Source organism: Serratia sp. 2880STDY5682894, assembly GCF_001537385.1.
GTDB classification, from domain to species: Bacteria; Pseudomonadota; Gammaproteobacteria; order Enterobacterales; family Enterobacteriaceae; genus Serratia; species Serratia nevei.
In genome coordinates this window covers 61,476-105,009 of sequence record NZ_FCJA01000005.1, presented here as the reverse complement: position 1 = coordinate 105,009, position 43,534 = coordinate 61,476, and the positions used below count along the sequence as shown (strand labels likewise).

37 protein-coding genes are annotated in these 43,534 nt (G+C 60.0%); 15 read left to right on the top strand and 22 right to left on the bottom strand.

Annotation, left to right across the window (positions count from 1 at the left end; all coding sequences use genetic code 11):
- The 6 genes from AWX27_RS13130 to hrpB form a co-directional block, all read right to left on the bottom strand.
- Positions 1–914 (bottom strand): iron chelate uptake ABC transporter family permease subunit (locus AWX27_RS13130; protein WP_156428562.1); only part of this gene is annotated, 914 nt, incomplete at its 3' end.
- Entirely contained in the window at positions 911–1,819 is a 909-nt protein-coding gene (gene fhuD / locus AWX27_RS13125; protein ID WP_060422696.1) for a Fe(3+)-hydroxamate ABC transporter substrate-binding protein FhuD, read from the bottom strand. The genes AWX27_RS13130 and fhuD, both read right to left, overlap by 4 nt.
- Positions 1,819–2,616: a Fe3+-hydroxamate ABC transporter ATP-binding protein FhuC gene (fhuC, locus tag AWX27_RS13120; protein WP_049200086.1), complete on the bottom strand. Its 798-nt coding sequence runs from the start codon at positions 2,614–2,616 to the stop codon at positions 1,819–1,821. The genes fhuD and fhuC overlap by 1 nt, the downstream gene beginning before the upstream one ends.
- Before the next feature lie 47 nt (positions 2,617–2,663).
- Positions 2,664–4,862, bottom strand: a complete 2,199-nt coding sequence (gene fhuA / locus AWX27_RS13115; protein ID WP_060422694.1) for a ferrichrome porin FhuA — start codon at positions 4,860–4,862, stop codon at positions 2,664–2,666.
- A 251-nt stretch (positions 4,863–5,113) separates the two neighbouring features.
- Positions 5,114–7,606: a bifunctional glycosyl transferase/transpeptidase gene (gene mrcB / locus AWX27_RS13110; protein WP_038872402.1), complete on the bottom strand. Its 2,493-nt coding sequence runs from the start codon at positions 7,604–7,606 to the stop codon at positions 5,114–5,116.
- Between the two features lie 118 nt (positions 7,607–7,724).
- Positions 7,725–10,163, bottom strand: a complete 2,439-nt coding sequence (hrpB, locus tag AWX27_RS13105; protein ID WP_195892968.1) for an ATP-dependent helicase HrpB — start codon at positions 10,161–10,163, stop codon at positions 7,725–7,727.
- A 188-nt stretch (positions 10,164–10,351) separates the two neighbouring features.
- Here hrpB and thpR point away from each other — a divergent pair, with 188 nt between their 5' ends.
- The 6 genes from thpR to folK all read left to right on the top strand — a co-directional run bounded on the left by thpR (position 10,352) and on the right by folK (position 15,330).
- Entirely contained in the window at positions 10,352–10,894 is a 543-nt protein-coding gene (gene thpR, locus AWX27_RS13100) for an RNA 2',3'-cyclic phosphodiesterase (RefSeq protein WP_060422688.1), read from the top strand.
- A complete protein-coding gene (gene sfsA / locus AWX27_RS13095) occupies positions 10,891–11,598 on the top strand; it encodes a DNA/RNA nuclease SfsA (RefSeq protein ID WP_004937572.1) in 708 nt (235 codons plus the stop codon). Before thpR ends, sfsA begins: the two co-directional genes overlap by 4 nt.
- A gap of 183 nt (positions 11,599–11,781) precedes the next feature.
- A complete protein-coding gene (dksA, locus tag AWX27_RS13090) occupies positions 11,782–12,237 on the top strand; it encodes an RNA polymerase-binding protein DksA (RefSeq protein ID WP_004937569.1) in 456 nt (151 codons plus the stop codon).
- 72 nt (positions 12,238–12,309) lie between these two features.
- Positions 12,310–13,221 (top strand): tRNA glutamyl-Q(34) synthetase GluQRS, encoded by a 912-nt coding sequence (gene gluQRS, locus AWX27_RS13085; RefSeq protein WP_047729869.1) that lies wholly within the window; start codon positions 12,310–12,312, stop codon positions 13,219–13,221.
- 61 nt (positions 13,222–13,282) lie between these two features.
- The gene (gene pcnB, locus AWX27_RS13080; RefSeq protein ID WP_071591451.1) at positions 13,283–14,830 is read left to right on the top strand and encodes a polynucleotide adenylyltransferase PcnB; all 1,548 of its coding nucleotides are present in this window, start codon (positions 13,283–13,285) and stop codon (positions 14,828–14,830) included.
- Entirely contained in the window at positions 14,830–15,330 is a 501-nt protein-coding gene (folK, locus tag AWX27_RS13075) for a 2-amino-4-hydroxy-6-hydroxymethyldihydropteridine diphosphokinase (RefSeq protein WP_019456064.1), read from the top strand. The genes pcnB and folK overlap by 1 nt, the downstream gene beginning before the upstream one ends.
- A gap of 5 nt (positions 15,331–15,335) precedes the next feature.
- Here the strand turns inward: folK and qseC are convergent, their stop codons facing one another.
- Complete coding sequence (gene qseC, locus AWX27_RS13070; protein ID WP_038872422.1) at positions 15,336–16,694, bottom strand: quorum sensing histidine kinase QseC; 1,359 nt, start codon at positions 16,692–16,694, stop codon at positions 15,336–15,338.
- On the bottom strand, positions 16,691–17,353 hold the full coding sequence (qseB, locus tag AWX27_RS13065) for a quorum sensing response regulator transcription factor QseB (RefSeq protein WP_004937550.1): 663 nt from the start codon (positions 17,351–17,353) through the stop codon (positions 16,691–16,693). The genes qseC and qseB overlap by 4 nt, the downstream gene beginning before the upstream one ends.
- Before the next feature lie 166 nt (positions 17,354–17,519).
- Here qseB and panB point away from each other — a divergent pair, with 166 nt between their 5' ends.
- From panB to panD, 3 genes are all read left to right on the top strand, one after another.
- Positions 17,520–18,314: a 3-methyl-2-oxobutanoate hydroxymethyltransferase gene (gene panB / locus AWX27_RS13060; protein WP_004937548.1), complete on the top strand. Its 795-nt coding sequence runs from the start codon at positions 17,520–17,522 to the stop codon at positions 18,312–18,314.
- 23 nt (positions 18,315–18,337) lie between these two features.
- A complete protein-coding gene (panC, locus tag AWX27_RS13055; RefSeq protein WP_049200094.1) occupies positions 18,338–19,192 on the top strand; it encodes a pantoate--beta-alanine ligase in 855 nt (284 codons plus the stop codon).
- Between the two features lie 145 nt (positions 19,193–19,337).
- Entirely contained in the window at positions 19,338–19,718 is a 381-nt protein-coding gene (panD, locus tag AWX27_RS13050; protein ID WP_004937544.1) for an aspartate 1-decarboxylase, read from the top strand.
- A gap of 34 nt (positions 19,719–19,752) precedes the next feature.
- Here the strand turns inward: panD and AWX27_RS13045 are convergent, their stop codons facing one another.
- The 3 genes from AWX27_RS13045 to AWX27_RS13035 all read right to left on the bottom strand — a co-directional run bounded on the left by AWX27_RS13045 (position 19,753) and on the right by AWX27_RS13035 (position 22,901).
- A complete protein-coding gene (locus AWX27_RS13045; protein WP_055311947.1) occupies positions 19,753–21,033 on the bottom strand; it encodes a polysaccharide deacetylase family protein in 1,281 nt (426 codons plus the stop codon).
- A gap of 177 nt (positions 21,034–21,210) precedes the next feature.
- Positions 21,211–21,981: an ABC transporter permease gene (locus tag AWX27_RS13040; protein ID WP_004937535.1), complete on the bottom strand. Its 771-nt coding sequence runs from the start codon at positions 21,979–21,981 to the stop codon at positions 21,211–21,213.
- Positions 21,978–22,901 (bottom strand): ABC transporter ATP-binding protein, encoded by a 924-nt coding sequence (locus AWX27_RS13035; protein ID WP_033644695.1) that lies wholly within the window; start codon positions 22,899–22,901, stop codon positions 21,978–21,980. Before AWX27_RS13035 ends, AWX27_RS13040 begins: the two co-directional genes overlap by 4 nt.
- A gap of 210 nt (positions 22,902–23,111) precedes the next feature.
- On the opposite strand from AWX27_RS13035, the gene can reads away from it, so the two are divergent.
- Positions 23,112–23,768 (top strand): carbonate dehydratase, encoded by a 657-nt coding sequence (gene can / locus AWX27_RS13030; protein ID WP_049200096.1) that lies wholly within the window; start codon positions 23,112–23,114, stop codon positions 23,766–23,768.
- 37 nt (positions 23,769–23,805) lie between these two features.
- Here can and hpt read toward each other — a convergent pair whose 3' ends face one another.
- The 4 genes from hpt to cueO form a co-directional block, all read right to left on the bottom strand.
- A complete protein-coding gene (gene hpt / locus AWX27_RS13025) occupies positions 23,806–24,342 on the bottom strand; it encodes a hypoxanthine phosphoribosyltransferase (protein WP_048234659.1) in 537 nt (178 codons plus the stop codon).
- A 90-nt stretch (positions 24,343–24,432) separates the two neighbouring features.
- Positions 24,433–24,708, bottom strand: coding sequence for a type II toxin-antitoxin system RelE/ParE family toxin (locus tag AWX27_RS24565; protein ID WP_049208401.1), 276 nt, complete (start codon positions 24,706–24,708; stop codon positions 24,433–24,435).
- A 5-nt stretch (positions 24,709–24,713) separates the two neighbouring features.
- Complete coding sequence (locus AWX27_RS13020; RefSeq protein ID WP_049200097.1) at positions 24,714–24,905, bottom strand: type II toxin-antitoxin system RelB family antitoxin; 192 nt, start codon at positions 24,903–24,905, stop codon at positions 24,714–24,716.
- A 105-nt stretch (positions 24,906–25,010) separates the two neighbouring features.
- Complete coding sequence (gene cueO, locus AWX27_RS13015; RefSeq protein ID WP_060422685.1) at positions 25,011–26,711, bottom strand: multicopper oxidase CueO; 1,701 nt, start codon at positions 26,709–26,711, stop codon at positions 25,011–25,013.
- 218 nt (positions 26,712–26,929) lie between these two features.
- Here cueO and AWX27_RS13010 point away from each other — a divergent pair, with 218 nt between their 5' ends.
- From AWX27_RS13010 to speD, 3 genes are all read left to right on the top strand, one after another.
- Positions 26,930–27,277 carry a YacC family pilotin-like protein gene (locus AWX27_RS13010; protein WP_004937515.1) on the top strand — a complete coding sequence of 116 codons (348 nt, stop codon included), beginning with the start codon at positions 26,930–26,932 and terminating at the stop codon, positions 27,275–27,277.
- A 124-nt stretch (positions 27,278–27,401) separates the two neighbouring features.
- A complete protein-coding gene (speE, locus tag AWX27_RS13005) occupies positions 27,402–28,265 on the top strand; it encodes a polyamine aminopropyltransferase (protein ID WP_060422682.1) in 864 nt (287 codons plus the stop codon).
- 27 nt (positions 28,266–28,292) lie between these two features.
- Positions 28,293–29,087: an adenosylmethionine decarboxylase gene (gene speD, locus AWX27_RS13000; RefSeq protein WP_049200100.1), complete on the top strand. Its 795-nt coding sequence runs from the start codon at positions 28,293–28,295 to the stop codon at positions 29,085–29,087.
- Positions 29,088–29,119: 32 nt separating this feature from the next.
- Here the strand turns inward: speD and yacL are convergent, their stop codons facing one another.
- Positions 29,120–29,482, bottom strand: coding sequence for a protein YacL (yacL, locus tag AWX27_RS12995; protein ID WP_004937507.1), 363 nt, complete (start codon positions 29,480–29,482; stop codon positions 29,120–29,122).
- Positions 29,483–29,948: 466 nt separating this feature from the next.
- Here yacL and AWX27_RS12990 point away from each other — a divergent pair, with 466 nt between their 5' ends.
- Positions 29,949–30,239, top strand: coding sequence for a hypothetical protein (locus tag AWX27_RS12990; RefSeq protein ID WP_064291158.1), 291 nt, complete (start codon positions 29,949–29,951; stop codon positions 30,237–30,239).
- Positions 30,240–30,313: 74 nt separating this feature from the next.
- Here the strand turns inward: AWX27_RS12990 and acnB are convergent, their stop codons facing one another.
- From acnB to pdhR, 5 genes are all read right to left on the bottom strand, one after another.
- Positions 30,314–32,911 carry a bifunctional aconitate hydratase 2/2-methylisocitrate dehydratase gene (acnB, locus tag AWX27_RS12985; RefSeq protein WP_060422679.1) on the bottom strand — a complete coding sequence of 866 codons (2,598 nt, stop codon included), beginning with the start codon at positions 32,909–32,911 and terminating at the stop codon, positions 30,314–30,316.
- Between the two features lie 515 nt (positions 32,912–33,426).
- Positions 33,427–34,851, bottom strand: a complete 1,425-nt coding sequence (lpdA, locus tag AWX27_RS12980; RefSeq protein WP_004937500.1) for a dihydrolipoyl dehydrogenase — start codon at positions 34,849–34,851, stop codon at positions 33,427–33,429.
- 233 nt (positions 34,852–35,084) lie between these two features.
- A complete protein-coding gene (gene aceF / locus AWX27_RS12975; protein ID WP_060422676.1) occupies positions 35,085–36,968 on the bottom strand; it encodes a pyruvate dehydrogenase complex dihydrolipoyllysine-residue acetyltransferase in 1,884 nt (627 codons plus the stop codon).
- Positions 36,969–36,981: 13 nt separating this feature from the next.
- Positions 36,982–39,645, bottom strand: coding sequence for a pyruvate dehydrogenase (acetyl-transferring), homodimeric type (gene aceE / locus AWX27_RS12970; RefSeq protein ID WP_025304233.1), 2,664 nt, complete (start codon positions 39,643–39,645; stop codon positions 36,982–36,984).
- 165 nt (positions 39,646–39,810) lie between these two features.
- Positions 39,811–40,575: a pyruvate dehydrogenase complex transcriptional repressor PdhR gene (pdhR, locus tag AWX27_RS12965; protein WP_004937490.1), complete on the bottom strand. Its 765-nt coding sequence runs from the start codon at positions 40,573–40,575 to the stop codon at positions 39,811–39,813.
- 631 nt (positions 40,576–41,206) lie between these two features.
- On the opposite strand from pdhR, the gene AWX27_RS12960 reads away from it, so the two are divergent.
- Positions 41,207–42,583, top strand: a complete 1,377-nt coding sequence (locus AWX27_RS12960) for an amino acid permease (RefSeq protein ID WP_004937488.1) — start codon at positions 41,207–41,209, stop codon at positions 42,581–42,583.
- A gap of 67 nt (positions 42,584–42,650) precedes the next feature.
- Here AWX27_RS12960 and AWX27_RS12955 read toward each other — a convergent pair.
- Positions 42,651–43,534, bottom strand: an 884-nt coding sequence (locus tag AWX27_RS12955; protein WP_072270090.1) for a c-type cytochrome, incomplete at its 5' end; no start/stop codon positions are given.

Here is a 43,534-nt window from a genome sequence, read left to right as displayed (position 1 = left end):
TCACGCCACACCTGCGTCACCCCGATCATCACCTGATCGGTCAACCACAGCAGCAGCGCCCCCAGCAACGGCGCCAGCATCATGCGGTGCGCCAGGCGGCGCGCGCCCAACATCTTCGCCATCAGCGGTGCAAACAGGCCGATAAAGCCGATAACGCCCACCGCACTCACCAACATGGCGCTGAAGATAATGGCCAGCCCCAGAGTGCAGAAGCGCGCCATCGACAGCCCCAGCCCCAGGTTACGCGCCACGCCATCGTCCAGCCCCAGCAGCGTCAGCGGGCGCAGCAACAGCGCCGCCAGCGCGCCGGCCACCAACAAACGCGGCAGAATGAACTGCACGGCGCTCCAGTCCTGTTGGTTCAGCGCACCGGTTCCCCACAGGAACATGCCCTGCAGCTGATCGTAATGAAACAGCGCCAACAGGCTGTTGACCGCGCCGCAGTACAGCCCCAGTACCAGCCCGGCCAGAATCAGCGTGACCGGCGACATCCGCTTGCCCCAGGCGACGCCGAACACCAGCCCGCCCACCACAATCGCGCCCACCATAGCGGCCAGCTGGCGAGTGAATTCGCCCCCCGGCAACACCCACAGCGTGGCGATGGTCAGGCCGAGCTGCGCGCCGGCGGCAACGCCGAGCGTCGACGGCTCCGCCAACGGATTTCGCAACACCTGCTGGAACAGGACGCCGACCAACCCCAGGCCGGCGCCGGCCAACAGCGACACCGTCAACCGCGGCAGCAGGCTGTAATGGAACAGCATTTGCCGCACGTCGTCGATGTCCGGCGCGCTGAGCGCCCGCACCCATTGCGCCGGCGGCAGCTGCTGCGCCAGGTTGTATATCGTCAGGCCGCCTGCCGCCGCCAGCAACAGCAGGATCAGCGTCAGCGGTAATCTCCGGATGCCTGCATTCATGCCGCACTCTCCTGGGCCTGCGCCAACAGGCGGCAAAACCGCATCGTCGACAGCGTGGCGCCGTAGAACCACACCGCCGGCACCTGCCGCAGCTGGTTTTGCCGCACAAAGGGCAACGACTGCCACAGCGGCGTCGCGCTGACCTTGTCCATCATCGCCTGATTGCCGTGATCGAGATAGATGACCCGGGCATTACGCACCGTAGCCAACCGTTCAATCCCCACCACCGCCGTGCCCCAAAAGTCGGTTTGCTCCTGCCAGGCATTGAGGATGCCCAGTTGGTCCATCGCTTCCTGGAACAGGCTTTTCTGGCCGATGATCAACGCATGGCGCGTGTCGATCAGCGAAAACAACAGCAGCGGTTGCCGGGTATAGCTTTGCAGGCGCTGACGCGCGTCCTGCATAAAGCCGTCGAACTGCGCCAGGTGGTTTACCGCCCGGCTTTCTATGCCCAACCGCTGGCCCAGCGCCAGCAGCGACTGGCGGGCGACGGTCAGCGGTTTGCCGCTGCCGTCGTTGAAGCCGAAGCTCATGGTTGGCGCGATGGGTTGGATTTTTCGCGGCGTCGGGCCATAGCCTTGCGACAGCAACACCAGCGAAGGCTGGAGCTGCTGCAGCAGTTCGAGGTTAGGTTCGGTGCGCTGACCGACGTCGACCACCGTCGCCGGCAGCTTCGGCTCCGCCACCCACAGGTTGTAGTTATGCACATCGGCCACCGCCAGCGGCGTCACGCCCAATGCCAACAACAGTTCGATCGGCAGCCATTCCAGCGCCGCAACGCGCGCGATATCCGGCGGCGCATCCGCCGCCCGGCCGGGCAACGAGCCCAACAGCGGTGACAGCGCCAGCGCCATCAACAAACGGCGGCGCAGCGGATCGTGAGAAGAAGTGAATGCAGAAGACATCAGTAGACAAAACTCACCGGCGCGCCGCCGCTCGGGTGCGGCAACGTGCCCATAGGAATACCGTAAATTTGCTCCAGCACCGGCCCCTGCATCAGTTCCAGCGGGCCGCCCTGAGCGATCATTTCACCGCCGCGCAGCGCCACCAGATGATCGCAGTAGCGCGCCGCCATGTTGATGTCGTGCAGCACGGCGATCACCGTGAGATCGCGTTCGCGGCTCAAGCGCTGAATGAGCGCCAGCACCTCGACCTGGTGCGCGATGTCCAGCGCCGACGTCGGTTCGTCAAGCAGCAGGCAGCGGCTGTCCTGCGCCACCATCATCGCCAGCCAGGCGCGTTGGCGCTCGCCGCCGGACAGGCTGTCCACCAGGCGGTTGGCGAACGGCTTGAGCCCCACCAGTGAAATGGCCTCTTCGACCAATTGGCGATCGTTGGCGCCAAAACGCCCCAGCGCGCCGTGCCACGGATAGCGGCCGACGGCCACCAGTTCGCGCACCGTCATGCCTTCCGCCGCCGGCAGCTGCTGCGGCAGGTAGGCCACCTGGCGGGCGAAGGATTTGCTGTCCCACTGCGCCAACGGCTGCCGATTGAGCAGTACCTGGCCACCGCTGGGGGCTTGATGCCGCCCGAGCAGTTTCAACAGAGTGGATTTACCGGAACCGTTATGGCCGATCAGGCCGCAGACTTTGCCCTGGGGAAAACTGAGCGACAGCGGTTGCAACAGCACCCGGCCGGGGACGGCGAAGCTGGCGTTATCCAGCGCGAAGGTCGCGCCGGGATTAAGAAGTTTGTCCTGCATAGATCCTGCTTTGTCCGGGGCGACGCGGCGCCGCCCCGGCTATCCGGTTAGAAACGGAAGGTTGCGGTGGCGACCACCTGGCGTTCTGCGCCCCAGTAGCAGGCGTAGTCGCGGTAGCAGCTCGACACGTAGGTCTTGTCGAACAGGTTGTTGATGTTGACGCCCACGGACGAGCCCGGCAGGCCAAAGCGCGCCAGATCGTATTTAATGGTAGCGTCCACCAGCGTGTAGTCCGGCACCTTGAAGGCGGAATTATCGCTGTTGAAGCTCGAGCTGGAGCCGACGTAACGCACGCCGGAACCCAGCGTCAGGCCGCTCACCGCCGTTTCGTGGAAGGTGTAATCCGCCCACAGCGAAGCCATGTGTTTCGGCACCTCGACGGTCGGTTTGCCCTGATAGGTGTTGTCCTTGGTGTACTTCGCATCGGTATAGGTATAGGAGGCGATCAGGTTGACGTTGGCATTCAACGCCGCCTTGGCTTCCAGCTCCACGCCGCGTGAACGGATTTCGCCGCTCTGCACGCTGAACTGTGCATTGCTCGGGTCCGGCGTCAGGTTGTTGTTCTTGGTCAGCTGATACAGGGCGCCGGTCAGCACGATTGGGCGATCCTTCGGCACGTATTTCACGCCGGCTTCATACTGCTTGCCGATCGACGGCTTGAAGGTGCTACCCCCTTGCGTCGTGCCCAGATTCGGTTCAAACGATTCGCTGTAGCTGAAATACGGCGTCACGCCGTTGTCGAACAAGTAGTTGAGGCCGCCGCGCCAGGTGAACTGGCGATCGGTCTGCTGGCTCGTCGAACTCACATCGCGGTTATAAGCGGAAGTCTTCGCCCAGTCATAGCGCCCGCCCAGCGTCAACAGCCACTGGTTCCACTCCCCTTGCTCCTGCACATACAGGCCGGTTTGTTCCTGACGGTTCAGGTAATGGTAGGGGAAGTTGATATTGACCGCGTCATTCCCGTATTGCGGATTGGTCATGCTCAGACCGTCCGCAGAGCCAAATGCGGCATTGATATCGTTACGCATGCGCATGTAGTCCACGCCGAACAACAGCGTGTGGTCGATATCGCCGGTTTTCACCTTCGCCTGCGCCTGGGTATCCACAGAGAAATTGTTCAGGTGTTCTTTCGACTGGACATAGGCGCGATTAATCGTCGTCGGCGTCGCCGCAGAAACGCCGCTGCCATAGATGCTCTTCATGTCGGTTTCCAGCTGCATATAGCGCAGATTCTGGCGCACCGCCCAGGTATCGTTGAAGGCATGTTCGAAGCTGTAGCCGATCATCCGCTGTTTGCGGGAGGTGTAGTTGCTGGCTTCGCCTTCGTTGAAATCGGTCGGCAGCTTACCGCCGTTCGGCAGCGGAATCAGCGTGCCCTGCTTCGGCAGCCAGCCGTAATAACCGGTATAGGGATCGTTTTGAATGTTGGCCAACAGCGTGAAGTTGGTTTTGTCATCCGGACGCCAGCTAAAGGACGGCGCGATCGCATAGCGCTTCTCTTTGCTCATGTTCTGCTGCGAATCGCTGTCTTTCGCCAGGCCGGTCAGGCGGTAAGAATAGATACCCTGATCGTCCAGCGCGTCGCTGAAATCGAAACCGGTCTGGAACAGGTTATCGGTGCCCATTTTGAACTGGATTTCGCGCAGCGGCTCGGTGGTTGGCCGCTTGCTGACCATCGAGACCAAACCACCCGGGTTGCTTTTGCCGTACAGCACCGAGACCGGGCCGCGCAGCAGCTCGGCGCGCTCGAGGAAATAAGGATCGATGGACGCTTCGCTGTAGTTGTCGCCCAGCAACCGCAACCCATCCAGATACTGGGTGGTGTTGGTGGCCGGGAAGCCGCGGATCGCCACCGCATCATAGGTCGTGGAGCTGCCGCGGCTGGCAAATACGCCCGGCGCATAGGCCAGCGCGCCCTTCACCGTATCCGGCTGACGCATGTCCATCTCTTCACGCGTCACCACGGAAACAGACTGCGGGTTCTTCTCGATCGGCGTATCGGTTTTGGTGCCGGTGGCGCTGCGTTTGGCGACATAGGTGCCGACCGGCCCCCAGGCGCTTTCCTGCTGGGCGGTATTGCTACCGCCTACAACGGTAATCGTGTCTTCCTTGGCGGCCGGCTTGGCGTCGGCGGAAAAAGCCGGCATCGCCAGCGTGCCCAACGCCGCAGCGACGGTGATCGCTAACGCGCTGACGGGGGTACGGCCCTGCTTGGCCGCGGATGATGAAAGACGCTTGGTCGGCATAGTTGATTTCTCTGATGAATAATTAAATGACGAATGTAAACGATAATAATTATTATAAGCGTCGCATTTTATGCAGAAGCCAAATTAAACTGCAAGCCGAATTCATAGGGCAAATAGGTTAAGGATTAGGCGCTTAGCCATGCGGTTAACAGGGAAATAAAACGAGCAGAAAAATAAAAAAGCCCGCAACCAAGGTTACGGGCTTAATAACAAAGAAAAAATTTTCACCGGGGCCGACGCCCCGGTAGCGATTACTGGCCGAACATATCCTTGATCCAGCCGGCGACGCCATCGCCATCTTTTTGCTCACCCGCCGCCGGTTGCTGCTGTTGCTGCACCGCTGCCTGGCTGGCCTGGCACAATCCCTGCGGATTGTCGGTCCAGACCGGGATGGTGCGCCAACTGCCGCCGCCGCAGATAAAGTTGCCGGCAGAGTCGATGCTCATCTGGTTAATGCCTTCCGGCGGCTGCAGCATCAGCGGCAGCGGCGTCTGGTTTTCCAGATAACGACGATACAGGGTCAACGCGCCGTTGGCACCGGTCAGCTTGGCCGGGCCGTTGTTGTCGCGCCCGACCCAGGCGATCGCCACTTCCTTGCCGTCGATGCCGGCGAACCAGCTGTCGCGCAGATCGTTGGTGGTACCGGTTTTCGCCGCCAGGTTGTAGTTCGGGAACTTCACCGACAGCGAGCGGGAAGTCCCGCGCGCCACGCCCTGCTGCATCGCGTACAGCGTCAGGTAAGCGGCCTGCGCCGGCACCATGCGTTCCGCCTGCGGGAAGCTCTGGTACAGCACCGTGCCGTCTTCGGCGATCACCGAACGCACCGCCGACAGCGGCGCACGGTTACCGCCGCTGGCGATGGTCTGGTACTCCTGAGCGACTTCCATCGGCGTCAGGCCGATCGCCCCCAACAGCATCGATGGCACCGGGTTGATCTCCGCTTTCGGGATACCCAGGCGTTGCAGCGTAGCGCTGATCTGATCCAGCCCGACCGACAGGCCGAGGTTCACCGTCGGCACGTTCAGCGAGTTGGCCAACGCATCCACCAGCATCACCTGACCGCGGAATTTACGGTCATAGTTGTTCGGCTGCCAGACGGCGCCATTCGGCTGCTTCAGCGACAGCGGCGCATCCGCCAGCCAGGTGTTGAGGCGGTATTTATCCGGTTCGGACAGCGCGGTCAGGTACGTCGGCGGCTTGGCCAGCGAGCCGACCAGGCGGCGCGCCTGCATCGCGCGGTTGAAGCCGGCGAACTGCGGGTTAGCGCCGCCGACCATGGCGCGCACTTCACCGCTGAAGCGATCGACGATCACCATCGCCGCTTCCAGATCCTGCAGGTGACGCGCGGCGCGCAGCGCCGGGATGCCGTCTTCGACCGCTTTTTCCGCCGCGTCTTGCGACACCGGATCCAGCGTGGTGAAGATCTTCACGCCGGACAGGTCATTGACCTTATCGCCCAGCTTGGTCTGCAGTTCCTGACGCACCATCTGCATAAACGCCGGCTGTGGCGTAATGACGCCGCCTTTCGGCTGCACGCCCAGCGGACGCGCGCTCAGCATGTCATACAGCTCGCCGTCGATCACGCCCTGGTTCTGCAGCAGCTTGAGCACCAGGTTGCGGCGCTCCAGCGCCAGTTTCGGGTTACGCCACGGGTTGTACAGCGACGCGCCCTTGACCATGCCGACCAGCAGCGCCTGCTGATCGAGGCTCAGCTCATCCACCGGACGGCCGAAGTAGTACAGGCTGGCCAGCGGGAAACCGCGGATCTGGTCGCTGCCGCTCTGGCCGAGGTACACCTCGTTCAGATACAGCTCCAGAATGCGGTCCTTGCTGTAACGGTAATCCACCAGCAGCGCCATATAGGCTTCGTTAGCCTTACGCCACAGCGAACGTTCGTTGCTCAGGAACAGGTTCTTCACCAGCTGCTGCGTCAGCGTACTGCCGCCCTGCACCGCACGCCCGGCAGTCAGGTTGGCCAGCACCGCACGGCCGATGGAGTAGGGGCTGATGCCGTCATGCTCATAGAAGTGGCGGTCTTCCGTGGCGATCAGCGTATCCACCAACAGATCCGGGAAACCGGAACGCGGCACGAACAGACGCTGCTCACCGTTCGGCGACTGCAGCATGGTGATAAGACGCGGATCGAGGCGGAAGAAGCCGAAGCTGCGGCCGCTGTCCAGGTTTTCAATCTTCGCCAGGCGGTTGTTCTGGAAGTCGAGACGGGCGCGGATCTGCCCTTCTTTACCATCCGGGAAGTCGAACGGGCGGCGCAGCATCTCGATGCTGTTGGCCTGCACGGTAAACTCGCCCGGGCGCGTCATGCGGCTGACCTGGCGATACTGCATGCCTTCCAGCAGGTTGACCATCTCCTTCTTGCTGTACGGCATGCCCGGTTCCAGGTTGACCATGCGGCCGTACACCGCCGCCGGCAGCTGCCAGACTTTACCGTCGATGCGGCTGCGGATCTGGGAATCCAGATAAACGCCATAGATCGCCAACAGGACGGCGATCACCAGGATCAGTTTGATAAACAGGCCAAGCCAACGGCGTTTTTTACGCGGCGGAGTCGCTTTTACCTTACGCGGCATGCGTTCCTCCTCCTCTTCATACTCATCATCGTCATACTCGTCTTCTTCGTAATCGTCATAATCGTCGTCTCGGCGACGGCGCGGCGGCTTGCGCGACGCGGTGCTTTTTGGTTGTTTTCCTTTGCGCCCGATGGGCTCGCGGTCATCCCCAGCCATGGCTGTTGTTCTCCGAGCTTGCCGACACTGCCGGCCATGATTAGTCGCTTAATCTGTGCCTACGCCGCAGCGCTGACCAGAAGAAACATCTGAATTCCAAACCTTAAATGATCGCGACCTACTGATATTTCTTCGTTCGGCGCGTCGGTACCGCCGTGGCCGGATCGTCCGGCCAAACGTGTTTCGGGTAGCGGCCCTTCATCTCTTTTTGCACCTCGCGATAGGCGCCTTGCCAGAAGGCCGCCAGATCGCCGGTGATTTGCAACGGCCGGTGCGCCGGTGAGAGTAACTCAAGCACCACCGGGATGCGACCCTCCGCCAACATCGGGCTGCGCTGCTCGCCGAACACTTCCTGTAAACGCACCGCCAGCGCCGGCGGTTTGCCGGCCTCATAACGGATCGGCAGGCGGCTGCCGGTCGGCACAGTGTAATGAGTGGGTAGCGCATTATCCAGCCGCTGCTTTTGCTGCCAATCCAGCAAACGGGACAGCGCCTCGGCGATGTTGACCTGCTTCAAACCGCGCAAATCGCGCACGCCGTTCAGCGACGGCAACAGCCACTGCTCCAGCGCCGCCAGCAGGGGTTCTTCGTCCACCGCCGGCCATTCCGCCTCCGGCAGCCAGGCTTGCGCGCACTGCAGGCGCACCCGCAATTGTTCGGCGGCGCCCTCCCAGTTGAGCACCGCCAGCCCCTGTGCGCGCACCCAATCGAGCAGCGCCTGCTGCAGCTCTTCATCCGCCGGTTTGGCCAGCGGCTGGGCGCGCAGCGTCAGACGGCCGATCTGCTGGCGCTTCCAGGCGCGCAGCGTGCCCTTCTCGTCATCCCACTCCACCGCCGTGCGCTGTGTGACGATCGCCGGCAGCTGCGCCGCCAGCGCGTCGATATCCACCGGCAACGCCAACAGGATACGCGCATCGGGGCTGTTGTGGCCCTGCAACAGGCTGGGGACGATGAGCCAGGGTGCGCGCGACAGCGCCTCGTCCTGGTTCATCGCCGCCCCCAGACCGTTGGCCAGCAGGTAGCGGCCGTCCTGGCCTCGGCGCTGGGCGATACGATCGGTAAACGCCTGCGCCAACAGGCGCGGCGCCAGATCGACGTCGATTTGCCCCGCACGTTGCGGCAGGCGTTTGGCCAACTGCGCGGCGCGCTGCCGCCAGTTCGGTTGCGGGCGGCTCAGCCAGTAGCCGATATCCATCTGCCCGCCGCGCGGCGGTTCTTCCAGCAATGCCGCCAGCAACGCCGCCGTCGCCAGGCCGTCGGCACTCAGCGCCGCGCCGGCGACCAGCATCGCCGCCAGCCGCGGCTCGCACCCCAGCGCGGCCATCTGGCGCCCCGGGGCGGTAAGTTTGCCGCCGTCATCCGTGGCCCCCAGCCGGTGCAGCAACACCCTGGCCGCCGCCAATGCCGCCGCCGGAGGCGCATCCAGCCAGGTCAGCTGCGCCGGATCATGGCATCCCCACTGCAGCAGTTCGAGCCAGAAGCCGGTGAGATCGCTCTGTAAAATGTCCGGTTCGGCGTGTTCCGCCGCGCGCTCCGCCTGTTCTTTGGCGAACAGATGCCAGCAAATGCCCGGCTCCAGGCGCCCGGCGCGTCCGGCGCGCTGCACCATCGACGCCTGACTGATGCGCTGCGTCGCCAGCCGCGTCAAACCGTTGCGCACGTCGTAGCGCGCCACGCGCTCCAGGCCGCTGTCCACCACCAGCCGAATGCCCTCGATCGTCAGGCTGGTTTCGGCGATGTTGGTCGCCAGCACCACCTTGCGGCGGCCAGACGCCGCCGGTTGGATCGCCTTTTGCTGCTGCGCCAAAGGCAGCGCGCCATACAGCGGGCAAAGATCGGTATCGCTCGCCACCTCGCCGGTCAATCGCTCCAGCACCCGATTGATCTCCGCTACGCCCGGCAGGAACAGCAGCAAAGATCCCGGCTGTTCGGCCAGCAACCGCTTCACCGCCGCCGCTACGCCATCTTCCAGCCGCTGATGGCTGGCCAACGGCTGATACAGACGCTCAACCGGGAAGCTGCGCCCCTCGGACACCACCACCGGCGCTTCCGGCAGCAGCTGCGACAGGCGAGCGTTGTCCAGGGTGGCCGACATGATCAGCAGTTTCAGATCGTCGCGCAGCCCTTGCTGCACGTCGAGCAGCAGCGCCAGCGCCAGATCGGCCTGCAGGCTGCGTTCGTGGAACTCATCGAGGATCACCAGCGACACGCCCTGCAGTTCGGCGTCCTGCTGCAGCATGCGGGTGAGAATGCCTTCCGTCACCACTTCCAGCCGGGTTTGCGGCCCGCTTTTACTTTCGGCGCGCATGCGGTAGCCCACGGTCTGGCCGGGCTCCTCCCCCAGTTGCTGCGCCAGGCGATAGGCGACGTTTTTCGCCGCCAGCCGCCGCGGCTCCAGCATGATAATGCGCCCCGGCAACCCGGCCTTAGCCAGGATCTGCAGCGGCAGCCAGGTGGATTTACCGGCGCCGGTCGGGGCGTGCAACAGCACCTGAGGAGCGGACTGCAACGCAGCCAGCAACTCATCAAGCACCGCGCTGACGGGCAATGAAGACACTGAACTCTCCGTGGTGGTTAACGTTAAACGGCGTACAGTGTAGCATTAGCTTTGTCCCCGTAGCCTTTCAAACTGCGGCGGCGTTAGCTATAGTACGGACCTCGTCCATGCGTCCCGCTTCGCGCGAGACCGTTGCAAGCCGCATCCATGTCTGTCCCGACGGATTTGTCATTATTTACCGAGCCCCCATGTCCAATTCGCGCCGCCTGTTTTTCGCCCTGTCCTTGCCTGATGCCCTGCAACAGCAGGTGATCCGCTGGCGCGCCGAGGCGTTTGCGCCGGAGGCCGGCCGACCGGTGGCGGCGGCTAATTTGCACCTGACGCTGGCGTTTCTCGGCGAGGTCACCGCGCAGAAAGAGCTGGCGCTGCGCAAACTGGCCGGGCGCATCGTGCAACCCGGCTTCAGCATGCGGCTCGACGATCTCGGCCATTGGCCGCGCCCTGGCGTGGTCTGGCTCGGCACCCGCCGCGCGCCGCGCGGGCTGCTGCAGCTGGCCGAGCTGCTGCGTTCGCAGGCCGCCCGCAACGGCTGCCATCAAAGCGCGCTGCCGTTCCATCCGCACATCACGCTGTTGCGCGCCGCCACCCAGCCGGTGGCGATCCCGCCGGCGACGCCGGGCTGGGCGTTCAGCGCCGACGCCTTTTCCTTATATGAGTCGGTGTTCGAAAACGGCCGCACCCGCTATCAACACCTCGAACAGTGGCCGTTGGCCAAGCAGGCATCCGCATGATTTTCTCTCCACCGCTGCGTTCCGCCACGCTGATCAAACGTTACAAACGCTTTCTGGCGGACGTGATCACCCCGGAAGGGGAAACCTTTACGCTGCACTGCGCCAATACCGGCGCCATGACCGGCTGCGCCACACCCGGCGATACCGTTTGGTACTCCACCTCGGATAACCCCAAGCGCAAATACGCCCACAGCTGGGAGTTGACCCATACCCAACAGGGGCACTGGATCTGCGTCAATACCCTGCGCGCCAACGCGCTGGTGCGCGAGGCAATTGAACACAATTTAATCAATGAATTATCCGGTTACAGTAAAATCAGCGGCGAAGTGAAATACGGCGGTGAAAACAGCCGTATCGATTTGTTATTACAGGCAGAAAATCGGGTTAACTGCTATATTGAAGTTAAGTCAGTCACATTACTGCAACAACAACGTGGTTACTTTCCTGATGCGGTAACGCTCAGAGGGCAAAAGCACCTGCGTGAGTTGCTCAGCGTGGTTGAAAGCGGGCAACGGGCGGTGTTGTTCTTTGCCGTGTTACACAGCGGTATTGAGCAGGTCGCACCGGCACATCATATAGATGAGCGCTATGCGGCGCTGTTGGCACAGGTCCGGCAGTTGGGAGTGGAAGTGGTTTGTTACGGGGCAAAGTTATCACCTGACGGTATTTATCTCTGCGATAAGCTGCCGTTTTTTATCGATTAGCGCAGTCGGGTCCCTATAAATAGACAACCGGCCAGCACGATCGCCAAATACGCCCTCCTTCACACGATTGTCAAGCGGGCGACAGGAATAATTGCCAACCTACCTTCCTTCTGTTATTTATAGCGGCCTGTTTTTCCCCCGCATTGGGGATTCGATAGTGCGTGTGTATGTAGGAGAAGCAACATGCAAGAAGGGCAAAACCGTAAAACCTCGTCCTTGAGCATTCTCGCCATCGCTGGGGTGGAGCCGTACCAAGAGAAGCCGGGCGAAGAGTACATGAACGACGCCCAGTTGTCGCATTTCAAGCGCATTCTTGAAGCGTGGCGCAACCAGCTCAGGGACGAAGTGGACCGTACTGTATCGCATATGCAAGAAGAGGCAGCCAACTTCCCTGATCCGGCCGACCGTGCTACCCAGGAAGAAGAGTTCAGCCTTGAACTGCGTAACCGTGACCGTGAACGCAAACTGATCAAAAAGATCGAGAAAACGCTGAAGAAAGTGGAAGACGATGATTTCGGCTACTGCGAATCTTGCGGCGTGGAGATCGGCATTCGTCGCCTCGAAGCGCGTCCGACCGCCGATCTGTGCATCGACTGCAAGACGCTGGCTGAGATCCGCGAAAAGCAGATGGCCGGCTAATACCGTTGTTACCGCTGCGGCGTGCGCACCTGCGTGCGCCGCACAGAGAAAAGGGAACCTCCCCCCTCTGATATGCAAGAAAGTCATTATGTGGGGCGCTTTGCCCCATCGCCTTCCGGGGATCTGCATTTCGGTTCGCTGATTGCCGCTCTGGGAAGCTACCTTCAGGCTCGCGCCCAACGCGGGCAGTGGCTGGTTCGCATCGAAGATATCGACCCGCCGCGCGAAGTCCCCGGCGCCGCCGCTCGCATCCTGTCCGCGCTGGAACATTATGGTCTCCACTGGGACGGCCAGGTCATCTATCAATCCCAACGTCACGACGCCTATCGCGCCGCGCTGGATCTGTTGCAGCGCCAGGGGCTCAGCTATTACTGCACCTGCACCCGCAGCCGCATCCAGCAGATCGGCGGGTTGTACGACGGCCACTGCCGCGATTTGCAGCTCGGCCCGCAGGGTGCCGCCATCCGCTTACGCCAGACCGCGCCCGTTTACGGGTTCCACGATCGCCTGCAGGGAGAATTGCACGCCGATCCGGCGCTGGCGGGGGAAGACTTTATCATTCGCCGCCGCGACGGGCTGTTCGCCTACAACCTGGCGGTGGTGATCGACGACCATTTTCAGGGCGTGACCGAGATTGTGCGCGGTGCCGATCTGATCGAGCCGACGGTGCGCCAAATCGCCCTCTACCGCCAGCTGCAGGCGCCGGTGCCCGCCTATGTGCATCTGCCGCTGGCGCTGGGCGCCAACGGCATTAAGCTGTCGAAGCAAAACCATGCGCCGGCGTTGCCCGCCGGCGATCCGCGCCCGGTGCTGATCGCCGCGCTGAAATTTCTGCGCCAACCGCTGCCGGAAAGCTGGCAAGATCTTGACCTGCCATTATTATTGAGCTGGGCGGTCGCACATTGGCGGTTGGAAAACGTGCCGCGTCAGGAGGCTATCCCTCTGGATGAAAACACGCCGGCATTCTCAAAGGAGCCATGGTGAGCTATGATTAGCCGCTATTTTTTGTTAGCTCCATTTTTATCAGTCACTATCGAGGTGTACCATTTTTACCCGAGTAGCCAACTTCTGTCGTAAGGTACTGACCCGCGATGACAAGCTGCCCCGCGACGACGCGGCGGCCGGCGATAAAAACGTAGTCCGCGAAGAGCGTGCTGCGGCGCCAAGCCGCCCTGCGCCGCAGCCGCGCGCCGCCGATAACGGCAGCAACGCCCCTGCCCGCCGCTCAACGCCGCGCAAGCGTCCGCCTTTTCCTATCGCCGAGAGCAACGACTCGATGACCGTGATCCCGCGCGAACAGCACTCGATCTCCCGCAAAGACATCAGCGAAAATGCGCTGAAAGTGCTTTACCGCCTGAACAAGTCCGGCTACGAAGCCTATCTGGTCGGCGGCGGCGTGCGCGATCTGTTGCTCGGCAAAAAGCCGAAAGACTTCGACATCACCACTAACGCTACGCCGGAGCAAGTGCGCAAGCTGTTCCGCAACTGCCGCCTGGTCGGCCGCCGCTTCCGCTTGGCGCACGTGATGTTCGGGCCGGAGATCATCGAAGTGGCCACTTTCCGCGGCCACCACGAACAAAATCAGGAATCCGACAAGAACTCGTCCCAGCAGGCGCAAAACGGCATGCTGCTGCGCGACAACATCTTCGGCTCGATCGAGGAAGATGCCCAGCGCCGTGATTTCACCATCAACAGCCTGTACTACGGCGTGGCGGATTTCACCCTGCGCGATTACGTCGGCGGCCTGAACGACCTGAAACAGGGCGTGATTCGCCTGATTGGCGATCCGGAAACCCGCTACCGCGAAGATCCGGTGCGCATGCTGCGCGCGGTGCGCTTCGCCGCCAAGCTGGATATGCGCATCAGCGAAGAAACCGCCGAGCCGATCCCGCGCCTGGCCTCGCTGCTGCATGAGATCCCGCCGGCGCGCCTGTTCGAAGAATCCCTCAAGCTGCTGCAGGCGGGTTACGGTTTCCAGACCTACCTGAAGCTGTGCGAATATCAGCTGTTCCAACCGCTGTTCCCGCTGATCGCCCGCAACTTCACGCCGAACCACGATACGCCGATGGAGCGCATTCTGGTGCAGGTGCTGAAGAACACCGATCACCGTCTGCAGAACGACATGCGCGTCAACCCGGCCTTCCTGTTTGCCGCCATGCTGTGGTACCCGCTGCTGGAGCATGCGCAGAAGCTGGCGCAGGAAAGCGGCCTGGCCTACTACGACGCCTTCGCGCTGGCGATGAACGACGTACTCGACGAGCAGTGCCGTTCGCTGGCCATCCCGAAACGCATCACCACGCTGGTGCGTGATATCTGGCAGCTGCAGCTGCGCCTGTCCCGCCGCCAGGGCAAACGCGCGCACAAGCTGATGGAGCACCCGAAATTCCGCGCCGCCTATGATCTGCTGGCGCTGCGTGCGGAAGTGGAAGACAATCAGGAGATGCTGCGTCTGGCCGAGTGGTGGGGCGAATTCCAGGACGCCACGCCGGCGCGGCAGAAAGCCATGCTGAGCACCCTGGGGGACGATCCGGCGCCGCGCCGCGCGCGTCAACGCCGCCCTCGCCGCCGGGCACCGCGTAAAGAAGGGGCATAATGATCCGCGTTTATATCGCGCTGGGCAGCAACCTGGCGCAGCCGCTGCAACAGGTTAAAGCCGCACTGGAGGCGCTGGAGCATCTCCCGCGCACCCGGCTGGTCACCTGTTCTTCGTTTTACCGCACCAAGCCGCTGGGGCCGCAAAACCAGCCGGACTTTCTCAACGCGGTGGTGGCGCTGGATACCCTGTTGCCGCCCGAACAGCTGCTCGACCATACCCAGGCGATAGAACGCAATCAGGGGCGTGTGCGCAAGGATGAACGCTGGGGGCCGCGCACGCTCGATCTGGACATCATGCTGTACGGCGACAAGGTGATCCATACCGAGCGCCTGACGGTGCCGCATTACGGCCTGAAAGAGCGCGAATTCATGCTCTACCCGCTGGCGGAAATCGCCCCCGACCTGATTTTCCCCGATGGCGAGCCGCTCGCCAGCTGCCTCAAGCGCGTGCCGGAAAACGGCATGGCGCTGTGGCATCAGCCAAAACCCAAGTCCTGACCCACCTACAGCGCCAACCGCGCAACAAATCCCCCCGCCGGACGATTGGCGAAACTGACCTGTAGACCATGCAAGCCGGCGATACGCTGCACGATCGAGAGCCCCAGCCCGCTGCCGGTTTGCTCCTGCCCCGGCGGGCGATAGAAGCGTTCTCCGAGCCGCGCCAGATGTTCCGTGGTGACCCCCGGACCGTCGTCCTCCACCGTCAGCGAGCGTTCGCTCAGCGTCACGGTGACGACGCCGCCCTGCGGGGTGTAGCGCACCGCGTTATCCAGCAGGTTGCGCAATAGCAGCGACAGCAGCAAGGTTTCCCCCTGACGCGGCGGCGGCGTTCCCCGATGTTCATAGCGCAGCGTCACGCCCGCCGCATGGGCCTGCCGATCCTGCTCCGCCAGGGTCATCGTCACCAGATCGTTCCAGTCGATCGGCGCCAGTTCGGCCAGATCCGACAGCGAATCCAGCCGCGACAGCGTCAGCAGTTGATCCACCAGCCGGGTCGCGCGATCGATGCCGAGCGTCAGATTGTCCAGCGCGTGCTCGCGCATCGGCGCATCGTCCCCCGCCAGTTGCACCACTTCGGTCTGCACCCGCAGCGCCGCCAGCGGGCTGCGCAACTCGTGCGCGGCATCGGAGGTGAAGCGCCGCTCCCGCACCAGCAGAGCGTTGATGCGGGCGAACAGCGCATTGAGCGCATCCACCAGCGGGCGCACCTCGGTCGGCACCTGGCGCGCGTCCAGCGGCGTCGCGTCATCGGGTGCACGCCGGCGCAAACCGGCCGCCACAGTGCGCAGCGGCCGTAGCTCGCGCCCGACCATCAGCGCGATCAGCAGCATCAGCACCGGTAGCGTCGCCAGCCAGGGCACCAGTTGGCCGGTCACCATGCCCAGCGCCATATCGCGCCGGTAATCCCACTCCTGGCCGACCACGATGCGGTAGCGCCCGTCCGGGCTGGTCAACCACACCAGGCGCCAACTGTCGTCATCGCCTTTGCGCTCGCCGTCGGTAAAACCTTCACGCTCCCCGTCAAACAGGAAGTCGGCGCCGTTCTCGCCGTCGTTGAGCAGCATCTTGCCTTGGCGATCGAAGATGGCGAACGCCAGCGCGTCGTCGTCCTGCTCGCCGCGTTTGCCGTGGTGCACCAGCTTTTTGGTTTTCGGCAGGCTGCGCGCACTTTCATCGGCCAGCAGATCGCCGAGGTTGGCGGTCGCCAGCCGTTTGGCGAACAGCATCTGTTGGGTGTCGAACACTTCGTTGATGGTGTTGCGCGACATCACCCAGGCCACCACGCTGGCGGTGCTCCAGGTCAGCAGCGCCAGCAGGCTGAAGATCAGGATCAGGCGCAACCGCAGGCTGAGACGCTTCACGGCGCATCCCCCAGCGTGTAACCCACGCCGTGGATGGTACGGATGAAGCCGTTGCCCAGCTTGCGCCGCAGGTGGTGAATATGTACCTCCACCGCGTTGCTGCTCACCTCGTCATCCCAGTTGTACAGCTTCTCCTGAATCAACGGCCGCGCCAGCACCCGCCCCTTGTTGTGCAGAAACAGTTCCAGCACCGCCAATTCGCGCGGCGTCAGCGTCACCGGCTCGCCGTTGCAGCTCACGCTGCGGGTGGCGCTGTCGAACACCACGTTGCCGTGCGTCAGCTGCGGCATCAGTTGGCCGTGGCGACGGCGGATCAGCGCCTGCAGGCGCGCCGCCACTTCGGCCAGCGCGAAAGGCTTGCACAGATAATCGTCGGCACCGCTTTGCAGCCCGCTGACCCGCTGCTCCAGCGCGTCTCGGGCGGTGAGGATCAGGACCGGCACGTCCTGCCCGGCCTGGCGCCACTGGCGCAGCAGATCCAGGCCATCGAGGCCCGGCAGGCTGAGATCGAGGATCACCGCGTCGTACGGCGCACTGTCCAGCGCATTTTTGCCGACGGCGCCGTCGGTGAACCAGTCCAGATTGAAGCCGAGTTTGGTCAGCCCGGCCTTGATGCCGTCCCCGATCAGTTTGTCATCTTCGATCAGCAAAATTCGCATGAGTATCCCTTTTGAGTCTTGGCGCCATTGCACCACAAGGTTCTTAAGAACCGCTTAAGCATGGCGATCCGCGCTACCCACCCCGATCGGGTTACAGTAGAATGACTGCACTTTTTTGCAGTCTGGGCCTGCGTACGCCGCACGGCCCGTTTCAGGAGACGTTGTGATGAAACCCACCACCGTGACCCACTTGCGCCAGTGGAAACAGGAGCAGCGCAAGTTTGCTACCCTTACCGCCTACGATGCCAGCTTTGCCAAACTGTTTGAAGAGCAAGGCATCAAAGTCCTGTTGGTGGGCGATTCGCTGGGCATGACGCTGCAGGGCCACGACTCCACGCTGCCGGTCACCGTCGCCGACGTGGCCTACCACACTCGCGCTGTGCGCCGCGGCGCGCCGGCCTGCCTGCTGTTGGCCGATCTGCCGTTCATGAGTTACGCCACCCCGGAACAGACCTTCGCCAACGCCGCCGAGCTGATGCGCGCCGGCGCCAACATGGTGAAACTGGAAGGCGGCAGCTGGCTGTGCGACACGGTGAAAATGCTCGCCGAGCGCGCGGTACCGGTGTGCGGCCACCTGGGCCTGACGCCGCAGTCGGTCAACGTGTTCGGCGGCTATAAGGTACAAGGACGCGACGAACTGGCCGCCAAACAGCTGTTGCAGGACGCACAGAATCTGGAACTGGCCGGCATTCAGCTGCTGGTGCTGGAATGCGTGCCGACCGAGCTGGCGCGCCAGATCACCGAAGCGTTGTCCATTCCGGTCATCGGCATCGGCGCCGGCAACGGCACCGACGGCCAGATCCTGGTGATGCACGACGCCTTCGGCATCACCGGCGGCCACACGCCGAAGTTCGCCAAGAACTTCCTGGCGCAGAGCGGCGATATCCGCACGGCGGTGCAGCACTACATTCAGGAAGTGGAGCAAGGCCTCTACCCGGCGGCTGAACACTCTTTTAACTAAGCGATGGTTCCAGGAGTCACCCAATGATTATTATCGAAACCCTGCCGATGCTGCGTCAGCAGATCCGCCGCTGGCGCCAGGAAGGCAAACGCATCGCGCTGGTGCCGACCATGGGCAACCTGCACGACGGCCATATGACGCTGGTCGATGAAGCGCGCGCGCGCGCCGACGTGGTGGTGGTGAGCATCTTCGTCAACCCGATGCAGTTCGATCGGCCGGACGATCTGGCGCGCTACCCGCGCACGCTGCAGGAAGACAGCGAGAAGCTGACCCGCCGCGGCGTCGATCTGGTGTTCGCGCCGGCCCCGGCCGCGGTCTATCCGCAGGGGCTGGAGCAGCAGACTTACGTCGACGTACCAGGCATCTCCAGCATCCTGGAAGGCGCAAGCCGGCCGGGCCACTTCCGCGGCGTTTCCACCATCGTCAGCAAGCTGTTCAACCTGGTGCAGCCTGATTTAGCCTGCTTCGGCGAGAAGGATTACCAACAGCTGGCGCTGATCCGCAAAATGGTGGCGGACATGGGTTACGACATCGACATCGTCGGCGTGCCGACCGTGCGCGCCAAAGACGGCCTGGCCCTCAGCTCGCGCAACGGCTACCTGACCGCCGAAGAGCGCAAGATCGCTCCGCAGCTGAGCAAGATCATGAACGCGCTGGCGCAGCAGTTGGCTAATGGCGAACGCCATGTCGAAGAGCTGCTGGAGCAGACCGCCGAGCAGCTGCGCGCCGCCGGCTTTACGCCGGATGAGCTGTTTATTCGCGACGCCGACAGCCTGCAGCCGCTGACGGTGGACAGCCAGCGGGCGGTGGTGCTGATGGCCGCCTGGCTGGGCAAGGCGCGTCTTATCGACAATCAGCAGGTCGACCTGACGCTGTAAGCCATTTTTTATACTGTCGTCACCCTGAAACCCAGGCCATTGGTAGACAACGGCGGGGCAATCGGTGACGATAGAGATTGCAGGGATGCAGGAGAGATGTTCAACCCCAGCGCCTGTGAAGGCCGATATTCAGTTAGGTAAAGCTATGATACGTACTATGCTGCAAGGCAAGCTGCATCGCGTCAAAGTCACTCAGGCTGACTTGCACTATGAAGGGTCCTGCGCCATTGACCAGGATTTCCTGGAGGCCGCCGGCATTCTGGAATATGAAGCGATCGATATTTACAACGTGGATAACGGCCAGCGCTTCTCCACCTACGCCATCGCCGCCGAGCGCGGTTCGCGCATCATTTCGGTCAACGGCGCCGCCGCGCGCTGCGCCTGCGTGGGCGACAAGCTGATCATCTGCTCCTATGTGCAAATGACCGACGCCGACGCCCGCCAACACCACCCGAAAGTCGCCTATTTCGAAGGTGACAACAACCTGCAGCGTAAGGCGAAAGCCGTGCCGGTTCAGGTCGCCTGACACTAAAACGGGCGCCTTACGCGCCCGTTCTCCCTTACTGCACCACCACCGTGCCCGGCTTGTTGGCTATCCGATCCGCCATGGTCTGGATCGAGTCGGTGCGCAGAATATACAGCCGCTTCAGCGTATAGGGGTTATCCCCCGGTTTCACCTTGCCCTGCACCGTGGTCACCGCCAGATGGAAACCGGCATCCTGCGCCGCCTGGATCGCCCGCTGGTTATAGCCGCCGAACGGGTAGGACAGATACAGCACATGCGGGTTGAACTGCGACAGCGCGCGGCGCGAGCGCTCAAAATCGAACTCGATATTGTGCAGCGAACGGCTCAGCAAAATCGGCTGGCGATTGCCGTCGGTGCGGTGCAGGAAGTGGGTGTGCGACTGCACGTCGAACACGTCCTGAATCTGCTTCAGCTCCGAGACGCTCATAAACTGCAGCGAGTCCGGGTTCCATTTCTGCGGGTGGCGTTTGATGCGCGAAGAGATGATGAACGCCGTCGCGCGGAAACCGTAATCCTTCAGCACCGGGTAAGCGTAGCGATAAACCGACTTCAGCCCGTCGTCGAAGGTCAGCACGATCGCCTTGCCCGGCAGGTTGATCTGGTTCTTCAGGTAGGCTTCCAGCTGATACAGCGAAATGGTGTCGTAACCCGCCTGCTTCAGGTAGGTCATCTGGTTGCTGAACGCCACGTCAGAGGTGGTGGTCGAGGTGTGGCGGAAGCGTTTGTTCTCTTCGTTTTTCAGCAGGTGGTGGTAAGTCAGCACCGGGATGCCGTTATCGATTTCGCAGTCCAACTCACTGACGAACCCCAGCCGATCGCCGATGTTGACCTCGTACCAGGTGTTGTTCAGCCGGTCCTTCAGCTTGCCGATGATCGGATAGCGCAGGTTGCCTTCCAGCGTGCCGAAGACCTCGCTGTCCTTGTCCGCCGCGGTGTAAACGTCGATCGTTTTTTGGGTGATCAGGTTCTGGTTGGTCAGCGGTTTGTTCAGCTCGCCCAGATCGTCTTGCACCTTGCGCGACTTCTTCAGCTCACGCACGTCGTCTTTATCGATAAAGCCGGTGCCGTGCCCGAATTTGAATTCGTAGTATTCCGCATCCGCCGGGAACACCTGGATCAGCTGCCCGCGCTTCACTTCCCCGACCGGGATCACATGCTCGCCCACCAACGCATAGACTTCGCTGTCGCGCTGCGCTTCCATGTATTCAGATTTAACCGCGCTGTCTTCCGACAGCAGATTCGCCAGGCTCACAGGGGAAACCAACGACATCAGAATGCCGAGTAACCCAGCCGCTAACTTGTATTGAGGCCGCATGATGATGTTCTGCTTACGAGTGCGTAATGACAAAAGTGAAGGAAATGTGGAGCGCCAGCATAGCACGATTTGAACAGCGGGGAACTAGCGGTTATCTGAGCAATTCTATTGATTTACGCGCCGCCTGCGCCAAATCAAGAAAAGCGCCCCCGCCGGGAAAGCGGGGGCGCGATACGATCAGCTGCGCAGGCCGCGGCCGCGCTCGATCAGGTACCAGGACAGCAGGTAAAACACCGCGATAAACGCCACCAGCACCGCCATGGTGAACGCCAGCGGCACATCGTTGATGCCGAGGAAACCGTAGCGGAACCCGCTGATCATATAGACGATGGGGTTCAGCTTGGACACCGCCTGCCAGAATGGCGGCAGCAGCGACAGCGAGTAAAACACCCCGCCCAGGTAGGTCAGCGGCGTCAGGACGAAGGTCGGGATCAGGCTGATGTCGTCGAAGGTGGTGGCGAACACCGCGTTGATCAGCCCCGCCAGCGAGAACAGGATCGCCGTCAACAACAGCGTCAGCGCAATCACCCACCAGGCGTGTACCTGCAGCGGTACGAAGAACAGCGAGATGATGGTCACCAGCACGCCGACGCAGATGCCGCGCGCCACGCCGCCGCCGACATAGCCGGCGATCACCACGTGGGTCGGCACCGGCGCCACCAGCAGTTCTTCAATGTTGCGCTGGAACTTGGCGCTGAAGAACGACGAGGCTACGTTGGCGTAAGAGTTGGTGATCACCGCCATCATGATAAGGCCGGGCACGATGAACTGCATGTAGCTGAAGCCGTGCATATCGCCGATGCGCGAGCCGATCAGATTGCCGAAGATGATGAAATACAGCGTCATGGTGATCACCGGCGGCACCAGGGTCTGGATCCAGATGCGCGCGAAGCGGTTCACCTCTTTGGCCCAGATGCTCTGCAAGGCCACCCAATACAAACGCGTCATGCTTTTTCTCCATTGCCGTTAACCAGGGTGACAAACAACTCTTCCAGGCGGTTCGCCTTATTGCGCATGCTCAGCACCTGCACGCCCTGTGCGCTCAGCTGGGCGAATAAACCGTTCAGCCCCTGCTCGCGCATCACCTCCACTTCCAGCGTGGAGGTATCCGTCAGGCGGCTGCGATAACCGTCCAGCTTCGGCAGCGGGCTCTTCGCCGCCAGATCGAGAATAAAGGTTTCCGACTTCAGCTTGGCCAGCAGCCCCTTCATCGAGGTGTTTTCCACCAGCTCCCCGTTCTGGATGATACCGATGTTGCGGCACAGCATCTCCGCCTCTTCCAGATAGTGGGTGGTAAGGATAATGGTGGTGCCCTGGGCATTCAGCTCTTTCAGGAAGCCCCACATCGAACGGCGCAGCTCGATATCCACCCCGGCGGTCGGCTCATCGAGGATCAGCAGCTTCGGCTGATGCATCAACGCGCGGGCGATCATCAGGCGGCGCTTCATGCCGCCGGACAGCATGCGGGCGCGCTCGTTGCGCTTGCCCCACAGATCCAGCTGGTTGAGGTATTTTTCGGCGCGCGCCATCGCTTCACGCCGCGTGACGCCGTAGTAACCCGCCTGGTTCACCACGATCTGCAACACGGTCTCGAACGGGTTGAAGTTGAACTCCTGCGGCACCAGGCCGAGCTGGCGCTTGGCGTTGACGATGTCTTTATCGATGTCGTAACCGAACACCCGCACGCTGCCGGCGGTTTTGTTCACCAGCGAGCTGATGATGCCGATGGTGGTGGATTTACCGGCGCCGTTTGGCCCCAAAAGGGCATAAAAGTCCCCCGCCTCGACGCTCAGGTCGATGCCGCGCAGCGCCTTGACGCCACCGGCGTAAGTCTTGGTCAGCTGCGCTAATTCCAGTGCATAATTCATATGTAAAATAGTACCTTATGACGATGAGTATGCCGCCGCGCCCCTGTCTGCGAGGCTTGAAACAATAACGATAATCCTAGCATCGGCGACGTTTCCACTGAGTCGAATCCGTGCGGAAAATGAGGTTGCACCACTGTTCCGATTTCCAAATTGTGACGCTTACCCTATATTACCCCAACGCAATCTGTTCGTTACGAGTCAATAACCTCCATGAAAGAAATCGAAGAGCTTATCGCCAACAACCATGCCTGGTCGGCCAATATCAGTCAGGAAGACCCGGAATTTTTTGAACGTTTAGCCCAGGCGCAAAAGCCCCGTTTCTTATGGATTGGTTGCTCTGACAGCCGCGTTCCCGCCGAACGCTTGACCGGCCTCGAGCCGGGTGAACTGTTCGTCCATCGCAACGTGGCGAACCTCGTTATCCATACCGATCTTAACTGCCTGTCGGTGGTGCAGTATGCGGTAGATGTGCTGGAAGTCGAACACATCATCATCTGCGGCCACCTGGGCTGCGGCGGCGTGCAGGCGGCGGTGGAAAACCCGGAGCTGGGGTTGATCGACAACTGGCTGCTGCACATTCGCGATCTGTGGTACAAGCACAGCTCGCTGCTGGGCGAACTGCCGCCGGAGCAGCGTTTCGACATGCTGTGCAAGATCAACGTCATTGAGCAGGTGTACAACCTGGGCCACTCCACCATCATGCAGTCCGCCTGGAAGCGCGGCCAGAAGGTGATGATCCACGGTTGGGTATACGGCATTCAGGACGGCCGTCTGCGCGATATGGAAGTGCTGGCAACCAGCCGCGAGAGCCTGGAGATGGGCTACCGCAAAGCGATAGCCAAACTGAAGCAGGATAAAGGCATCTAACCCCGCCGCGGGCGCGGCAGGCCGCGCCCCACATCAATTACTCGTCCAGCAGCACCACTTTGCCGACGTACGGCAGGTGACGGTAGCGCTGGGCGTAGTCGATGCCATACCCCACCACGAACTCATCCGGGATCGAGAAGCCGACATATTCGACCGGCACCTGCACTTCACGGCGCTCAGGCTTGTCCAGCAAGGTGCAAATCGCCAGCGATTTCGGCCCGCGCAGCGCCAAAATCTCGCGCACTTTGTTCAGCGTGTTGCCGGAATCGATGATGTCTTCCACGATCAGTACGTCTTTGCCGCGAATGTCTTCGTCCAGATCCTTGAGGATCTTCACGTCGCGGGTGGTGGACATGCCGCTGCCGTAGCTGGAGGCAGTCATAAAGTCGACTTCGTGCGGCACGTCGATCGCGCGGCAGAGATCGGCCATGAACATGAAGGAGCCGCGCAGCAGCCCAACCAGCACCATGTCGCTGCCGCTGTCGCGGTAATGTTCGGTGATCTGGCGGCCAAGTTCGGCGATACGGGTCTTAACTTCCTGCTCGGAAATCATTACGTCTACAGTGTGTTTCATAGTATTCAGGTCAGTTGCCGGAAGAAAGGCGCAGAGTTTAGCATAGGCCGTTACGACTTGCCTCTCTCCCGGACAGGGGAGTTTTCTTTATTAAGGGTATTCCTGACGAGCGTGCAGGACACTCACTATTTCAATATGTGCAGCCAGCACGCGGTAAACCACAATGTAATTAGGATGAACAACCATTTCACGAGTCCCGTTCACCCTGCCTGGCCTGAATAGATAAGGATGTTCCGCTAACGGGATAACCGACTCTTCAATGCGTTGCAACAAAGCCTCTGCGGCAAGTGGATTTCGCTCAGCGATAAAAGCCAGCAGCGTATATAAACCCGTTTTTGCTTCGTCAGTCCATTTGACGGTTAACATAAGGGTCAGGCCGATTTTCTTTTGGCTTTCGCCTGCTCGATAATGTGACGAGCGCCGGCCATGACTTCGTCATGGGGAATACGGGGGGAGTCGCTATTGATGGAAGATTCCACGGTGCTTCTGAACCAACGATCGTAGCTATCAGCCTGCTCTTGAGTCTCAAACTCAGAAACGATGGGATCCAATTTTGTCGGCATGACGCACTCCTCAACAGCTGATATTTTAATCAGTATAACGGCTTCCTTTCATTGAACCAAGCGGTGGCGACGCGAGCGCGCCACCACCGGAGCACCGGGCCGCCATCAATCGGCGACGGTGAAGCCCATCATCATGCCGGTATCTTCATGTTCCAACAGGTGGCAGTGGGCCATGTACGCATGTTCGCTGCTGGCCGGATGGTCAAAACGCACCAGCACTTCACTGCGCCATCCTTCGACGCGCACCGTGTCCTTCCAGCCGCTGCGATGCGCCGCCGGCGGTTTGCCGTTTTCCGACAAGATGCGGAACTGGGTACCGTGAATGTGGAACGGGTGCAACATCATGTCGCCCTCACCGGAAATGGTCCACTTTTCATACTGGCCCCGTTTGGCGGCGAACATCGGCTTGGTCATATCGAAGGCCTTGCCGTTGATCATGTTGCCGTGGCTGAAATCGAACGGTTTGGCTTTGCCCTGCGCGCCACCGTGATCCATCCCGGCCATATTGCCATGATCCATGCCCTTCATGTTGCCCATGTTGCCATGGTCCATGCCCTGCATGCCGCCCTTCTCCATGCCTTTCATGTTGCCATGGTCCATGCTCTGCATGCCGCCCTTCTCCATGGCTTTCATATCTGCGCCGCCCGTCGCGCCATGATTCATGCTCATGCCGGCCATCGCCTGGTGACCATAGCGATCCATCAGCGCCTGCATACCGAGCATATCCAGCTGCGGATCCATCATCAGCTGCAGCCAACGCTCCTGGATGCCGGTGGTGGCAGGCAACGTCGGCAGCTTCACCAGGCTGTCCGGCATGGTTTTGATGCCCTGCGCCAGCGACGGCTGAATGCGCAACACCGGCAGCGCTTGATCGAACGGCGCCAGCGTCATGCCCATCTGCTTCACCGGCAGCGTCACGATATCGAACGCTTTCCCATCCGAGGCATCGACCAACACTTCAAAGCGTTCGCCCATCAGCATCGGCAGCTCGGTCAGTTTCACCGGCTCCGCCAGGAAACCGCCGTCGCTGGCAATGACATACAGCGGGCGGTTGTCACTGGCCGCCAGATTCAGCGAGCGGGCGTTGCAGCCGTTGAGGAAACGCAGGCGCAGCCAACCGCGCGGCGCCAGATGTTGTGGATACTGCGCGCCGTTGGTGAACATGCGGTCGCCAAACCAGCCCACCGCCGCACTCATCACGTCCAGGCGGTATTCGATCTGCGCGTCTTTGCCCAGCCGCTTATCCTGCAGGATCACCGGAATATCATCCTGTCCCCAGGTTTTCGGCAGCGGCAGTTTGGCGCTCTCTTCGTCTTCCAGCAGCACCAGCCCCGCCAGCCCCATCATGACCTGGCTGCCGGTTTTACCGTGCGTATGCGGGTGGAACCAGCAGGTGGCCGCCGGTTGATCGACGGTGAAATTCACCGTGCGCGTCGCGCCGGGATGAATCAATGCCTGCGGGCCGCCATCGACGTCGCCGGGAATCTCCAGGCCGTGCCAGTGGACGGTGCTGGCCTCCGCCAGGCTGTTTTTGATATCAACCGTTACCGGCTGGCCACGCTGCAGCTTCACCGCCGGCCCGAGCAGCGCGCCGTTGAATCCCCAGGTTTTGGTGGCGGCGCCGGGCAACCAGCGGGTTTCCCCCGCCTGCAGCGCCAGCGCAATCTTTCCCTGCGCGTCCGGCGTCAACAGCGGCGGTACCGGCAGGGCCGGCCGATCGGCCGCCCAGGCGGCCCGGCTCCATAACGGCAATGCGCTCGCGGCGCCCAGCGCGGCGGTTAATTTAATAAAATCACGGCGTAACATCGCTGACTCCCTTTTCTCAGTGACATAACTCAATGCCGCCAGCCTAAACCTTCCCCCTGGCGGAAGGTCAAGCCTTTCCTGGCGGTATTTTAAGCTATGCCTCACAATCAAGAGAGCGCCATTGACGAACGCGAGGCCGCGCCCAGCGGCAATAAAATTTGGTGCCTTTACAGGCAAGTGTGGTAACGTCTGCAAACGACAAACAGGCCTATTTCATGATGAAAAAAACAACGTTATCGATGCTGTTGCTGGCGATGCTGGGCTTCTCCAACGCCAGTCTGGCGCTGAATGAATCCGAGGCGGAAGATCTGGCCGATCTGACGGCGGTATTTATTTATTTGAAAAATGATTGCGGCTACAACGATTTGCCAAATGCGCAAATCAAACGCGCCATCGTCTATTTCGCGCAACAAAACCGCTGGGATTTGAGCAACTACAACAGCTTCAATATGAAGGCGCTGGGCGAAGACAGCTACCGCGATCTCAGCGGCATCGCCATTCCAACGCCTAAAAAATGCAAATCGCTGGCGCGCGACTCTTTGAGCCTGCTGGCCTACGCCAACTAATTTCCCCCCTTCTCCCGCCCGCCTAACGCTCTCTCTGTCTGAAATTCAACCGTGCATCGCCAGGCAGAGTTAGCTATGATGTTGCGCCGATTTTTCATGGCTGTTATTACGGAGTATCCCGCACATGACCCAGAAAGAAATTTGGTACGAAACGCTGCATACGGGCTTCGGCCAGTACTTCTCGGTAGAGAAAGTGCTGTACCGCGAGAAGACCGATCATCAGGATCTGGTGATCTTCGAGAACCCGGTGCTGGGGCGCGTGATGGCGCTCGACGGCGTGGTGCAAACCACCGAGCGTGACGAGTTCATCTATCACGAAATGCTGACCCACGTGCCGCTGCTGGCGCACGGCGCGGCGAAGAAAGTGCTGATCATCGGCGGCGGCGACGGCGGCATGCTGCGCGAAGTCAGCCGGCACCCTGGCGTGGAGCAGATCACCATGGTCGAAATCGACGCCGGCGTCGTCGAGTTCTGCCGCCAATACCTGCCCAACCACAGCGCCGGCGCCTATGACGATCCGCGCTTCAAGCTGGTGATCGACGACGGCGTCAACTTCGTGAACCAAACCGACGAAACCTTCGATGTGATCATCTCCGACTGCACCGATCCGATCGGCCCCGGCGAAAGCCTGTTCACCTCGGCGTTTTATGAAGGCTGCGCCCGCTGCCTGAATGAGGGCGGCATTTTCGTCGCGCAAAACGGCGTCTGTTTCCTGCAGCAGGACGAAGCGGTCAACAGCCACGCCAAACTGAGCGGCTACTTTAGCGACGTCAGCTTCTATCAGGCAGCGATCCCAACCTATTACGGCGGCATCATGACCTTTGCCTGGGCGAACCAGAACCCGGCGCTGCGCCAGCTCGATCTGCCTACTCTGCAACAGCGCTTTAACCAAAGCGGTCTACACTGCCGTTATTACAACCCGGCAATTCACATCGGCAGCTTTGCCCTGCCGCAATATTTGCTCAATGCCCTGAACGTAACACGTTAAGCGAGAAGATAAAGGAGGTGGCCCAAATTGCATAAGCTAAAACTGCACGGCTTCAACAACCTGACCAAGAGCCTGAGTTTTTGTATTTACGATATTTGTTACGCCAAGACCGCGGACGATCGCGACGGCTATATCGCCTACATTGACGAACAATATAATGCCAACCGGCTGACCGAGATCCTGAGCGAGACCTGCTCAATCATCGGCGCCAATATTCTGAACATCGCACGTCAGGACTACGAGCCGCAGGGCGCCAGCGTCACCATCCTGGTCAGCGAAGAGCCGATCGATCCGAAAGACGTCGATACGTCGGAACACCCCGGCCCGCTGCCGAACACGGTCGTTGCGCACCTGGACAAGAGCCACATCTGCGTACACACCTACCCGGAAAGCCATCCGGAAGGCGGGCTGTGCACCTTTCGCGCCGATATCGAAGTCTCGACCTGCGGCGTCATTTCGCCCCTCAAGGCGCTGAACTACTTAATTCACCAGCTGGAATCCGACATCGTCACCATGGACTATCGCGTGCGCGGTTTCACCCGCGACGTGAACGGCGTGAAACATTACATCGATCATGAGATCAATTCGATCCAGAACTTTATGTCGGAAGACATCAAGGCGCTGTACCACATGATGGACGTGAACGTTTACCAGGAAAATATCTTCCATACCAAGATGTTGTTGAAGGATTTCGATCTGAAGCATTACCTGTTCAACGCGGCACCAGAAGCGCTGAGCGCCGTCGAACGCAAACAGATCACCGATCTGTTATGGAAAGAGATGCAGGAAATCTATTACGGCCGCAATATCCCGCCTCTGTGATGGAAAGGGCGCGGCACGCCGCGCCCTGATGCTTAGTATTTCAGCATGAAAGAACGGTAGGCCTTCAACACCAGCAGGAAATCCTCAACGCCGCAGAATGAGAGGCTTTCTTCGTCGTAGTAGTTCATCCCCTCTTCCATTTCATCGCCTTCGAACTCCAGCTGATTGGCGCGGATCATCACTTCTTCACCATCCATCAACAGCGTATATTCATGGCCTTCCAGCTGCCATTGACGCTCGCTGCCTTTGACCTCGGCCGCACCGGCTTCTATGCGGTCCAGCAGGTTGAAATCGCCTTTGACTTCTTCGTTGATCCAGTGGCCAATCGCTTCATGCCCCATCGAAAATCTGACGATCACCTGACCGGTAACGTCACGCAGAAATTCGTAATCCATAGCATGCCCTCCTGAGCCCTTTTTCTTAGTGTAAACATAAATTGATTGCTAACTCAGTGAGCGCTCGCAAAGTTGGCAACTCGGCAAAATAAAACCTTGGCGGCGCGCAATATAGCGGCTTGCGGCGGCGATGGGAAGACGCCGGCCGCGATCCCTCAAGGAAAGCGAAGCGGTGCCTCATCACCGCGCGGCGCATGCCCGCCATGCGAAAAGTCGGCCGACAATCCGCCGATCGCCGGTTATTTATTTGAATCATGTAGATACCGTGGAGATGTATGTCACGATTTTATCGGGATTATGATTTCCCTTTAAAATAAATAAGTTACTGATTCCTGGCGCGACGCGACTTTATTGACATCCCCTCAATATCGATTAGCTTTTAAATAAGGAGCTCTAATTATGTTCACCAGCGGCCAGAGGTGTTCTCACCTCATTCATACCTATCACCACGATCAGGATGTGTGCCATGAAATACATAACCTCCATTATCGCACTGAGCATGATGTTCTCTGCATCGGCGTTCGCCGCCAAACAAATCACCCTTGAAGAATCCGCCAACTACACCAAACTCGGCGATCTCTCCATTCAGCAGACCGGCGTGCCTACCGTCGGCCATAAATATATTTCCTCAGAGGTTGATAAGAAATGTAATGAACTCAGCGGGCTGGATGGGAAAGACTGCTTCTATCGCATCATCTCCGCCACCGGGCAAGAGAGCGATCACAAAGATATCCACGTGGAAATATTCAAAAAATAGCGGGCAGGCTTTGAACGTAAAATAAAAAAAACGGGGCCCTGGAAAGGGCCCCGCTGCTTGGGATTGACGCTGAATTAAACCGCGGTCTGGAAGATCACGCCGTCGGCTTTTTCGGTGTACTGCCCCAGTTGGTCAAAGTTCAGATAGCGGTAGGTATCCGCCGCCGTCTTGTCGACCTGCGCCATATAGGTCTGGTACTCGTCCGGCGTCGGCAGGCGGCCCAGCAGGGACGCAACCGCAGCCAGTTCGGCAGACGCCAGATAGACGTTGGCACCGGTGCCCAGACGGTTCGGGAAGTTACGGGTCGAAGTGGAGACCACCGTCGCACCGTCCGCCACGCGAGCCTGGTTGCCCATGCACAGCGAACAGCCCGGGATCTCGATGCGCGCCCCGCTCTTGCCGAAGACGCTGTAGTAGCCTTCTTCGGTCAGCTGAGCCGCGTCCATCTTGGTTGGCGGCGCCACCCACAGACGGGTCGGCAGCTGGCCCTTGTGCTGATCCAGCAGCTTGCCGGCCGCGCGGAAGTGGCCGATGTTGGTCATGCAAGAACCGATGAACACTTCATCGATTTTGCTGTTGGCCACGTCAGACAGCAGGCGCGCATCGTCAGGATCGTTCGGCGCGCACAGGATCGGCTCTTTGATCTCGTTCAGATCGATGTCGATCACCGCCGCGTATTCCGCATCCGCATCGCCTTCCAGCAGCTGCGGATCCGCCAGCCATTTTTCCATGCCCTGAATACGGCGCTCCAGCGTACGGCGATCGCCGTAGCCTTCGGAGATCATCCACTTCAGCAGCACGATGTTGGAGTTCAGGTACTCTTCGATCGGCGCCTTGTCCAGCTTGATGGTACAACCGGCGGCGGAACGTTCGGCGGACGCATCGGTCAGCTCAAACGCCTGCTCAACCTTCAGATCCGGCAGGCCTTCGATCTCCAGAATACGGCCGGAGAAGATGTTTTTCTTGCCCTTCTTCTCGACGGTCAGCAAGCCTTGCTGGATCGCGTAGTAAGGGATGGCGTGCACCAGATCGCGCAGGGTGATGCCCGGCTGCATTTTGCCTTTGAAGCGCACCAGCACCGACTCAGGCATATCCAGCGGCATCACGCCGGTCGCGGCGGCAAACGCCACCAGGCCGGAACCGGCCGGGAAGGAGATGCCGATCGGGAAGCGGGTGTGGGAATCGCCGCCGGTGCCGACGGTGTCAGGCAGCAACATGCGGTTCAGCCAGGAGTGGATCACGCCGTCGCCCGGACGCAGCGAGACGCCGCCGCGGTTCATGATGAAGTCAGGCAGCGTGTGGTGCGTGGTCACGTCGACCGGTTTCGGGTACGCGGCGGTGTGGCAGAACGACTGCATGACCAGATCGGCGGAGAAGCCGAGGCAGGCCAGGTCTTTCAGCTCATCGCGGGTCATCGGGCCGGTGGTGTCCTGAGAACCGACGGAGGTCATCTTTGGTTCACAGTACTCGCCAGGGCGAATGCCGGCGACGCCGCAGGCACGACCGACCATTTTCTGCGCCAGCGAGAAGCCTTTGCTGCTGGCGGCAACCGGCTTGGCGATACGGAACACCTCGCTGTGCGGCAGACCCAGCGCTTCGCGCGCCTTGGTGGTCAGGCCGCGGCCGATGATCAGCGGGATACGGCCGCCGGCGCGCACTTCATCCAGCAGCACGTCGGTTTTCAGCTCGAAGTTGGCGATCAGCGCGCCGGTTTCGTGGTTGCGCACTTCACCTTTGTACGGGTAAACGTCGATCACGTCGCCCATGTTCAGCTCGGACACGTCCACTTCGATCGGCAAGGCGCCGGCATCTTCCATGGTGTTGAAGAAGATAGGCGCAATCTTGCCGCCCAGCACCACGCCGCCGCCGCGCTTGTTCGGCACGTGCGGGATGTCGTCGCCCATAAACCACAGCACGGAGTTGGTAGCGGATTTACGGGAAGAACCGGTGCCGACCACGTCGCCGACGTAGGCCAGCGGGAAGCCTTTCTTGTTCAGCAGCTCGATCTGTTTGATCGGGCCGACGCTGCCCGGCTGATCCGGCACGATGCCTTCACGTTCGTTTTTCAGCATCGCCAGCGCGTGCAGCGGGATGTCCGGGCGCGACCAGGCGTCCGGCGCCGGGGAAAGGTCGTCGGTGTTGGTTTCGCCGGTGACTTTGAACACGGTGACGGTGATCTTTTCCGCCAGCTCAGGGCGCGACAGGTACCATTCGGCGTCGGCCCAGGACTGCATGATCTGCTTGGCGTGTGGGTTACCGGCCTTGGCCTTCTCTTCCACGTCGTAGAAGTTGTCGAACATCAGCAGCGTGTGGGACAGCGCTTTCGCGGCGATAGGCGCCAGCGTTTCGTTGTCCAGCGCTTCGATCAGCGGGTGAATGTTATAGCCGCCCTGCATGGTGCCTAACAGTTCAATGGCTTTCTCGGGGGTAACCAGGGGGGATGTCGCTTCGCCTTTGGCGATGGCCGCCAGGAAACCTGCTTTGACGTAGGCGGCTTCGTCGACGCCCGGTGGAACACGGTTAATCAGCAGGTCTAACAGGAATTCTTCTTCGCCTTTTGGCGGATTCTTCAGTAGTTCGACCAGCGCGGCCATTTGGGTGGCGTCTAGCGGCTTAGGGGCGATGCCCTCAGCAGCACGCTCGGCTACGTGCTTACGGTATTCTTCTAGCACGACGTTCTCCTCGCTCTCATTGTCATTTATTGTGCCTGGCGTATATGCAAACCGGGTTTATACCCTTGGGGTTTCACTCTGTGGCTAGGCGATCGGCCCGTAAAGGCCCCGAAACGGTGATTGGGGCAAACAAGCACGGTCAAACAGCGTTACAGCATGAAAGACTGATGGGTAGAGCGCACGGCGATATAGATGCCATCTATCCTGACGGGGCACTGCTGTCGATGTCCTGGACTGTAAGGTACAGTGCCCGGTTCCGCTCAGCCAGCATATCAGGATTTGAAACGGTTGTTAATTCGTTCACATAAAAGCAACATTAAATCTTTGCTGAATCGTTGAGCGCAGCGTAATCGGCTGCCGGACTAGCAGGGCATTATATCCATATAGTTAGAGTGGATATAAGCAGGGGGATCGGAATTTGGCGCAGCGGCCACAAAAATACCGCTTTCTGAGTTTGAGCAAAAAAAAACGGCCCCTTTTCAGGAGCCGCTGGTTAACCGGTCAAGCCAGCAGAATTACTTCTTCTTGGCTTTCGGGTTAGGCAGGTCGGTGATGCTGCCTTCGTAGATTTCCGCCGCCAGGCCCACGGATTCGTGCAGGGTCGGGTGAGCGTGGATGGTCAGCGCGATGTCTTCCGCGTCGCAGCCCATCTCGATAGCCAGACCGATTTCACCCAGCAGCTCGCCGCCGTTGGTGCCGACAATCGCGCCACCGATGATGCGATGAGTTTCTTTGTCGAAGATCAGTTTGGTCATGCCGTCTGCACAGTCGGAAGCGATCGCACGGCCGGAAGCCGCCCACGGGAAGGTGGAGGTTTCGTAGCTGATGCCTTTCTCTTTCGCTTCTTTCTCGGTCAGACCCACCCATGCCACTTCCGGCTCGGTGTAAGCGATGGATGGGATCACTTTCGGATCGAAGTAGTGCTTCATGCCGGCGATAACTTCCGCGGCAACGTGGCCTTCGTGCACGCCTTTGTGCGCCAGCATCGGCTGACCGACGATGTCGCCGATAGCGAAGATGTGCGGCACGTTGGTGCGCAGCTGTTTGTCGACGTTGATGAAGCCACGCTCGTCAACTTCAACACCGGCTTTGCCGGCATCCAGCAGTTTGCCGTTCGGCACGCGGCCGATCGCCACCAGCACCGCGTCGTAACGCTGTGGTTCTGCCGGCGCTTTTTTACCTTCCATCGTGACGTAGATGCCGTCTTCTTTGGCTTCTACCGCGGTCACTTTGGTTTCCAGCATCAGGTTGAACTGCTTGCTGATACGTTTGGTGAAGACTTTCACCACGTCTTTATCTGCCGCCGGGATAACCTGATCGAACATCTCAACGACGTCGATCTGTGAACCCAACGCATGGTATACGGTGCCCATTTCCAGGCCGATGATGCCGCCGCCCATAACCAGCAGACGCTCTGGGACGGTTTTCAGTTCCAGCGCATCGGTAGAATCCCACACGCGTGGATCTTCATGAGGAATGAATGGCAGTTGGATCGGACGAGAACCTGCAGCGATGATGGCGTTGTCGAAGTTGATGGTGGTTGGGCCGTTTTCGCCTTCCACAACCAGGGTGTTAGCGCCGGTGAACTTGCCCAGGCCGTTGACCACTTTCACTTTACGGCCTTTCGCCATGCCAGCCAGACCGCCGGTCAGCTGAGTGATGACTTTTTCTTTCCAGACGCGCACTTTGTCGATGTCGGTTTTCGGCTCGCCGAAAACGATGCCGTGTTCGGCCAGCGCTTTGGCTTCTTCGATCACTTTGGCAACGTGCAGCAGTGCTTTGGAAGGGATACATCCCACGTTCAGGCAAACCCCGCCCAGAGTGGAATAACGTTCAACCAGAACGGTTTCAAGACCTAAGTCAGCGCAACGAAAGGCTGCAGAGTAACCTGCCGGGCCCGCCCCAAGTACCACGACCTGAGTTTTAATTTCAGTACTCATCATGACCTCTTAATTGATTGTCCGGCGGGTCAGACGTCATTTTTATTGCTAATCGATCTCATAACGCCCTTCATCCACCGGGACGCTTACACCGCGAGCAGTTTACAGAATTGTTAATAATCTGCAAAGCGTGTTCGAGTGACCCGTGTCTCAACAATTTTGTCGAGTTGTGCAAAATCCGACAAAACTGCTACAGAATCGTCAGGGGCGCAGCATGCTGCGCCCCTTTTGCATTACATCACCAGACGGCGAATGTCGGACAACATGTTGTTGATGATGGTGATGAAGCGCGCACCATCGGCACCGTCGATAACGCGGTGGTCGAAGGACAGCGACATCGGCATCATCAGGCGCGGCATGAACTCTTTACCGTTCCAGACCGGCTCCATCGCAGACTTGGAGACGCCCAGGATAGCCACTTCCGGCGCGTTAACGATCGGCGCGAAGTGGGTCGTCCCGATGCCGCCCAGGCTGGAGATGGTGAAGCAGCCGCCCTGCATCTCGCCCGCGGTCAGCTTGCCGTCGCGCGCTTTCTTGGAGATGGCCATCAGTTCGCGAGACAGCTCGGTGATGCTCTTCTTGTTCACGTCCTTGAACACCGGAACCACCAGGCCGTTCGGGGTATCTACCGCCACGCCGATGTTGATGTATTTCTTCAGCGTCAGCTTCTGACCGTCTTCGGACAGCGAGCTGTTGAAGCGCGGCATCTGCTCCAGAGCGGCAGCAACGGCTTTCATGATGAACACGACAGGCGTGAACTTCACGTCCAGCTTGCGCTTGGCCGCTTCTTCGTTCTGCTGTTTGCGGAACGCTTCCAGATCGGTGATGTCGGTTTTGTCGAAGTGAGTCACGTGCGGGATCATCACCCAGTTGCGGCTCAGGTTCGCGCCAGAGATCTTCTGGATGCGGCCCATTTCGACTTCTTCGATCTCGCCGAACTTGCTGAAGTCCACTTTCGGCCATGGCAGCATGCCTGGCAGACCGCCGCCGGCAGCAGCCGGAGCCGCTTCAGCGCGTTTCACTGCGTCTTTCACGTAAGTCTGAACGTCTTCGCGCAGGATACGGCCTTTACGACCGGTGCCCTTCACTTTCGCCAGGTTAACGCCGAATTCACGCGCCAGACGACGAATGACCGGAGTCGCGTGCACGTATGCCGCGTTCTCGGCGAACTCGCCTTTGTCATCCGCTTTCGCAGCCGGAGCGGCGGCTTTAGCGGCGGCCGGAGCCGGCGCAGCTTCCGCTTTAGCGGCTGGAGCGGCGGCAGCGGCAGGCGCAGCGCCTTCCACTTCGAACACCATGATCAGGGAGCCGGTTTTCACTTTGTCGCCGGTCGCGATCTTGATCTCTTTCACGGTACCCGCGAACGGTGCAGGCACTTCCATAGAGGCCTTGTCGCCTTCCACGGTGATCAGAGACTGCTCGGCGGCAACCTTGTCGCCCACCTTAACCATCACTTCGGTCACTTCGACTTCGTCACCGCCGATATCCGGCACGGCGACGTCTTTGGCCGCAGAGGCCGCAGGTGCTGCATCGGCGGCAGGGGCTTGCGCCGCAGCCGGGGCCGCAGCGGAAGCGGCGCCGGCCACTTCGAACACCATGATCAGGGAACCGGTTTTCACTTTGTCGCCGGTCGCGATCTTGATCTCTTTCACGGTGCCCGCGAACGGCGCAGGGACTTCCATGGAAGCCTTGTCGCCTTCAACGGTGATCAGGGACTGCTCGGCTTCCACCTTGTCGCCCACTTTCACCAGGATCTCGGTCACTTCGACTTCGTCAGCGCCGATGTCCGGCACGGCAACGTCTTTGGCCGCAGCGGCGGCCGGGGCAGCTGCTGCTGCTGCCGGTTTTTCTTCCGCTTTCGCCGCCGGTGCAGCTTCCGCTGCGCCTGCCGCTTCGAAGATCATGATCAGTTTGCCGGTTTCGGTTTTATCGCCGACCGCCACTTTGATCTCTTTCACCACGCCCGCCTGCGGGGAGGGCACTTCCATGGAAGCCTTGTCGCCTTCCACGGTGATCAGCGATTGTTCCGCTTCAACTTTATCGCCGACCTTCACCAGAATCTCGGTGATTTCGACTTCATCTGCACCGATGTCCGGTACGTTGATTTCGATAGACATTATTCAGTACCTCTTAGGCCAGACGCGGGTTAACTTTTTCCGGGTTGATGTCGAATTTCTTGATTGCATCGGCAACCACAGAAGCTTCGATCTCACCGCGTTTAGCCAGTTCACCCAGAGCAGCAACCACCACGTAGGATGCATCGACTTCGAAGTGGTGACGCAGGTTTTCGCGGCTGTCCGAACGACCGAAGCCGTCGGTGCCCAGTACGCGATAATCGCTGGCCGGCACATAAGTACGAACCTGTTCGGCGAACAGTTTCATGTAGTCGGTAGAAGCTACCGCCGGCGCGTCGCTCATCACCTGAGCGATGTAAGGCACGCGTGGCGTTTCGGTTGGGTGCAGCATGTTCCAGCGCTCGCAATCCTGGCCGTCGCGCGCCAGTTCGGTGAACGAGGTCACGCTGTAGGTGTCGGAACCCACGCCGTAGTCCTTCGCCAGGATCTGCGCAGCTTCGCGCACGTGGCGCAGGATGGCGCCGGAGCCCAGCAGCTGTACCTTGCCTTTGCTGCCTTCCAGCGTTTCCAGCTTGTAGATACCCTTGCGGATACCTTCTTCCGCACCCTGCGGCATCGCAGGCATGTGGTAGTTTTCGTTCAGCGTGGTCAGGTAGTAGTACACGTTTTCCGGGTTGTCGCCATACATGCGCACCAGACCGTCGTGCATGATCACCGCCACTTCGTACGCGTAAGCCGGATCGTAAGAGATGCAGTTAGGGATGGTCAGAGACTGAATGTGGCTGTGGCCATCTTCGTGCTGCAGACCTTCGCCGTTCAGGGTAGTACGGCCCGAGGTGCCGCCGATCAGGAAGCCGCGCGCCTGTTGGTCGCCCGCTGCCCAGCACAGGTCGCCGATACGTTGGAAACCGAACATCGAGTAGTAGATGTAGAACGGAATCATCGGCAGATCGTTGGTGCTGTAGGAAGTCGCTGCGGCCAGCCAGGAAGAGGCTGCGCCCAGTTCGTTGATGCCTTCCTGCAGGATTTGGCCTTTCTCGTCTTCTTTGTAGTAAGCCACCTGCTCACGGTCCTGCGGAGTGTACTGCTGGCCGTTCGGGCTGTAGATACCGATCTGACGGAACAGACCTTCCATACCGAAGGTACGCGCTTCGTCGGCGATGATTGGCACCAGGCGATCTTTGATCGACTTGTTCTTCAGCATCACGTTCAGGGCACGCACGAAGGCGATAGTGGTGGAGATCTCTTTGTTCTGCTCTTCCAGCAGCGAGCTGAAATCTTCCAGCGCCGGCATTTCCAGCTTCTGAGTGAACTCCGGCAGACGCGTCGGCACGTAGCCTTTCAGCGCCTGGCGACGTTCGTGCAGGTATTTGTACTCTTCGGACTCTTTCTCGAAGGTGATGTACGGCAGTTTTTCGATGTCAGCATCGGCAACCGGCACGTTGAAACGATCGCGGAAGTGGTGAACCCCTTCCATGTTCATTTTCTTCACCTGGTGAGCGATGTTTTTACCTTCCGCGGTTTCACCCATGCCGTAACCTTTGATGGTGTGGGCCAGGATAACGGTCGGTTTGCCTTTGGTGTCCTGCGCTTTTTTCAGTGCAGCGAAGATTTTCTTCGGATCGTGACCACCACGGTTCAGCGCCCAGATTTCGTCGTCGGTCATATCTTTGACCAGCGCCGCGGTTTCTGGGTAACGGCCGAAGAAGTGCTCGCGCACGTAAGCGCCGTCTTTGGATTTGAAGGTCTGGTAGTCGCCGTCCAGGGTCTCGTTCATCAGCTGAACCAGTTTACCGCTGGTGTCTTTACGCAGCAGTTCGTCCCAACGGCCGCCCCAGATCACTTTCAGCACCTGCCAGCCTGCGCCGGAGAAGATGCCTTCCAGTTCGTTGATGATCTTGCCGTTGCCGGTGACCGGGCCGTCCAGGCGCTGCAGGTTGCAGTTGATGACGAACACCAGGTTGTCCAGCTTCTCGCGGGTCGCGATGGTGATGGCGCCTTTGGATTCCGGCTCATCCATCTCGCCGTCGCCCAGGAAGGCGTAAACGGTCTGCTCAGAGGTGTCTTTCAGGCCACGGTGTTCCAGGTATTTCAGGAACTTCGCCTGATAGATGGCGCTGATTGGCCCCAGGCCCATGGAAACGGTCGGGAACTGCCAGAATTCCGGCATCAGCTTAGGATGCGGGTAAGAGGACAGGCCATTGCCGTGCACTTCCTGACGGAAGTTGTTCATTTGTTCTTCGGTCAGGCGGCCTTCAAGGAAGGCACGCGCGTAAACGCCCGGAGAGATGTGGCCCTGGAAGTACACCAGGTCGCCGCCGTCTTTCTCGTTGCGTGCGCGGAAGAAGTGGTTAAAGCAGACTTCATAGAAGGTCGCGGAAGACTGGAAGGAAGCCATGTGGCCGCCCAGCTCCAGGTCTTTTTTGGATGCGCGCAGAACGGTCATGATCGCGTTCCAACGGATCGCTGAGCGAATGCGGCGTTCCAGATCCAGGTTGCCTGGGTAGGCCGGTTCGTCTTCTACCGCGATGGTGTTGACGTAGTTGTGCGCTGCAGCACCGGCCGCAACGTTAACGCCGCCTTTGCGGGCTTCTCCCAATACCTGATCAATCAGAAACTGAGCTCGCTCAACACCCTCTTCACGGATGACCGATTCGATCGCCTGCAGCCAGTCGCGGGTTTCGATCGGATCCACGTCATTGTTTAAACGTTCTGACATGGTGGTATTCCTTATCTGTCTAATGGTTTGTTTGGAGCCTGTCTTCCTGTGCTCTGTGCAAAAACACACGAAGACAGGCCCATCAGTTTAGTTGCCGCTTAAGTACTTAACTAAGTACCTCGAACTTAACCCCCGCAGGCTGGTGTACCCTGAAGAGGACAGCTCTTAATCCTTGCGTTGCTGGAGACGCCGTAGCGATCTCTCGCGCCGAGTATGCTCCCGGCTGAGATCCAGCAAGATTTCCTCGATAAACGCCAAGTGGCGATGCGAGGCTTCACGGGCCTTTTCCGGCTCGCGTGCCACAATCGCCTCAAAAATTCCGGCGCGGTGGCTGCTCACTTTTGCCAACATCTCACGGCGCGAGTAGAGCAATTCAAAGTTCTGACGCACGTTCTGTTCCAGCATCGGCCCCATGCAGCGTAGCAGGTGAAGTAACACAACGTTGTGGGCAGCTTCGGTCACGGCGATTTGATACTGCATGACCGCATCGGCTTCGGCGTCGAGATCGCCGCTGTCTTGAGCCTGTTGAATCACGATATGGCAGTCGCGGATGCGCGCCAGATCTTCATCGGTGCCGCGCAGCGCCGCATAATAGGCGGCAATGCCTTCCAGCGCGTGACGGGTTTCCAGCAGATCGAACTGTGATTCGGGATGGTCGGCCAGCAGCTCGGCCAGCGGATCGCTGAAGCTCTGCCACAGATTAGTTTGCACGAAGGTGCCGCCGCCCTGACGGCGCAGGAGCAGCCCTTTCGCTTCCAGGCGCTGAATGGCCTCTCTCAGAGAAGGACGGGAGACATCAAATTGTTTCGCCAGCTCGCGCTCCGGAGGCAGTTTTTCGCCTGGGCGCAGTGTCCCCTCGAGGATCAGGTATTCGAGCTGTTGCTCGATAACATCTGACAACTTGGGTTGGCGGATTTTGCTGTAGGCCATGAGTGAATTCTTCTCTGCGAATGGCGCGGAGTCAATTGGTAATACCAATTTCAAAAACGTGACGGTAAAGTAACAAAGTATTCACCTCCTGTCCATACGGGCCTTGATCGAAATCAGGTTACCCGCACATTTTAACACCCCGCTGAAAACCCCGCTGCAAACCGGTAACGCCGTGATGGTATTACCATTTACGCGCCGGGTTGGGGATTTAACTTTTACCAAACCTTACGCAAGGCAGAGTGCAAACTTTTTGCCCGAGTTTTATTGCATGGTTATGACGCTTTAATGAATGGCTATTTGGCGAGCAGCGCAACGGGAGTTCGTTCATTATTTGAACGCGCGCCGCCGTTCGGATCTACGTTATTTTTGCGCATTATGTGATTTGTTGCTTATTTCATGCACTGAATCCCCCCCGCCGTCACACAACCCGCATTTTGTTTCCTAAACTGCTGCAATCTTAATCACTCACACGACAAAGCAGGTGCAAACAGACGCGCATAACATTATTCTCTGCCAAACGGTAGCGGCGCCGTGGAATTAATAGCTATAACGCCGTAAATAAAACAAAACACACATCGTAACCACTGCTTTACAGGTATGTGGTCATTCGCAACGACAGAGGGTTAGATTGATGGATGGTCAACAGCATGGTGACCAGCTGAAACGCGGCCTGAAAAACCGCCATATTCAGCTCATCGCCTTAGGTGGCGCAATCGGCACCGGGTTATTTCTCGGTATCGCTCAAACAATAAAAATGGCCGGCCCGTCAGTGCTTCTCGGCTACGCCATCGGCGGCTTCATCGCGTTTCTGATCATGCGCCAGCTGGGGGAAATGGTGGTGGAAGAGCCGGTTGCCGGTTCCTTCAGCCACTTCGCCTACAAATACTGGGGCAACTTCGCCGGCTTCGCTTCCGGCTGGAACTACTGGGTGCTGTATGTCCTGGTGGCGATGGCGGAGCTGACCGCGGTCGGCATCTACGTGCAGTACTGGTGGCCGGAGATCCCCACCTGGGTCTCCGCTGCGGTGTTCTTCCTGGCGATCAACGCCATCAACCTGGCCAACGTTAAAGTTTACGGCGAGATGGAGTTCTGGTTCGCCATCATCAAGGTGGTGGCGATTATCGGCATGATCGTGTTCGGCGCCTACCTGCTGTTCAGCGGCATGGGCGGCCCGGAGGCCACCGTCACCAACCTGTGGGCGCAGGGCGGGTTCTTCCCGAACGGCGTCATGGGCCTGGTGATGGCGATGGCGGTGATCATGTTCTCTTTCGGCGGCCTCGAGCTGGTCGGCATCACCGCCGCCGAAGCCGACAACCCGCAAAAAAGCATTCCGAAAGCCACCAATCAGGTGATCTACCGCATCCTGATCTTCTATATCGGCTCGCTGGCCATTCTGCTGTCGCTGTACCCGTGGGGCAAAGTGGTCGAAGGCGGCAGCCCGTTCGTGCTGATCTTCCACGCGCTGAACAGCAACCTGGTGGCGACCGTGCTGAACATCGTGGTGCTCACCGCCGCGCTGTCGGTGTACAACAGCTGCGTCTACTGCAACAGCCGCATGCTGTACGGCCTGGCGCAGCAGGGCAACGGCCCGAAAAGCCTGCTGAAGGTCGACGGCCGCGGCGTGCCGGTGGTGGCCATCGGTATCTCCGCTCTCGCCACCGCGCTGTGCGTACTGATTAACTATCTGATCCCAGGCCGCGCCTTCGAACTGCTGATGGCGTTGGTGGTATCGGCGCTGGTGATCAACTGGGCGATGATCAGCCTGGCGCACCTGAAGTTCCGCGCCGCCAAAAACCGCGAAGGCGTGGTGCCGAAGTTCAAAGCCTTCTGGTACCCGTTCAGCAACTACCTGTGCCTGCTGTTCATGGCCGGCATCCTGGTGATCATGTACCTGACGCCGGGCATTCAAATCTCGGTGCTGCTGATCCCGGTATGGGTGGCGATCCTGGCCGTCGGTTACGCCATCAAACAGCGCAGCCAACGCGTAGACGGCGTCACCAGCCGTTGAATCCCGTGACCGCACAATAAATAAAATGGCCCGCAGATGCGGGCCATTTTTTTCGCCTGAACGCCGCTTACTTGCGCAGCGCTTTCACCTGCTCGGCGGTGATATCCGCCGGCAAGCCGCCCCAGGTCACGCGCAGGTAATTCACCAGCTCCGCCACTTCGGCATCGCTCAGCCGCTCACCGAAGCCCGGCATGCTCTGCATGCTTTCATCGTTCGGGAACTGCTGGGCCGGCAGGCCGTCCAGCACCGACACGATCAGGTTCTTGCCGTCTGCCTGGCGCAGTGTGGCATTATCGCGCATCGCCGGTGCGACGTGCGGTTTGCCCTCGCCTTCACGCGCGTGACACCCGGCGCACTGATCCAAATAGGCCATGCGCCCGGCATCGCTGCCCTGGCCCATTTTCACCGGCACCGCCGCCGGCGGCTGCTCGCCCATCAGATACAGCGCCAGCGCCTGGTGGTCTTCCGGCGTTAAATGACGGGTGCTGAGATCCACCACCATGTGCATCTCGCTGAAGGCGGAACCCTGCGGCGCGAGGCCGGTGCTGAGGAAGCGGCTGACGTCCTGTGGCGTCCAGCCGCGCTGCGCCAGGCCGTGCGGCGTAATGTCCGGCGCCATGAAGCGGCCGAGATCGCCGCCCTGCATCGGCTTAGCGAGATCCATCTGCCCCAGTGCGCCGCGCGGCGTGTGGCATTCGCCACAGTGCCCCAGCACGTCGGCCAGATAGCGGCCGCGCTGCCATTGCGGCGAACTGCCCTGCGAACTGGCCGGCAGCGGATCCTGGCTGCGGAACAGCAGGTTCCAGCCGATCAGCGCCATGCGCTGGTTGAACGGGAACGGCATCTCGTTGGCCGGAATGGCGACGTCCACCGCCGGGCGCGTCATCAGGTAAGCATAGATGTCGTCGGCATCCTGACGCGACATGCCCTTGTACGAAGTGTAAGGCATCG

Bases quoted from the DNA above. Each gene is read 5' to 3' on its own strand.
- AWX27_RS13010 (WP_004937515.1), top strand. From the start codon at position 26,930: ATGAAAAAAACAACGTTATCGATGCTGTTGCTGGCGATGCTGGGCTTC.
- mrcB (WP_038872402.1), bottom strand. From the start codon at position 7,606: ATGGCTGGGGATGACCGCGAGCCCATCGGGCGCAAAGGAAAACAACCA.
- speE (WP_060422682.1), top strand. From the start codon at position 27,402: ATGACCCAGAAAGAAATTTGGTACGAAACGCTGCATACGGGCTTCGGC.
- yacL (WP_004937507.1), bottom strand. From the start codon at position 29,482: ATGGATTACGAATTTCTGCGTGACGTTACCGGTCAGGTGATCGTCAGA.
- fhuC (WP_049200086.1), bottom strand. From the start codon at position 2,616: ATGCAGGACAAACTTCTTAATCCCGGCGCGACCTTCGCGCTGGATAAC.
- hpt (WP_048234659.1), bottom strand. From the start codon at position 24,342: ATGAAACACACTGTAGACGTAATGATTTCCGAGCAGGAAGTTAAGACC.
- AWX27_RS12990 (WP_064291158.1), top strand. From the start codon at position 29,949: ATGAAATACATAACCTCCATTATCGCACTGAGCATGATGTTCTCTGCA.
- aceE (WP_025304233.1), bottom strand. From the start codon at position 39,645: ATGTCAGAACGTTTAAACAATGACGTGGATCCGATCGAAACCCGCGAC.
- fhuA (WP_060422694.1), bottom strand. From the start codon at position 4,862: ATGCCGACCAAGCGTCTTTCATCATCCGCGGCCAAGCAGGGCCGTACC.
- AWX27_RS12960 (WP_004937488.1), top strand. From the start codon at position 41,207: ATGGATGGTCAACAGCATGGTGACCAGCTGAAACGCGGCCTGAAAAAC.
- cueO (WP_060422685.1), bottom strand. From the start codon at position 26,711: ATGTTACGCCGTGATTTTATTAAATTAACCGCCGCGCTGGGCGCCGCG.
- fhuD (WP_060422696.1), bottom strand. From the start codon at position 1,819: ATGTCTTCTGCATTCACTTCTTCTCACGATCCGCTGCGCCGCCGTTTG.
- AWX27_RS13040 (WP_004937535.1), bottom strand. From the start codon at position 21,981: ATGACGCGTTTGTATTGGGTGGCCTTGCAGAGCATCTGGGCCAAAGAG.
- folK (WP_019456064.1), top strand. From the start codon at position 14,830: ATGATCCGCGTTTATATCGCGCTGGGCAGCAACCTGGCGCAGCCGCTG.
- AWX27_RS24565 (WP_049208401.1), bottom strand. From the start codon at position 24,708: ATGTTAACCGTCAAATGGACTGACGAAGCAAAAACGGGTTTATATACG.
- can (WP_049200096.1), top strand. From the start codon at position 23,112: ATGAAAGAAATCGAAGAGCTTATCGCCAACAACCATGCCTGGTCGGCC.
- aceF (WP_060422676.1), bottom strand. From the start codon at position 36,968: ATGTCTATCGAAATCAACGTACCGGACATCGGTGCAGATGAAGTCGAA.
- sfsA (WP_004937572.1), top strand. From the start codon at position 10,891: ATGATTTTCTCTCCACCGCTGCGTTCCGCCACGCTGATCAAACGTTAC.
- AWX27_RS13035 (WP_033644695.1), bottom strand. From the start codon at position 22,901: ATGAATTATGCACTGGAATTAGCGCAGCTGACCAAGACTTACGCCGGT.
- panC (WP_049200094.1), top strand. From the start codon at position 18,338: ATGATTATTATCGAAACCCTGCCGATGCTGCGTCAGCAGATCCGCCGC.
- thpR (WP_060422688.1), top strand. From the start codon at position 10,352: ATGTCCAATTCGCGCCGCCTGTTTTTCGCCCTGTCCTTGCCTGATGCC.
- lpdA (WP_004937500.1), bottom strand. From the start codon at position 34,851: ATGAGTACTGAAATTAAAACTCAGGTCGTGGTACTTGGGGCGGGCCCG.
- gluQRS (WP_047729869.1), top strand. From the start codon at position 12,310: ATGCAAGAAAGTCATTATGTGGGGCGCTTTGCCCCATCGCCTTCCGGG.
- qseB (WP_004937550.1), bottom strand. From the start codon at position 17,353: ATGCGAATTTTGCTGATCGAAGATGACAAACTGATCGGGGACGGCATC.
- panB (WP_004937548.1), top strand. From the start codon at position 17,520: ATGAAACCCACCACCGTGACCCACTTGCGCCAGTGGAAACAGGAGCAG.
- pdhR (WP_004937490.1), bottom strand. From the start codon at position 40,575: ATGGCCTACAGCAAAATCCGCCAACCCAAGTTGTCAGATGTTATCGAG.
- panD (WP_004937544.1), top strand. From the start codon at position 19,338: ATGATACGTACTATGCTGCAAGGCAAGCTGCATCGCGTCAAAGTCACT.
- dksA (WP_004937569.1), top strand. From the start codon at position 11,782: ATGCAAGAAGGGCAAAACCGTAAAACCTCGTCCTTGAGCATTCTCGCC.
- AWX27_RS13020 (WP_049200097.1), bottom strand. From the start codon at position 24,905: ATGCCGACAAAATTGGATCCCATCGTTTCTGAGTTTGAGACTCAAGAG.
- AWX27_RS13045 (WP_055311947.1), bottom strand. From the start codon at position 21,033: ATGCGGCCTCAATACAAGTTAGCGGCTGGGTTACTCGGCATTCTGATG.